The 55,821-nt window shown below is 69.6% G+C and carries 50 protein-coding genes and 1 tRNA gene (2 of these 51 only partly in view); 28 read left to right on the forward strand and 23 right to left on the reverse strand.

The window, feature by feature from the left end; genetic code table 11:
* The 8 genes from HEP74_RS08615 to HEP74_RS08650 form a co-directional block, all read left to right on the forward strand.
* Positions 1–971, forward strand: partial view of a glycosyltransferase family 4 protein gene (locus HEP74_RS08615; RefSeq protein WP_185816066.1) — the 3' portion only. It extends 163 nt beyond the left edge of the window; only the last 971 of its 1,134 coding nucleotides appear in the window; its start codon lies off the left edge, out of view; its stop codon occupies positions 969–971.
* Positions 968–2,017 (forward strand): glycosyltransferase, encoded by a 1,050-nt coding sequence (locus HEP74_RS08620; RefSeq protein WP_185816067.1) that lies wholly within the window; start codon positions 968–970, stop codon positions 2,015–2,017. The genes HEP74_RS08615 and HEP74_RS08620 overlap by 4 nt, the downstream gene beginning before the upstream one ends.
* Positions 2,014–3,519, forward strand: coding sequence for a lipopolysaccharide biosynthesis protein (locus HEP74_RS08625; protein ID WP_185816068.1), 1,506 nt, complete (start codon positions 2,014–2,016; stop codon positions 3,517–3,519). Before HEP74_RS08620 ends, HEP74_RS08625 begins: the two co-directional genes overlap by 4 nt.
* Positions 3,520–3,571: 52 nt before the next feature.
* Complete coding sequence (locus tag HEP74_RS08630) at positions 3,572–4,759, forward strand: GumK N-terminal domain-containing glycosyltransferase (RefSeq protein WP_255427915.1); 1,188 nt, start codon at positions 3,572–3,574, stop codon at positions 4,757–4,759.
* Between the two features lie 55 nt (positions 4,760–4,814).
* Entirely contained in the window at positions 4,815–5,606 is a 792-nt protein-coding gene (locus HEP74_RS08635) for a polysaccharide pyruvyl transferase family protein (protein ID WP_185816069.1), read from the forward strand.
* Positions 5,593–6,354, forward strand: a complete 762-nt coding sequence (locus HEP74_RS08640; RefSeq protein WP_185816070.1) for a WecB/TagA/CpsF family glycosyltransferase — start codon at positions 5,593–5,595, stop codon at positions 6,352–6,354. The genes HEP74_RS08635 and HEP74_RS08640 overlap by 14 nt, the downstream gene beginning before the upstream one ends.
* A 100-nt stretch (positions 6,355–6,454) precedes the next feature.
* Positions 6,455–6,925, forward strand: a complete 471-nt coding sequence (locus HEP74_RS08645) for a cupin domain-containing protein (protein ID WP_185816071.1) — start codon at positions 6,455–6,457, stop codon at positions 6,923–6,925.
* A 96-nt stretch (positions 6,926–7,021) separates the two neighbouring features.
* On the forward strand, positions 7,022–8,008 hold the full coding sequence (locus HEP74_RS08650; protein WP_255427916.1) for a TraB/GumN family protein: 987 nt from the start codon (positions 7,022–7,024) through the stop codon (positions 8,006–8,008).
* Between the two features lie 70 nt (positions 8,009–8,078).
* Here the strand turns inward: HEP74_RS08650 and dxs are convergent, their stop codons facing one another.
* The 8 genes from dxs to HEP74_RS08690 all read right to left on the reverse strand — a co-directional run bounded on the left by dxs (position 8,079) and on the right by HEP74_RS08690 (position 17,524).
* Complete coding sequence (gene dxs, locus HEP74_RS08655) at positions 8,079–9,992, reverse strand: 1-deoxy-D-xylulose-5-phosphate synthase (RefSeq protein WP_185816073.1); 1,914 nt, start codon at positions 9,990–9,992, stop codon at positions 8,079–8,081.
* A gap of 150 nt (positions 9,993–10,142) precedes the next feature.
* The gene (locus tag HEP74_RS08660) at positions 10,143–10,808 is read right to left on the reverse strand and encodes an HNH endonuclease (RefSeq protein ID WP_185816074.1); all 666 of its coding nucleotides are present in this window, start codon (positions 10,806–10,808) and stop codon (positions 10,143–10,145) included.
* 102 nt (positions 10,809–10,910) lie between these two features.
* Complete coding sequence (locus HEP74_RS08665) at positions 10,911–12,695, reverse strand: acyl-CoA dehydrogenase C-terminal domain-containing protein (RefSeq protein ID WP_185816075.1); 1,785 nt, start codon at positions 12,693–12,695, stop codon at positions 10,911–10,913.
* Positions 12,696–12,898: 203 nt separating this feature from the next.
* Positions 12,899–13,897: an HlyD family secretion protein gene (locus HEP74_RS08670; RefSeq protein WP_185816076.1), complete on the reverse strand. Its 999-nt coding sequence runs from the start codon at positions 13,895–13,897 to the stop codon at positions 12,899–12,901.
* Positions 13,898–13,905: 8 nt separating this feature from the next.
* On the reverse strand, positions 13,906–14,112 hold the full coding sequence (locus HEP74_RS08675) for a DUF1656 domain-containing protein (protein WP_179565340.1): 207 nt from the start codon (positions 14,110–14,112) through the stop codon (positions 13,906–13,908).
* Positions 14,096–16,273 carry an FUSC family protein gene (locus HEP74_RS08680; protein WP_185816077.1) on the reverse strand — a complete coding sequence of 726 codons (2,178 nt, stop codon included), beginning with the start codon at positions 16,271–16,273 and terminating at the stop codon, positions 14,096–14,098. The genes HEP74_RS08675 and HEP74_RS08680 overlap by 17 nt, the downstream gene beginning before the upstream one ends.
* Positions 16,270–16,767, reverse strand: a complete 498-nt coding sequence (locus HEP74_RS08685) for a MarR family winged helix-turn-helix transcriptional regulator (protein ID WP_185816078.1) — start codon at positions 16,765–16,767, stop codon at positions 16,270–16,272. Before HEP74_RS08685 ends, HEP74_RS08680 begins: the two co-directional genes overlap by 4 nt.
* A 280-nt stretch (positions 16,768–17,047) precedes the next feature.
* Positions 17,048–17,524 (reverse strand): LEA/WHy family protein, encoded by a 477-nt coding sequence (locus HEP74_RS08690; protein WP_185816079.1) that lies wholly within the window; start codon positions 17,522–17,524, stop codon positions 17,048–17,050.
* 675 nt (positions 17,525–18,199) lie between these two features.
* Between HEP74_RS08690 and HEP74_RS08695 the strand changes: the two genes are divergently transcribed.
* The 3 genes from HEP74_RS08695 to HEP74_RS08705 all read left to right on the forward strand — a co-directional run bounded on the left by HEP74_RS08695 (position 18,200) and on the right by HEP74_RS08705 (position 19,750).
* Positions 18,200–18,275, forward strand: a tRNA-Phe gene (locus HEP74_RS08695).
* A gap of 362 nt (positions 18,276–18,637) precedes the next feature.
* Positions 18,638–18,889 (forward strand): hypothetical protein, encoded by a 252-nt coding sequence (locus HEP74_RS08700; protein ID WP_185816080.1) that lies wholly within the window; start codon positions 18,638–18,640, stop codon positions 18,887–18,889.
* A 318-nt stretch (positions 18,890–19,207) separates the two neighbouring features.
* Complete coding sequence (locus HEP74_RS08705) at positions 19,208–19,750, forward strand: lipocalin family protein (RefSeq protein WP_185816081.1); 543 nt, start codon at positions 19,208–19,210, stop codon at positions 19,748–19,750.
* Positions 19,751–19,781: 31 nt separating this feature from the next.
* On the opposite strand, the gene HEP74_RS08710 is transcribed toward HEP74_RS08705, so the two are convergent.
* Genes HEP74_RS08710 through queG form a run of 3 tightly spaced genes read right to left on the reverse strand, consistent with a single transcriptional unit; the run spans position 19,782 to position 22,705 of the window.
* The gene (locus HEP74_RS08710; protein WP_185816082.1) at positions 19,782–20,174 is read right to left on the reverse strand and encodes an antitoxin Xre/MbcA/ParS toxin-binding domain-containing protein; all 393 of its coding nucleotides are present in this window, start codon (positions 20,172–20,174) and stop codon (positions 19,782–19,784) included.
* A gap of 44 nt (positions 20,175–20,218) precedes the next feature.
* Entirely contained in the window at positions 20,219–21,550 is a 1,332-nt protein-coding gene (gene xseA, locus HEP74_RS08715; protein ID WP_185816083.1) for an exodeoxyribonuclease VII large subunit, read from the reverse strand.
* 27 nt (positions 21,551–21,577) lie between these two features.
* Entirely contained in the window at positions 21,578–22,705 is a 1,128-nt protein-coding gene (gene queG, locus HEP74_RS08720; protein ID WP_185816084.1) for a tRNA epoxyqueuosine(34) reductase QueG, read from the reverse strand.
* Positions 22,706–22,728: 23 nt separating this feature from the next.
* Between queG and HEP74_RS08725 the strand changes: the two genes are divergently transcribed.
* From HEP74_RS08725 to HEP74_RS08750, 6 genes are all read left to right on the forward strand, one after another.
* Positions 22,729–24,213 carry an NAD(P)H-hydrate dehydratase gene (locus HEP74_RS08725; protein ID WP_185816085.1) on the forward strand — a complete coding sequence of 495 codons (1,485 nt, stop codon included), beginning with the start codon at positions 22,729–22,731 and terminating at the stop codon, positions 24,211–24,213.
* A complete protein-coding gene (gene tsaE, locus HEP74_RS08730) occupies positions 24,210–24,689 on the forward strand; it encodes a tRNA (adenosine(37)-N6)-threonylcarbamoyltransferase complex ATPase subunit type 1 TsaE (RefSeq protein WP_185816086.1) in 480 nt (159 codons plus the stop codon). The genes HEP74_RS08725 and tsaE overlap by 4 nt, the downstream gene beginning before the upstream one ends.
* Positions 24,690–24,770: 81 nt before the next feature.
* The gene (locus HEP74_RS08735) at positions 24,771–26,417 is read left to right on the forward strand and encodes an N-acetylmuramoyl-L-alanine amidase (RefSeq protein WP_185816087.1); all 1,647 of its coding nucleotides are present in this window, start codon (positions 24,771–24,773) and stop codon (positions 26,415–26,417) included.
* 159 nt (positions 26,418–26,576) lie between these two features.
* Complete coding sequence (gene mutL, locus HEP74_RS08740) at positions 26,577–28,442, forward strand: DNA mismatch repair endonuclease MutL (RefSeq protein ID WP_185816088.1); 1,866 nt, start codon at positions 26,577–26,579, stop codon at positions 28,440–28,442.
* On the forward strand, positions 28,442–29,371 hold the full coding sequence (locus HEP74_RS08745) for a DUF1684 domain-containing protein (protein WP_185816089.1): 930 nt from the start codon (positions 28,442–28,444) through the stop codon (positions 29,369–29,371). The genes mutL and HEP74_RS08745 overlap by 1 nt, the downstream gene beginning before the upstream one ends.
* 13 nt (positions 29,372–29,384) lie before the next feature.
* Entirely contained in the window at positions 29,385–30,359 is a 975-nt protein-coding gene (locus HEP74_RS08750) for a TraB/GumN family protein (RefSeq protein WP_185816090.1), read from the forward strand.
* A 119-nt stretch (positions 30,360–30,478) separates the two neighbouring features.
* On the opposite strand, the gene phaR is transcribed toward HEP74_RS08750, so the two are convergent.
* The 3 genes from phaR to gluQRS form a co-directional block, all read right to left on the reverse strand.
* Positions 30,479–30,994 carry a polyhydroxyalkanoate synthesis repressor PhaR gene (phaR, locus tag HEP74_RS08755; RefSeq protein WP_009597630.1) on the reverse strand — a complete coding sequence of 172 codons (516 nt, stop codon included), beginning with the start codon at positions 30,992–30,994 and terminating at the stop codon, positions 30,479–30,481.
* Positions 30,995–31,198: 204 nt separating this feature from the next.
* The gene (phbB, locus tag HEP74_RS08760; protein ID WP_185816091.1) at positions 31,199–31,939 is read right to left on the reverse strand and encodes an acetoacetyl-CoA reductase; all 741 of its coding nucleotides are present in this window, start codon (positions 31,937–31,939) and stop codon (positions 31,199–31,201) included.
* Between the two features lie 57 nt (positions 31,940–31,996).
* Positions 31,997–32,908: a tRNA glutamyl-Q(34) synthetase GluQRS gene (gene gluQRS / locus HEP74_RS08765; protein WP_185816092.1), complete on the reverse strand. Its 912-nt coding sequence runs from the start codon at positions 32,906–32,908 to the stop codon at positions 31,997–31,999.
* A 103-nt stretch (positions 32,909–33,011) separates the two neighbouring features.
* On the opposite strand from gluQRS, the gene htpX reads away from it, so the two are divergent.
* Positions 33,012–33,899 carry a protease HtpX gene (gene htpX / locus HEP74_RS08770; RefSeq protein ID WP_185816093.1) on the forward strand — a complete coding sequence of 296 codons (888 nt, stop codon included), beginning with the start codon at positions 33,012–33,014 and terminating at the stop codon, positions 33,897–33,899.
* A 175-nt stretch (positions 33,900–34,074) separates the two neighbouring features.
* Here the strand turns inward: htpX and HEP74_RS08775 are convergent, their stop codons facing one another.
* The 3 genes from HEP74_RS08775 to HEP74_RS08785 form a co-directional block, all read right to left on the reverse strand.
* Positions 34,075–36,147 (reverse strand): EAL domain-containing response regulator, encoded by a 2,073-nt coding sequence (locus HEP74_RS08775; RefSeq protein WP_185816094.1) that lies wholly within the window; start codon positions 36,145–36,147, stop codon positions 34,075–34,077.
* A 195-nt stretch (positions 36,148–36,342) separates the two neighbouring features.
* Positions 36,343–37,539, reverse strand: a complete 1,197-nt coding sequence (locus HEP74_RS08780; RefSeq protein WP_185816095.1) for a BaiN/RdsA family NAD(P)/FAD-dependent oxidoreductase — start codon at positions 37,537–37,539, stop codon at positions 36,343–36,345.
* A complete protein-coding gene (locus HEP74_RS08785; protein ID WP_185816096.1) occupies positions 37,536–38,081 on the reverse strand; it encodes a YaeQ family protein in 546 nt (181 codons plus the stop codon). Before HEP74_RS08785 ends, HEP74_RS08780 begins: the two co-directional genes overlap by 4 nt.
* Before the next feature lie 42 nt (positions 38,082–38,123).
* Between HEP74_RS08785 and HEP74_RS08790 the strand changes: the two genes are divergently transcribed.
* The 3 genes from HEP74_RS08790 to HEP74_RS08800 all read left to right on the forward strand — a co-directional run bounded on the left by HEP74_RS08790 (position 38,124) and on the right by HEP74_RS08800 (position 40,860).
* A complete protein-coding gene (locus HEP74_RS08790; RefSeq protein ID WP_185816097.1) occupies positions 38,124–39,029 on the forward strand; it encodes a pseudouridine synthase in 906 nt (301 codons plus the stop codon).
* 593 nt (positions 39,030–39,622) lie between these two features.
* Positions 39,623–39,832 carry a cold-shock protein gene (locus HEP74_RS08795; RefSeq protein ID WP_006451993.1) on the forward strand — a complete coding sequence of 70 codons (210 nt, stop codon included), beginning with the start codon at positions 39,623–39,625 and terminating at the stop codon, positions 39,830–39,832.
* 332 nt (positions 39,833–40,164) lie between these two features.
* The gene (locus tag HEP74_RS08800) at positions 40,165–40,860 is read left to right on the forward strand and encodes a glutathione S-transferase family protein (protein WP_185816098.1); all 696 of its coding nucleotides are present in this window, start codon (positions 40,165–40,167) and stop codon (positions 40,858–40,860) included.
* A gap of 70 nt (positions 40,861–40,930) precedes the next feature.
* Here the strand turns inward: HEP74_RS08800 and HEP74_RS08805 are convergent, their stop codons facing one another.
* The gene (locus HEP74_RS08805; protein WP_185816099.1) at positions 40,931–41,827 is read right to left on the reverse strand and encodes an alpha/beta hydrolase; all 897 of its coding nucleotides are present in this window, start codon (positions 41,825–41,827) and stop codon (positions 40,931–40,933) included.
* A 439-nt stretch (positions 41,828–42,266) separates the two neighbouring features.
* On the opposite strand from HEP74_RS08805, the gene HEP74_RS08810 reads away from it, so the two are divergent.
* Complete coding sequence (locus HEP74_RS08810; RefSeq protein WP_185816100.1) at positions 42,267–43,820, forward strand: protein adenylyltransferase SelO; 1,554 nt, start codon at positions 42,267–42,269, stop codon at positions 43,818–43,820.
* 131 nt (positions 43,821–43,951) lie between these two features.
* Here HEP74_RS08810 and HEP74_RS08815 read toward each other — a convergent pair whose 3' ends face one another.
* Positions 43,952–44,653: a TetR/AcrR family transcriptional regulator gene (locus HEP74_RS08815; protein ID WP_255427917.1), complete on the reverse strand. Its 702-nt coding sequence runs from the start codon at positions 44,651–44,653 to the stop codon at positions 43,952–43,954.
* 62 nt (positions 44,654–44,715) lie between these two features.
* On the opposite strand from HEP74_RS08815, the gene HEP74_RS08820 reads away from it, so the two are divergent.
* The 3 genes from HEP74_RS08820 to HEP74_RS08830 all read left to right on the forward strand — a co-directional run bounded on the left by HEP74_RS08820 (position 44,716) and on the right by HEP74_RS08830 (position 49,629).
* The gene (locus HEP74_RS08820) at positions 44,716–45,870 is read left to right on the forward strand and encodes an efflux RND transporter periplasmic adaptor subunit (protein WP_185816101.1); all 1,155 of its coding nucleotides are present in this window, start codon (positions 44,716–44,718) and stop codon (positions 45,868–45,870) included.
* Between the two features lie 6 nt (positions 45,871–45,876).
* Positions 45,877–48,990, forward strand: coding sequence for an efflux RND transporter permease subunit (locus tag HEP74_RS08825; RefSeq protein ID WP_185816102.1), 3,114 nt, complete (start codon positions 45,877–45,879; stop codon positions 48,988–48,990).
* Between the two features lie 81 nt (positions 48,991–49,071).
* The gene (locus HEP74_RS08830) at positions 49,072–49,629 is read left to right on the forward strand and encodes an adenine phosphoribosyltransferase (RefSeq protein WP_185816103.1); all 558 of its coding nucleotides are present in this window, start codon (positions 49,072–49,074) and stop codon (positions 49,627–49,629) included.
* A gap of 196 nt (positions 49,630–49,825) precedes the next feature.
* Here the strand turns inward: HEP74_RS08830 and HEP74_RS08835 are convergent, their stop codons facing one another.
* From HEP74_RS08835 to HEP74_RS08850, 4 genes are all read right to left on the reverse strand, one after another.
* Positions 49,826–50,344: a DUF6985 domain-containing protein gene (locus HEP74_RS08835; protein ID WP_185816104.1), complete on the reverse strand. Its 519-nt coding sequence runs from the start codon at positions 50,342–50,344 to the stop codon at positions 49,826–49,828.
* Positions 50,341–51,717, reverse strand: a complete 1,377-nt coding sequence (gene dbpA / locus HEP74_RS08840) for an ATP-dependent RNA helicase DbpA (RefSeq protein ID WP_185816105.1) — start codon at positions 51,715–51,717, stop codon at positions 50,341–50,343. The genes HEP74_RS08835 and dbpA overlap by 4 nt, the downstream gene beginning before the upstream one ends.
* A 90-nt stretch (positions 51,718–51,807) precedes the next feature.
* Positions 51,808–52,500, reverse strand: coding sequence for an alpha/beta fold hydrolase (locus HEP74_RS08845; protein WP_185816106.1), 693 nt, complete (start codon positions 52,498–52,500; stop codon positions 51,808–51,810).
* Between the two features lie 117 nt (positions 52,501–52,617).
* On the reverse strand, positions 52,618–52,962 hold the full coding sequence (locus HEP74_RS08850; RefSeq protein ID WP_185816107.1) for a hypothetical protein: 345 nt from the start codon (positions 52,960–52,962) through the stop codon (positions 52,618–52,620).
* A 44-nt stretch (positions 52,963–53,006) separates the two neighbouring features.
* On the opposite strand from HEP74_RS08850, the gene HEP74_RS08855 reads away from it, so the two are divergent.
* From HEP74_RS08855 to HEP74_RS21765, 3 genes are all read left to right on the forward strand, one after another.
* Entirely contained in the window at positions 53,007–54,896 is a 1,890-nt protein-coding gene (locus tag HEP74_RS08855; RefSeq protein ID WP_185816108.1) for an ATP-binding cassette domain-containing protein, read from the forward strand.
* Between the two features lie 195 nt (positions 54,897–55,091).
* Entirely contained in the window at positions 55,092–55,568 is a 477-nt protein-coding gene (locus HEP74_RS21760) for a transposase (RefSeq protein ID WP_221893175.1), read from the forward strand.
* On the forward strand, positions 55,514–55,821 hold the 5' portion of the coding sequence (locus HEP74_RS21765; RefSeq protein ID WP_255427967.1) for a transposase. 268 nt of this gene lie beyond the right edge of the window; only the first 308 of its 576 coding nucleotides appear in the window; it begins with the start codon at positions 55,514–55,516; its stop codon lies beyond the right edge, outside the window. Before HEP74_RS21760 ends, HEP74_RS21765 begins: the two co-directional genes overlap by 55 nt.

A 55,821-nucleotide genomic window follows, 5' to 3' on the forward strand; every position in this document is an offset into this window, starting at 1 on the left:
GCGATGCGTATCAGGGCGTGCCGATCGTGCGGCTACCGTTCCGCGGGTCCTCGCGTTATCCGCTGGCGCCGAAGGTGCTGGCCGCGCTGCGCGGCGCCGATCTGGTGCACGTGCACGGCATCGATTTCTTCTACGACTTCCTGGCCTTGACCCGGGTGCTGCACGGCACGCCGATGATCGTCTCCACCCATGGCGGCTTCTTCCACACCACCTATGCCTCGCGGCTGAAGATGCTGTGGTTCAAGACGCTGACCCGTGCCTCGGCCTGGGCCTACGCGCGGGTCGTGGCGACCAGCGAGAACGATGGCCAGGTGTTCTCGGCGGTGGTCGCGCCGCAGCGGCTGCGGGTGATCGAGAACGGCGTGGATGTGAGCAAGTTCGCCGGGCAGGGCAGCGCCACGCCGGGGCGCACGCTGATCTATTTCGGGCGCTGGTCGGTCAACAAGGGCTTGCTGGAAACGCTGGACCTGCTGCGCGCGCTGGCGGCGCAGGATCCTGCCTGGCAGCTGATCGTGGCCGGGCGCGAATACGACTTCACCCAGGCCGATCTGCTGCAGGCGATCGCCGAACGCGGCCTGCAGGACCGCGTGCAGCTGCGCGTGGCGCCGTCGCAGGAGGAACTGGCGCAGCTGCTCGGCAGCGCGCAGTACTTCGTGTGCCTGTCGCGTCACGAAGGCTTCGGCCTGGCCGCGGTCGAAGCGATGAGCGCCGGCCTGTTGCCGGTGCTGAGCGATATTCCGCCGTTCGCGCGGCTGGTGCGCGAATCGGCGCAAGGCGTGCTGCTGGATCCGGCCGATCCGCAGCGCGCCGCCGCCGCGGTACAAGCCTATGCCGCCGCCACCGACGCGACGTTCCCCGCGCAGCGGCAGGCGGCCATGGCCTATGCGCAGCGCTACGACTGGGAGCATGTGGTCGGCGCCTATCTGGACGAATACCGCGCGGTGCTGGGCAAGACGGAGGGCGCGCGATGAGCGGCGAACCGCGTTGCAGCGGCGATGCGCGCGTGCCGGGCCCGCCGGTCACCGTGCTGCTGTCGACCGAACGGCCGAGCGCGACCACCAATCCGTACCTGACCCAGTTGTACGCGGCATTGCCGCAGCAGGTGCAGTTGCGGTTCTTCTCGATGCGTGCGGCGCTGCTGTCGCGCTACGACGTGCTGCACGTGCACTGGCCGGAATACATGATGCGGCACCCCACCGCCGTGGGTACGCTGGCCAAGCAGGCGTGCATGGCGCTGTTGCTGCTGCGGCTCAAGCTCGGCGGCGTGCCGCTGGTGCGCACCCTGCACAACGTGGCCCCGCACGAGGACAAGGGCTGGCGCGAACGGCTGCTGCTGCGCTGGACCGATCGCCTGACCGCGCGCTGGATCCGCATCAACGCGACCACGCCGGAGCGTGCGCCGGCCACCGACACGATCCTGCACGGCCACTACCGCGACTGGTACGCGGCGATGCCGCAGCCGCCCCGGGTGCCGGGACGGCTGCTGCACTTCGGCCTGCTGCGCCCGTACAAGGGCGTGGAAACCCTGGTCGCGACGCTGCAGGCCTTGCCCGATCCGGCGCTGAGCCTGCGCATTGCCGGCAATCCGATCAATTCTGATATCCGCGCCGTGGTCGAACAGGCCTGCGCCGCCGATCCGCGGATCAGCGCGCGCCTGCAGTACGTGGAAGACGAGGTGCTGGCGCGCGAAGTCGGCGAGGCCGAACTGGTGGTGTTGCCGTATCGGCAGATGCACAACTCCGGCACGTTGCTGCTGGCCCTGTCGCTGGCGCGGCCGGTACTGGCCCCGTGGAACGAGGCCACGGCGGCGATCGCCGGCGAGGTCGGGCCGCAGTGGGTGCTGCTGTATCGCGGCGAGCTGGATGCCGCGCAGCTGGCCGACGCGTTGGCGCAGGCGCAGCGCCTGCCCGCCGACGCGGTGCCCGACCTGTCGCGGCGCGACTGGAGCGCGATCGGCGTGCAGCACTACCGCAGCTATCTGGATGCGCGCGGCGTGCGCAGCGAGGCACGGGCATGAGCACGACCGAAACCCCGGGTCCCGCCGCGCCGCCGGAGCGCAGCCTGGGTTCGCGCGCGGCCGGTGGCGCCGCGGTGACCATGGCCGGGCAGCTGGCGAAGATGGTGGTGCAGTTCGGCGGCATCGTGCTGCTGGCGCGCTTGCTGACGCCGTACGACTACGGCCTGATGGCGATGGTCACCGCGATCGTCGGCATGGCCGAGATCCTGCGCGACTTCGGCCTGTCCTCGGCCGCGATCCAGGCCAAGCACGTCAGCCGCGAGCAGCGCGACAACCTGTTCTGGATCAACAGCGGCATCGGCCTGGTGCTGGCGATCGTGGTGTTCCTGTCCTCGTCGTGGATCGCGCACTTCTATCGCGAACCGGCGTTGCTGGGCATCTCGCAGGCGCTGGCGGTGACCTTCCTGCTCAACGGCATGACCACCCAATACCGCGCGCATCTCAGCCGCGGGCTGCGCTTCGGCCAGGTGTCGTTGAGCGATGTGGGCGCGCAGGTGATGGGCCTGATCGCCGGCGTCGGCGTGGCCCTGGCCGGCTACGGCTACTGGGCGCTGGTCTGGCAGCAGGTGGTGCAGGCGCTGGTCAACCTGGCGATCGCCGGCGCCTGCGCGCGCTGGCTGCCGCGCGGCTATCGCCGCGACGCGCCGATGCGCGCGTTCCTGAGCTTCGGCTGGAACCTGATGGCCGCGCAGCTGCTCGGTTATGCCAGCCGCAACGTCGGCCAGGTGATCATCGGCCACCGCATCGGCGCCGAGGCGCTGGGCCTGTACAACCGCGCGTTCCAGCTGCTGATGATGCCGCTGAACCAGATCAATGCGCCGGCCACCTCGGTGGCGTTGCCGGTGCTGTCGCAGCTGCAGGACGATCCGCCGCGCTTCGGCAGCTTCCTGCTGCGCGGGCAGACGGTGATGGTGCATCTGATCGTGGCGCTGTTCTCCTGCGCCTGCGCGCTGGCGTTGCCGCTGATCGTGCTGGTGCTCGGCGAACAATGGCGCCCGGCGGTGCCGCTGTTCCAGGTGCTGACCCTCGGCGGCATCTTCCAGACCGCGTCCTACGCCACCTACTGGGTGTTCCTGGCGCATGGCCTGATGCGCGAACAGCTGGTGTATTCGGTGGTTGGGCGGGTGATGCTGATCGCCTGCATCTTCGCCGGCTCGGCCTGGGGCGTGATGGGCGTGACCGTCGGCTACACGCTGGGCCTGCTGGTGATGTGGCCGCTGTCGGTGATCTGGATCGCCAAGGTGGCGCCGCAGGTGCCGGCGCTGGAATTGTTCAACAACGGCCTGCGCGCGATCCTCGGCTACGGCGCGGCCGGCGTGGCGGCGTACTTCGCCGCGCAGCAGTGGGGCGGCAGTTCGCTGTGGCAGCAACTGGCGGTGGGCGGCGCGGCGATGGCGCTGGGCTGCGTGCTGGTGTTCGCGCTGTGGCCGGCGTTCCGCCGCGACGTGATGGCGATCCTCAACATGCGCACCTTGCTGCGCGATGCCAGGGCCAAACGATGACCCGCGATCCGGCGATTTTCCCGACAACCCTCTACCGCAAAGGAGCGATGGCATGAGCGATTCTTCCGCATCGGCGACGCTCGCCGCGGCACCGGCCGCGGCCCTTGCCGGACGCCCGCCGTGCTATCTGGTGCTGTCGGCGCACGACTACCGCACGCCGCGCCGCGCCAATATTCATTTCATCGCCGACGAACTGGCCAAGCGCGGCACCACGCGCTTCTTCTCGCTGCGCTACAGCCTGCTGTCGCGGATGAAGGGCGACCTGCGGCTGCCGCTGGACGCCACCGCCAACACCGTGGTCACCCACAACGGCGTGGACTGCTACCTGTGGCGCGCGCCCGTGCATCCGTTCAACACGCGGCGGCGCTGGCTGCGGCCGCTGGAAGACCTGATGTTCAAGCTGTACGCGGCCAAGCCGCCGGCCACGCTGCTGCGCTGGATGCAGGAAGCGGATGTGATCGTGTTCGAAAGCGGCATCGCGGTGGCCTTCATCGAGCTGGCGGCACGCATCAATCCGACCGCGCGCAAGGTCTACCGCGCCTCCGACGGCCTGAGCACGATCAACGTCGCCGATTTCATCGAGCGCGAGTTCGACCGCGTGGCGCCGAGCCTGGACGTGATCGCGCTGGTGTCGCCGGCGATGGCCGATGAGATTTCCAGCCGCCACAACGTGTTCCACGTCGGCCATGGCGTGGACCACAACCTGGACACACTCGGCGATCCGTCGCCGTACGGCGAGGGCATCCATGCGGTGGCGGTCGGTTCGATGCTGTTCGATCCGGACTTCTTCGTCGTCGCCAGCCGCGCCTTCCCGCAGGTCACCTTCCACGTGATCGGCTCGGGCATGGGCCGCGCGCCGGGCTACGGCGACAACGTGGTGGTGTACGGCGAGATGAAGCACGCCGAGACCATCGGCTACATCAAGCACGCACGCTTCGGCATCGCGCCCTATGCCTCGGAGCAGGTGCCGGTGTATCTGGCCGACAGCTCGATGAAGCTGCTGCAGTACGACTTCTTCGGGCTGCCCGCGGTGTGTCCGAACGCGGTGGTCGGCAGCTACCAATCGCGCTTCGGCTATACCCCGGGCGACGAGGCCTCGATCGTCGCGGCGATCGAGAAAGCGCTGCATGCGCCGCACGTGCGCCACCGCCAATGCCTGAGCTGGTCCGAGACCACCGACCGCGTCCTGGATCCGTCGGCCTATCCGGAAACCCGGCTTTTCGCAGGCGACCCCGCCTGACACGGAGCTTGCTCGCCCGCGAACGGCGTTCGCGTACACAAGGGAGGATTTCGCATTGTCCGCACTGCAAAAATGGATCGACTACGAAGAACGCCGCGCGCTGTTCTGGTGGAAGCCGAAGAACGGGGAGATCAACGTCGGCGATCACCTGTCCAAGATCATCGTGTCCAACGTGCTGGCGCAGCGCGACCGGACCCTGCTGGACAAGCGCGACAAGCGCAAGCGCCTGATCGCGATCGGCTCGGTGCTGCATTTCGCCGGCGATGGCGACACGGTGTGGGGCAGCGGCATCAACGGCAAGATCCCGGCCGACCGGCATCGCTTCCGCACGCTGGACGTGCGTGCCGTGCGCGGGCCCAAGACCCGCGCGTTCCTGCAGGAACGCGGGCTGCAGGTGCCGGAGATCTACGGCGACCCGGGACTGCTGATGCCGCTGTTCTTTCCGCTCGACGCGCTGGCGCCGCCGCCCACGCGGCAGCCGTTCCTGATCGTGCCGCACTTCAACGAGCCGTCGGACAAATACGCGCGCTACAAGGACCAACTGGTGCTGCCCAACCGGCAACCGGCCGGGTTCGTGCGGCAATTGCTGGCCGCCGAACTGGTGGTCTCCAGTTCCCTGCACGGCCTGATCCTGGCCGAAGCCTACGGCGTGCCATCGGTGTACCTGGACTGGGGCAACGGCGAGGACCGCTTCAAGTACGACGATTACTACTACGGCACCGGGCGCACGCAGTGGCATGCCGGCCACAGCGTCGAGGAGTGCCTGGCCCTGGGCGGCAACGCCCCGTTCGACCTGCATAGCGTGCAGCGCGGTCTCCTGGACAGCTTCCCCCATGACCTCTGGTGATGCGCATTCCGAGCCGCAGGAGGTGATGGCGCTGGGCGGCTATCCGATCCTGCGCACCACCGAAGCGGCCTTCGCGCACGCGCTGTTCCAGGCGCAGGCGCGCGGCGAGCAGCGCCAGGTGTTCTTCGCCAACACCAACTTCGTGGTGCAGTGCCAGGCGCTGCGCGAGCGCCTGCGTGCGCCGGGCGTGCGCATCGTCAACGACGGCATCGGCATGGACCTGGGCGCGCTGCTGGTGCACCGGCGCCGCTTCGCCGGCAACCTCAACGGCACCGACCTGATTCCGTACCTGTGCCGGCACAGCCGGCGGCCGCTGCGCTTCTTCCTGCTCGGCGGCCGTCCCGGCGTGGCCCAGACCGCCGCGCAGACCTTGCGGCAGACGCTGGGCCAGACCGTGGTCGGCACCTGCGACGGCTACGCCGAGTTCGCGGCCGCGGGCGCGGCACTAACCGAACGCATCAACGCCAGCGGCGCCGACGTGGTGCTGGTGGCGTTCGGCAATCCGCTGCAGGAAAGCTGGATCCTCGACCATGCCGCGCAGTTGGATGCGCGCTTGCTGTTCGGGGTCGGCGCGCTGCTGGATTTCCTGTCCGGCAACGCGCAGCGGGCGCCGGGCTGGGTGCGCCGACTGCACATGGAGTGGATGTACCGCCTGTTGCGCGAGCCGCGGCGCCTGCTCAAGCGCTACAGCTGGGACCTGCTGGTGTTCTTCGGGGTCTGCCTGCGCAACGGCCGGCGCCTGGGCTAGTCAGTCAAGGCGGGCCGGCACTCGCCGGCGCCCGCCAACCGCCGGAACGGCACGCGTCGGTGGTCTAGCCCAAGCCCGCCGACAGGCCCTAAACTGGGTCATGTCTACGAAATCGTCCATTCGTATCGCCACCTTGCTGCGCGACTTGTCGCTGCTGCCGCACCCGGAGGGCGGGCGTTATGCGCGCGTGCACACCTCCGCGCTGCAGGTCCAGCACGAGGGCGTCACGCGTCCGGCCTGCACTGCGATCCGCTTCCTGCTGGTGCGCGGCGAGTGCAGCGACTGGCACCGGATCGATGCCGACGAAACCTGGCAATGGGAGGAGGGCGGCGCGCTGGAACTGCTGAGCTTCGATCCGCAGCATGGCCTGCAGCGCTACCGGATGGACGCCAGCGAGCGCGGCGGCCTGCCATCGGTGGTGATCCCGGCCGGCAGCTGGCAAGCGGCGCGGCCGCTGGACGACTACAGCCTGGTGCGCTGCGTGGTGACGCCGGGATTCCTGTGGGAGCGCTTCGAGCTGCTGCCCGCCACCGATCCGCTGGCCGCCTACCTGCCCAAGCTGTCGGGCTGATATCTTCGCGCCGCGCCGGATCGTCGGCGCCGGTCAGAATTCCTGGAGAGTGTCGCGATGCGCTGGACGAGTGCGGTGAGAGGCGTGTGTGCGGCAATGCTGCTGGCGTTCGCGGGCCTGGCCGCCGCCGCGCATCCGCCGGTACCGCCGGCGCCGCCTGCCGCCGCGCCGGTGGTCGATCTGGAGGCGGTGCTGGTGACCGGCCAGCAGCCCGGTCCCGGGCTGTGGCAGGTGCGCCGCGGCGACCACGTGCTGTGGATCCTGGGCACGGTGTCGCCGTTGCCCAAGCGCATGCAGTGGGCGTCGGGCGAGGTGGAGCGGGTGATCGGCCAGTCGCAGCAGGTCATCGCGGCGCCGACGCTGTCGCTGTCCTCGAACCTTGGGTTGTTCCGCAGCATGCTGTTGCTGCCGTCGCTACTGAAGGCGCGGCGCAACCCGGACGACAAGACCCTGCAGCAGATACTGCCGGCCGACCTGTACGCGCAATGGTTGCCGCTGAAGGCGCGCTACCTGGGCCGCGACGCCAGCGTGGAAAAGTGGCGGCCGGTGTTCGCCGCGCAGGAGTTGTACGAGGCGGCGATGCGCAAGTCCGGGCTGAGCATGGCCAGCGTCGTGCAGCCGGTGATCGAGCGCGCGGCCAAGCGCGCCAAGGTGCCGATCGTGCCGGTGGTGGTGGAAGTGAAAGTGCCCGACGCCAAGCGCGCGCTGCAGGAATTCCGCGCGACGGCCTTGAACGACCGCAACTGCTTCGCGCGCACCCTGCAGGTCATCCAAAGCGACCTGGAAACGATGCGGCAGCGCGCCAATGCCTGGTCCGAGGGCGATCTCGACGCGCTCGGCAAGCTACCGGGCAACGACCAGTATCGGGTGTGCATGGACGCGGTCGGCGAGGCGGCGGTCGCGCGCAAGCTGGGCCTGGGCGATGTGCGCCAGCGGGCGCTGGGCAAATGGATGGAGGCGGCCGAGCGGGCGCTGGCGCAGAACCGCTCCAGCTTCGCGGTGCTGTCGATGCAGGGGTTGCAGGAGCCAGACGGTCCGCTGGACCGGCTGCGCGCACGCGGCTACGAGGTGATCGCGCCTTGAGTCCGGCACTGTGCGGCGCGCCGCTGGCCTGGCGACGCCGCACCACCTGAAGTGCCGAAGTGCGCCGCGCTCAGCCGGCGGCGCTACGCGCTGCGTTGGCGCTGGCCGCCAGCTGCGGCCAGCGCGCCAGGATCGCCGCGCGGATGCCGGCGGCGTCGATGCCGGCTTCGGCCAGCAACTGCTCGCGGCTGGCGTGGTGCTGGAACGCGTCGGGCAGGCCAAGGTGCAGCACCGGGCGCAGCACGCCTTCGGCATTGAGCAGTTCGGCCACGCCGGAACCGGCGCCGCCGGCCACCACGTTGTCCTCGATGGTCACGAAGCCGTCGTGGCTGCGGGCAAGCTCGAGCAGCAGCGCGCGGTCCAGCGGTTTGACGAAGCGCATGTTGACCACGCTCAGGCCCAGTTCGCGGCCGACCTGTTCGGCCGCGGCCACGGTCGCGCCGAACGCCAGCAGCGCCAGCGTGGCGCCCTGGACGCGGACCTGCGCCTTGCCGATCGGCAGCGTGTCCAGCGCCGTGCCGGGCGCCACGCCGGGGCCGGTGCCGCGCGGATAGCGCACCGCGGCCGGGCCGGCGTGCTGCAGTCCGGTGCTGAGCATCTGCCGGCACTCGGCCTCGTCGGCCGGGGCCATGACCACCATATGCGGCACGCAGCGCAGGAAGCTCAGGTCCAGGTTGCCGGCATGGGTGGCGCCGTCCGGGCCGACCACGCCGCCGCGGTCGATCGCGAACAGCACGTCGAGCTTCTGCACCGCCACGTCGTGCACCAACTGGTCGTAGCCGCGCTGCAGGAAGGTCGAATAGATCGCCACCACCGGCTTGGCACCCTGCGTGGCCATGCCCGCGGCCAGCGTCACCGCATGCTGCTCGGCGATCGCCACGTCGAAGTAGCGCTGCGGGTATTCCTTGCTGAAGCGCACCAGGCCTGAGCCTTCGCGCATCGCCGGGGTGATCGCCAGCAGCGCCGGTTCGGCGGCGGCCATGTCGCAGATCCATTCGCCGAACACGTCGGTATAGGTCGGCGCCTTGGCGCCCGGCTTGGACACCAGGCCTTTGCTGGGATCGAACGGGCCGACCGCGTGGTAGCCGATCTGGTCGCCTTCGGCCAGTTCGTAGCCCTTGCCCTTGGTGGTGATCACGTGCAGCAGCTGCGGACCCTTCAGCGTCTTCAGCGTCTTCAGCGCACCGATCAGCGCCGGCAGGTCGTGGCCGTCGATCGGCCCGGTGTAGTGGAAGCCCATCTCCTCGAACAGCGTGGAGGGCACGAACATGCCTTTCCAGTGCTCTTCCCAGCGGCGCACGAAACGCGCGGTGGGATTGCTCTTCTTGTCGCCGAGGATTTTCTTGCCGCCCTCGCGGATCGCATTGAGGGTCTTGCTGCCGCTCATCCGGCCGAGCATCTTGGTGACCCCGCCGACCGCTTCGGAGATCGACATGCGGTTGTCGTTGAGGATCACCAGCAGGTTCGGTTCCTGGCCCATGCCGCCGGCGTGGTTCAAGGCCTCGTAGGCCATGCCGGCGGTCATCGCGCCGTCGCCGATCACCGCCACCACCTTGCGCTCGTCACCGGCGCGCTGCAGCGCGATGGCCATGCCCAGCGCCGCGGAGATCGAGGTGGAGGAATGGCCGACGCCGAAGGTGTCGTACTCGCTCTCCTCGCGCTTGGGAAACGGCGCCACGCCGTCGGCCTGCTTGACCGAATGGATCTGGTCGCGGCGCCCGGTCAGGATCTTGTGCGGATAGGTCTGATGGCCGACGTCCCACACCAATTGGTCGACCGGGGTGTCGTAGAGATAGTGCAGGGCCACGGTGAGTTCGATCACGCCCAGACCGGCGCCGAAATGGCCGCCGCTCTTGCCGACGCACTCGATCAGGTAGGCGCGCAGTTCCTCCGCGATCGCCGGCAGCTCCGACTCCTCGAAGCGGCGCAGTTCGGCGGGGATCTGAATGCGCGAGAGGCGCGGATAGCGGGTGGGGTCGATCATCGGAATTCGGGTTCAGCGGACCGTCCATTTTCCTCTCCATTCCGGGCACGGGCAAGCAACCCGTTCAGTTGCGCACGGGCGCAGGTCACGCTGCAAGGCGGGTGCGGCAATCCGTCGCAGTGCGCGGCGCGTCGTGCGCCGGCCTGGAGGTCAGACCGAAAGCTTGGACCGCTTGGGCAATTGCGCCTTCAGGAACGACATCTGGTCGGCGAGGATGTTGCGGTTGGACAGGATCAGATGCTCGATCCAGCTCGGCCGGTACGGCACCGCCAGCAGCGGCATCGACGCCTGCTGCGGGGTGCGGTTGCCCTTGCGCGAGTTGCAGTGGAAACACGCGGTGACCACGTTTTCCCAGGTGTCGCGACCGCCCTTGGAGACCGGCAGCACGTGGTCGCGGGTCAGTTGCGGGCGGCTGAACTGTTGGCCGCAGTACAGGCACAGCTGCGCGTCGCGGGCGAACAGCGCGGTATTGGTCAGGGTGGGCGTGGGATCCAGCGCGCGCGAGCGGGCATGGCCGCGCGCGGCGATGATCGGATGCAGGTGCAGCACGCTGCGCTCGCCGCTGGCGCGCGACATGCCGCCGTGGATGTGCATGCACGGCTCGCCCAGGGTCCAGGCCACCGCGTCGCGCGCATACAAACAGGCCGCCGATTGCCAGTTGATCCAGTCCAGCACGCGGCCATGCGCGTCCAGCGACAGCAGTCGCACCGAAGGCAGATGGACGTGAACGGTGGGCGGCGGCAACGACGCGTCGCCGGCCGAAGCGGCGAAGGCTCCGGTATCGATCAGACCAAGCGTTGTTGTGTCTGTCTCCATCGGGAAAACAGCTTATACCCGATTGGTGACGATTTGTGTATCGAAGCGGGACGGATCCGCGCGACCGGCGCAGTGCGACGCCGGTCGCGCAGTGCGCGTTGCTCAGAAGTGCGCGTCGGCCATCGCCATCAGCGGTTCGGCACCGGCCTCGATCACCGCGGCGTGGGTCAGCGTGCGCGGCAGTAGCTTGGCGTAGTAGAAGCGCGCGGTCTCGCGCTTGGACTGCTTGAACGCTTCGCTCTGCGCCGAGGCATCCGCGGCGGCGACGCTGCGCGCCCACCAGTAGGCCAGCACCACGTAGCCGGAATAGAACACGTAGTCGTAGCTGGCCGCGCCCAGCTCGTCGGCATTGCCGGCGGCGCGCTGCAGGATGCGCTTGGTCAGCGCCGCCCATTCGCCGGTCTTCTCGCGCAGCGGGCCGGCGAACTCGGCCACGCTCGGGTTGTCCGCATGCTCGGCGAGGAAGGCCTCGATCTGCGCCAGGAACAGCTTCAGCCCCGCGCCCTGGCTGGACGCGGTCTTGCGCCCGATCAGGTCCAGCGCCTGGATGCCGGTGGTGCCTTCGTACAGCGTGGTGATGCGGGCATCGCGCGCCAGTTGCTCCATGCCGTGCTCGTGGATGTAGCCGTGGCCGCCGAAGCACTGCAGCGCGTGATAGGTGTTCTCCACGCCCCATTCGGTCTGGCAGGCCTTGGAGATCGGGGTCAGGAAACTGACCAGCACGTCGGCCTGCTCGCGCTCGGCCGGGTCCTGCGCATGGTGGGCGACGTCGATCAGGGTCGCGGCGTGCAGCGCCAGCAGACGGCTGCCTTCGGTCAGCGCCTTCACCGTCAGCAGCATGCGGCGCACGTCCGGGTGCACCAGGATCGGGTCGGCCGGCTTGTCCGGCAGCTTGGCGCCGGTCAGCGAACGCGACTGCAGGCGCTCGCGCGCATAGCGCAGCGCGTTCTGATAAGCGCGCTCGGACAGGCCGATGCCTTGCAGGCCGACGCCCAGCCGCGCCGTGTTCATCATCGTAAACATGGCCTGCAGGCCCTTGTGCGGCTGGCCGACCAGATAGCCCTGCGCGCCGTCGAAGTTCATCACGCAGGTGGCCGAGCCGTGGATGCCCATCTTGTGCTCGAGCGAGCCGCAGCGCACCGCGTTGCGTTCGCCGACGCTGCCGTCGCGGGCGACCTTGAACTTGGGCACCACCAGCAGCGAGATGCCCTTGGCCCCGGCCGGCGCATCCGGCAGCCGTGCCAGCACCAGATGCACGATGTTGTCGGTGAAATCGTGCTCGCCGGCGGTGATGAAGATCTTGGTGCCGCTGACCGACCAACTGCCGTCGGCATTGGGTTCGGCGCGGGTCTTGAGCAGGCCCAGGTCGGTGCCGCAGTGCGGCTCGGTCAGGCACATGGTGCCGGTCCAGCGGCCATCCACCAGCGGCTTCAGGAACACCTCCTGCTGCCAGGCCTCGCCATGCTGCTTCAGCGCCTCGACCGCGCCATGCGACAGCAGCGGGAAGTTGCCCCAGGCCAGGTTGGCGGCGTTGACCATTTCGTTGAGCGGCACGCCCAGGGTATGCGGCAGGCCCTGGCCGCCGAATTCGGTGGCCGCGGTCAGGCCGGTCCAGCCGCCCTCGGCGAACTGCCGGTAGGCCTCGCGGAAACCGGGGGCGGTGGTGACCGCGCCGGTGGCCGCGTCCAGCGTGCAGCCGTGCTCGTCGCCGACCCGGTTCAGCGGCGCCAGCACGCTGCCGGTGAAGCGCGCGGCTTCCTCCAGCACGGCGTCGACCACGTCGGTGGTGGCCTCGGCATAGCCGAGGCGGGCGAACAGCGCCTCCACCTGCAGCACGTCGTGCAACGCGAAGCGCAGGTCGGTCAGCGGGGCTTGGTAGGTGCTCATGCGGTCGCTCGGACAGGGGCCGCGGCGCGGCCGAGGTGCGCAGGATACTACGGCGTATGGATGTGGGGCCGGGATTCGGGATTGGAGATTCGGGATTCGTAACGGCGGTCGCGTGGTGTGGATGGATCGGGACTCGCTGTTAGCTTTTACGAATCCCCAATCTCCGAAGCGCTTCACAACGGCCGTAGGCCGGTCATCCCCAATCACGGCTCCCCACGCACCGTGACCGTCGCGGTCATGCCCGCGGCCAGGACCGTGTTCGGCGGCACGCTGGCCGGATCGATGCGCACCCGCACCGGCACCCGCTGCGCCAGGCGGATCCAGTTGAAGGTGGGGCTGACGTCGGCGAGCAGCGAGGCGCTGGTCGGGTTGTCGCTGTCGGCGATGCCGCGGGCGATGCCTTCGACCTTGCCGTGCAGCATCACCCCGCCGCTCATCAGGCGGATGTCGGCGCGGTCGCCGACGTGCAACCGCGGCAGCTTGGTTTCCTCGAAGTAGCCGTAGATCCACATCGCGTCGTCGCGCACCAGCGCCAGCCGCGCGCTGCCGGCCTGGGCGTAGTCGCCGACGCGCACGTCCAGATTGGTGATGTAGCCGTCGGCGGTGGCGCGCACCTGGGTGCGTTGCAGATCCAGTTCGGCCAGATCGACCGCGGCCTGCGCCTGCGCCACTGCCGCCAGTGCCTGCGCCTGGGCGGCGCTGGCCTGGCCGCGCACGGCGGCGGTGCGGTGCACGTCCGCCTGCGCCGAGCGCGCGGTGGCCTCGGCATCGGAACGGGCTTCGGCGGAGATCACCGACGCGGCGCGGGCACGGCGTTCGGCCTGCGCGCGGCGCATCTGGAATTCGGCCTCGCTGGCCGCCTGGCTGGCGGCCGCGGCGGAGATGCTGGCGCCGGCGGAGCGCGCCTGCGCCTGCGCCGCGGCCAGGTCGGCGCGGGCCTGCGCCAGGGCCAGCTCGAAGCGCCGCCGATCGACGCTGAACAGCACGTCGCCGCGCTTGACGTGCTGGTTGTCGGCCACCGCGACCGCATCGACCAGGCCGGACACGTCCGGGGCGATGCGCACCACCTCGGCACGCACGCGGCCGTCGCGGGTCCACGGCGACAGCATGTAGTGCCGCCACAGCGCGTGCGCGAGCAGGGCGGCGATCAGCACGATCGCGGCGGTCAGGGCGAAACGGATCAGGGCGGGCGTTGTTTTCATGGCGGGACTCACGGCAAGAGGAGCAGGCCGAGCGCGGCGAACACGCCGACGTACAGGGCCAGACGGAACAGCGGCGGATGCCAGGCGTAGCGATACAGCCCGGCGCGGCCGGCGAGCGCATCCACCGCCCAGGCGGCGAACAGCAGCGCCACCGCCAGCACCAGCAGGCCGGGCACGTACACGCCGGCGATCGAGATTTCAGCGGGCAGCGCCATCGGCGGCTCCTGGCGAGGTCGGGGCGGGCGCATGCCCGGCGGCGAGGGCGGCGAGCACCGAATCGGCATCGAGCAGCGCGCCGCGCAGCAGATGCAGGTGCTCGCGGGTGCGCTTCCAGCGCAGCGGCACCGCGCCGTCGCGACGGCTCGCCGCCAGCGCCGCATCGATGCACTGCAAGGCCAGCCGATGCCGTTCGGGCGAAGGCGCCAGATACAGCTCGGCCAGCGCCTGCACCGCAGCGTCCACCTCGTTGGACAGTGCGGCAGGCAACTCGCCTTCGGCGGCGTCGCGGCGCAACTCGACCAGGGTGCGCCCGGTCTCGTGCACCGACAGCGCCCAGCCCAACAGGTCGCGCAGCTCGTCGCTGCCCGGCGGGGTATGCGCGACGATCTGCTGGAACAGATCGCGGTTGACGCTTTCCAGGCGCAAATGCAGACCGGGCAGCGGCGCGCGTGCGGCCAGCGTGGTCTGCCGGCGCAGCTGTTCCAGCAGGCGCTGGCGATGCCAGCGCGTGCCGATCACCGGCGGCACGAACACGAACGCCACGCTCACCGCCAGCGTGCCCAGCAGCAGCGGCACCACGCTGTTGAAGGTGGTGACGGCGTTGAAGCTCGGCGTCGGCTGCACCGCCAGGATCGAGATGAAGGCCAGATTGGTGCCGGTAGCGAAGCCGAACAGCGCCGGCTTGGAGGCCAGGTACAGGGTCAGCAGCAGGAACGGCGCGGTACCGGCGACGAACAGGCCGTAGCCATCCATCTGCGGCAGCACCAGCAACTGGCAGACCGCGCCCAGCGCGGCGCCGAACACGAAGCCCTTGAACAGCGAGCGCGCCGCCGCCGGCGCGTTCGCGCTGGACGACAGGATCGCGCTCAACGCCACCGCCTGGAACACCGCGGTCGCGCCGCTGATCCAGCCGGCCTGGATCCACAGCCAGCACATCGCCGCCACCAGCAGTGCGCTGCGCAGCGCGGTCAGCGCGGCGGCCGCGTAGTCGTTGCCGCGCAGGAATACCGCGGTGTCGCCGCCGGCCTGCGGCGTGCGCCACTGTTGCGGGGCGACCAGCGCGGCCTCGGCGGCGACGTAGTCGTGCAACTCGCCGAAGAAGCGCCGCAGCAGCGACACGCCGGTATCGAAATCCTCATGGCGCGCGCTCGGCAGGGTGTCGCGCACCGCGGCGGCGCGCGCCGCCAGCGCATCGCGGCATTCGGCCAGCCGCCGCGCGGTCTCGGCGGTGCGCTCGCGGCCGCCGCGTTCGCTCAGCGCCGCCTTCAGTGGGCGGTACAGGCCGATCAGCGCCTCGGCGACATCGCCTTCGGCCTGGCGCAGCAGGCGGTTGATGTAGTGGTGCAGCGACTGGAAGCTGGTGGACACCGCCATGAAGCGCTGGTTGAGCAGGCGCAGGCGGCCGCTGCGCACGCGCGCCTCCGGGTCTTCGAACACCACCGAACTGCGCAGGTCCTCGATCTGCACCGCATCGCGGACGAAGCGCAGGTGCGCCTGTTCCATCGACGCCCGCGACAGCTGGCCGCCGGTGGCGTCGCGGACGAAATCCAGGAAGCCGTCGTAGGCGCGGCGCACGGTGTCGCGCAGGGTCTGGCGCAGGCGGCTGGGGAACACCACGTCGCTGATCACGCCGGTCACCAGCAGCCCCAGCAACACCTCGGTGACGCGCGCGGTGACCAGCGCGAACACGTTCTGCGGCTGGTTCACCGCCGGCAGCGCGATCAGCGCCACGGTGTAGCCGGACAGCACGAAGGCGTACGCCTTGAAGTTGCGGTACAGCAGCGCGCCGCCGGTGCACAGGCCGATCCAGATCGCCAGCACCAGCACGAACAACACCGGTTCCTGCGGGAACAGCGCCACCATCGCCAGCGCGGCGACGCTGCCGATCAGCGTGCCCAGCACGCGATAGAAACCCTTCGCGAACACCATGCCGGTCTGCCGGTGCATCACCACCACCACGGTGATCATCGCGGTCATCGGCGAGGACAGGTCCAGGCGCAGCGCGATCCAGCCGGCCAGGTAGATCGACAGCAGCGTGCGCAGCACGAACAGCCAGGCCTCGCCTTCGCCGCGCAGGGCATCGGCCAGCACGGTGCGCAACCGCGGCTGGGCTGCCGCGGCGGCGCTGGCTGCGACATCGGCGCCGCGCGCGCTCATGCGTCGCCTTCCACGCTGCGCAGCAGTTGCTTCAGCAAGGTTTCCAACTGCGCCAGTTCGGCGCTTTGCAGATGCTGCGTGTAACCGCGCAGCTGGGCGAATACGTCGGGCATGAACGCGGCGATCAGGCGTTCGCCCTCGGCGGTCAGGCGCAGCAGCAACATGCGCCGGTCCTCGGCGCTGGGGGTGCGCTGGATCAGGCCCTTGTCGACCAGGTGGCTGGTCAGGCGGGTGATGTTGGCCGACTTCTCGCTGGCCGCGTCGCTCAGCTGCGATGGGTTCAAGGTCCCGTCCGGGCTGGCGTCGATCATCATCAGCACGTTGTATTCGGAGTAGTTCAGGCCGTAGGCGCGCAGCATGTCGTTGCCCTGATCCAGGATCAGCTTGTGCAATAGCTTTATCAGGCGCACCACCATGGCCGCGTCACGAGGAAACCCCGGATGCTTTTGACCGGTGACGTCTAGGCGCTGTTCGGTGGCAGCGAAGCGGCTCATGACTGGCTAGGCATTTCGTACATATGTATATATTACATTTATGTATTAAATGCGCGGTAATGGCGGCTGAACGCGTGCTCCGAGGGACTGCGCTCTTGCGTCAGGGATTTGGGGCGACGGCAGCGGTCGCGAGGCGGCCCTAAGCAAGGAGAGCCTGCCAGCCCAGCAGCTGTGGGGTTGGCTGAAGCGCCGATCGACGGACGCGGCGTCGCTGCCCTAGGTCACAGCGGGCGCACGAAGCGGGGGCGGGACCGCGCCGTGTCGGCGCGGTGGAGTGCGGCTAGCGCAGGACGCCGTCCAGGCCAGGGGCGGGCGTGAGCATGTTGCGCGTATCGATCTCGAACGTGCGCTGCTTCTTCTCTTCCGGGGTGGCGTCGATGCTGCCCTTGAGCGTGTAATCGAGGCTGCGGCGGCCGGCCAGGGCATCGGCGACGGCGATGCGTGCGGCCGAACTCGGGCGCAGCGCGACGCTGACCACGTCCGCGGTTTCCGGTCCGATCGAGATTCCGGGCGCGAGCTGAAGGGTCCCGGCGGCTTCGCCGCCCACGCCCAGGTCCAGGCGCACGCGGTCGTAACGCATCGGGATGCTGCTGTAGTTCTGCAGGCGCAACTCCACCTTCCAACTGCCGTCCATGTTGACGGTGAGCTGCTGCAGGCTGGCCGCGGGGTCGGACACGCGCCGCACCATGCCATCGCCGCAGGCGGCCAGCAGTGCAGTGCACAACACGAGCAAGCCGAAGCGAAGCCGCTGACGCATGACCGGATTCCAGGACGTGAAGACCGGCGAAGAATACTACGGCGCCCAGGGACCCAGCGTGGCCAGCGCTGCTGCCGTCGCGCGCCGCCAGCAGCGAACCGCCAGCCACGCGTACCCTAGTGGCGCGGTTGCTCTGGAAGCCGCGCCGTCTCCAGCCCGGCATCGCGGCAGGCGCGCTCGTTGCTCAAGTGCTTCGCCGTTCCGCTGTCCCGGCGCTTCGACACGCTCAGGTGCTTCGACACGCTCGGGTGCGGTGCCGCTCCAATGCGACCGCGGCACGTCATCCGCTGCACTATTGCTTTGCGGGTCCGCAGGTCGGCGGCGCTCGCGGCTTCCGGGCGAAGGCGTTCGCGGCCAGCCTCACGGCAGGGCCGGCTGGCCGGTCACCCGGATCGGACGCACTACGGCAGTGTTATCGCTCCAACGGCGGACACCCCGGACCGGACCGCGTCGCGGTGTCCTCGGCGGCCTGGCCTATGACCATCACCAGCGGCATCCGTGCCCGTGCATAGGCCAGGCGCCGAGGACGCCCTCAGCATGCGCGACGGCGGAATCCGGGGCAGTCGGCGTGGGCCGCGTCGTCCGGTAGGAAAATTCCGAAATTCCGCACTTGCCCAATCCCGAGCGCATCGCTATGATGCGCGTCCCCGCACCGGTCCTGCCGCGTTGCGCAGTGGCCGAGTAGCTCAGTTGGTAGAGCAGGGGATTGAAAATCCCCGTGTCGGCGGTTCGATTCCGTCCTCGGCCACCATTCCATGAAAGGCCTGCAGAAATGCAGGCCTTTTTCTTTGCGCTGCCATGTCCCGCGCGACGCGATGACGGGCGTATCGCCGGGGAGGCCGCGCCCGGCCGATAGCAAGCAGGTCCGCGCTGCCGAGCGCCTGTGACAGGCCAGGCGAGTACACGCATTATGTGCCGACTTCCGCATTTGGAGCGGGCGTATTCATGCTATCGCCTGCGGCAGCAGTCGCGTTTACGCTCGTAGACAAGTGCGCAAATTCTCAGGTTTCCCGTGATGTAGCGCTCAACTATGTGGAGCCGATGTCGTAATCATGGGCACATGGTTAATCTGGGAGTGGGCCAATGCACAAGGAATTGACGCGGTTATGTGTAATGGCCCTTGCATTGGCGGTGGCCGGTGGCGCCAGCGCGGCGCCGACGCCTGACAAGCTGGATGCCTCCTACCAGCGCGGCCACGATCCAGGCGCGCCGTATATCGAACAGGTCGGCTCCGAGTGCGTGATGGTCAACGTGTACCTGGAGCAGCGCGACGGTGTCGCCCAGCAAGTCGTTCTGCGTGAGCCGGTGGAGTGCAGTAGCGGCAGCCAAGGCCAGGACCTTGCCGTGGCCGACCTTTCGCCCTAGCGCGTCGGCTGGCACGCGGGAGGCTTCCGTCTCCAGGCATTGCCGGCGCAGCGGGTGACGCCTGTTTCGTCAGGCGTAGCGTAGTTGGGTGCGTCGTGTTGCATGCGCTGCCGCCGCGCTTCGAGCGGACTACGTGATTCGTCCATTTCTTGCTTGCGTGACGCTGTCCTGCCGCCGCGGCGCGCACCGTCGCGTGTGGTGTCGTCATGGCATACCGCCGCAATGGCGGTTCGTCGCAGGCCTGCGCGAAGGCTGCGCTTTACATCGCCGCGCCGCTCCTGCATAAGGCTGGTCTTCTTCTTTTGCTGGATCGCTCGCATGCGTCTTCCATCGATCGCGATGCTACTGGCATGCCTGCTGTGCCTGGCGCTGCCGGCACGGGCCGCGCGACCGGTGACGTCGGTCGCCGAGTTCGATCTCGGTCGCTATGCCGGGCAGTGGCACGAAATCGCGCACCTGCCGGTGTCGTTCCAAAAGAAATGCGTCGCCGACATCACCGCCGCCTACGTGCTGCGCGACGACGGGCTGATCGGCGTGCGCAACGCCTGCCGCACCGTCAAGGGCGACCTGCTTGCCGCCGAAGGCGTGGCGCGGCGGGTGGCCGGCCATCCCGGGAGGCTGCAGGTGCGGTTCGCGCCGGATTGGCTGGCCTGGGTGCCGCTGGTCTGGGCCGACTACTGGGTGATCGCGCTGGATCCGGATTACCAGTGGGTGTTGATCGGCGAGCCGGACCGCAAGTATCTGTGGGTGCTGTCGCGTTCGCCGCGGATGCCGCGCGCGCTGTTCGAGCAGATCAAGGCCAGGGCAGTGGCGATGGGCTACGACCTGGATCCGTTGTTGGTCGTCGCGCCGCTGGATTGAGCGGCCTGCCGGTCTGCACGCAAGAGCGCCGCTAGCCGGCGAAGCAGGCGCGGGCCGCATCCAGCAGCCGCGCGCTGGCGCCGTCCCGCAGCAGTTGCCGCGGCGTCTGTCCGCCAAGCTGCGCGTGGCTGCCGTTGAGCCACTGCGACAGCGCGGCACGGTCGCCACCGCAGCCATTGCAGATGATGTAGATCGTCTCGCCGACATCGAGCAGGTGCTCGTTGCGCAACGTTGCCAACGTGTCTGCATCGCGCGCCAGCCAATCGAGCGCGCGTTGCGCGTCGTCGGTGGAGCTGTAGCTGGCGCCGATCAGGGACAGCGTATCGGTTGAGCGCGACAGCCGGCCGGCCTTGTCGCGCTCGGCGCGACGCATGCCTTGCAGCACCGCCTTGATACGTTGTTCGTTTGAGGCTGGTTGAGACATGGCAATGCACTGGCGGTGAGTAGCGGCCGACAGGTGTACCGCAGTCATTCTGTACGCAGCGTCACTTCGCCGTCGGCAAGCCGCGCGCGCAGGCGGTCGCCCGGCGCGACCTGCGCGGTCGAGCGCACCAGGGTGCCGTCGTCGACTCGGGTCAGGATCGCGTAGCCGCGCGTCACCGTGGCCAACGGGCTGACCGTCTCCAGCGCGCGGGCCAGCGCGCGCAGGCGTTGCGCATCGGCCTGCAGCTGCCGCGCCATCGCCGCCTGCGGGCGCCGGCCGAGCGCGAGCAGGCGCTCGTGCAGTGCGGCCAGTCGCCGTTGCGGCTGGGCTGCGCGCAATACCGCGGCGGCGTGGCGCAGGCGCGCGCCGCGGCGTTCGTGCTGTTGCCGCCACAACGCCAGCAAGCGGCGCGCGGCATCTTGCTGGCGCCGCTTCAGCATGTGCAGTTGCGCCTGCGGGCTCTGCGCCTGCAGCCGCAGCAAGGCGCGATCGGCGCGCTGCATCGCCTGGCGCAGGCGGTGCTGCTGCCACTGCAGCAGCCGTGCGTGCTGGGCGCGCAGGCGTGCGGCAAGGTCGCGCTGGTCGGGGGCGAGCAGTTCCGCGGCCACCGACGGCGTCGGCGCGCGCAGATCGGCGGCGAAGTCGGCCAGGGTCACGTCGGTCTCGTGGCCGACCGCCGACACCACCGGCGTGGCCGCGGCGGCGATCGCCCGCGCCAGGCGTTCGTCGTTGAACGCCCACAGGTCTTCCAGCGAGCCGCCGCCGCGGGTCAGCAGGATCGCGTCGTAGCGGCCGCTGGCATCGGCGCGCTGCAGCAGCGAGGTCAGTTGCGCGGCGGCGCTGTCGCCCTGCACCAGGCTCGGCAGGATGTCCACCTGCAACAACGGCAGGCGCCGGCCGAGCACGCTCAGCACGTCGCGCACCGCCGCGCCGCTGGGCGAGGTGATCACCGCCAGGCGGCGCACGAAGGCGGGCAGGGCACGTTTGCGCTCGCTGGCGAACAGGCCCTCGGCGGCGAGCCTGGCCTTGAGTTCCTCGAACGCGCGGCGCAGCGCGCCTTCGCCGGCTTCCTCCAGGTGATCGAGTACCAGTTGGTAGTCGCCGCGCGCCTCGTACAGGGTCAGCCGGCCGCGCGCGAGCACGCGCAGGCCTTCGCGCGGAACGAACTTCAGCCATTGGCTCTTCGGCTTGAACATCGCGCAGCGCACCTGTGCGCGCGCGTCCTTCAAAGTGAAGTACAGATGGCCGGACGAAGGCCGGGTGACGTTGCCCAGTTCGCCTTCCACCCAGGCCAGCGGAAACGCGCTTTCCAGCAGGTCGCGCGCCAGCGTGTTGAGCTGGCTGGGGCTGAGGATCTGGTCGTCGCGATCGGGCATGCGGGCGCTGCGTGGGCGTGTGGGCGCCTATCCTCGCACGTCGCCGTGAGCGGCCGGTCGCGGCACTGCGGCCTCGCCCGCAGACGCTCGGTCCGCATGCTGCGCCAGTGCCCATTGCACGTGCTCGCGCACCAGCGGCGAGGCATGCTGCGCGCGCGCGCCGAGCGCGGCCAGCACCTGCGGCGTGCTCGGTGCGTTGCCCAGCGCCACCGCCAGGTTGCGCAGCCAGCGCTCGTGGCCGCTGCGGCGGATCGCGCTGCCTTCGGTGCGGCGCAGGAACTCGTCCTCGTCCCAGGCGAACAGCTGCGCCAGCGTGGCCCGGTCGAGATCGTTGCGCGCGCGGAAATCGGGTTCGTCGCTGCGCTTGGCGAACTTGTTCCAGGGGCACACCAGCTGACAGTCGTCGCAGCCGAAGATGCGGTTGCCGATCGCCGGGCGCAGCTCTTCGGGGATCGCGCCGTCGTGCTCGATGGTCAGATAGGCGATGCAGCGGCGCGCGTCCAGCCGGTACGGTGCGACGATCGCCTGGGTAGGGCACACGTCGATGCAGCGCGTGCAGGTGCCACAGTGCGCGCTGGCCGGCGGATCGATCGGCAGCGGCAGGTCGACGTAGATTTCGCCGAGGAAGAACCAGGAGCCGCCGTTGCGGTCGATCAGGCAGGTGTGCTTGCCGATCCAGCCCAGGCCGGCGTCGCGCGCCAGGGCGCGCTCCAGCACCGGCGCCGAATCGACGAAGACGCGATGGCCGAACGGGCCGATCTCGGCCTGGATGCGCTCGGCCAGTTTCTGCAGGCGGTTGCGCATCAGCTTGTGATAGTCGCGGCCCAGCGCATAGCGGGCGACGTAGGCGCGCTCGCCATCGTGCAGCGTGTCCCAGGCCGAATCGTCGTCGTTGCGTCCGTAGTCCAGGCCGACCGAAATCACCCGCAGCGTGCCTGGAATCAATTCGGCCGGACGCGCGCGCTTGTCGCCATGTTGCGCCATCCATTGCATCGTGCCGTACAGGCCTTGCGCCAGCCAGTCGCGCAGATGCGCCTCGTCCTGTTGCAGCTCGATCCCGGCGATGCCACAGCGCTGGAAGCCGAACTCGCGCGACAACGCGCGGATGCGCGCGGCAACAGTGTGGGGATCGGCGGGGGCGACGCTGCTGGACATGGCGCAAGTATAGAATCTCGCGCATGTCCGACTCGTTCGATCTCTACGACACCGCCGCCGCGCGGCGCATCGATGCGCAGGCCACGGCCTTGCTCGGCGGCGACGGCTACACGCTGATGCAGCGTGCCGGCCAGGCCGCCTGGCAGGCGCTGCTGCAGCATTGGCCGCAGGCGCAGCGCATCCTGGTGGCCTGCGGCACCGGCAACAACGGGGGCGACGGGTATGTGCTGGCGCGGCTCGCGCATTGCGCCGGACGCCGCGTGCGCGTGCTGCATCTGCCTGGGCGGGGGCCGCAATCGGCGTTGGCGCAACGCGCCTGCACCGACTACATCGGCGTCGGCGGCCGGATCGAGGTGTTCGATGCGGCGCTGGATCCGGCCGACGTGGTCGTCGACGCGTTGCTCGGCATCGGCCTCAATCGCGCGCCCGACGCCGAACTGGCCGCGCTGCTCGGCGCGCTCGCCGGGCTTGGGGCGCCGGTGTTGGCGCTGGACGTGCCCAGCGGCGTGGACGCCGAACACGGCACCGTGCCAGGTGCCGCGTTGCAAGCAACGCTGACCGTGCAATTCATCGTCGCGCATGCCGGCTTGCATACCGGGGCGGCGCTGAACCATGTCGGCGCTACCGCACTGGTGACGCTGGAGGTGCCGGCCGCCGCGTTCGACGGCTGCGCGGCGCAGGCGCAGGCCTGGACCGGCGCGGCGCTGGCCGCGCGCCTGGCGCCGCGTCGGCGCGACAGCCACAAGGGCGATTCCGGGCATGTCCTGTGCATCGGCGGCAATCTCGGCAGCGGCGGTGCGGTCATGCTCGCTGCCGAATCGGCGTTGCGCAGCGGCGCCGGCCTGGTCAGCGTGGCGACCCGCACCGCGCATGTCGCGCCGCTGCTGGCGCGTTGTCCGGAGGCGATGACGCACGCGGTCGAGGACGGCGCGGCGCTGGCACCGCTGTTGCGCAGGGCGAGCGTGGTCGCGCTGGGTCCGGGATTGGGCCAGGACGAATGGGCGCAAGGCCTGTGGCGGCTGGCACTGGCCGCCGAACTGCCGTTGGTGATCGACGCCGATGCGCTGAACCTGCTGGCGCAGGCGCCGCGGGCGTTGCCGGATGCAGTGCTGACCCCGCACCCGGGCGAGGCCGGGCGCCTGCTCGGCATCGCCACCGCCGAAGTGCAGCGCGACCGCTTCGCCGCCGCCGCGGCGCTGGCCGAGCGCTACCAGGCGGTGGTGGTGCTGAAAGGTGCCGGCAGCATCGTCGCCGCGCCGGGGCGGGTTCCGCGCGTCATCGCCGCCGGCAATCCGGGCATGGCGGTCGGCGGCATGGGCGATCTGCTGACCGGGGTGATCGCGGCGCTGCGCGCGCAAGGCCTGGCGGCCTTCGAAGCGGCCAGCATCGGCGCGTTGCTGCATGCCGCCGCCGGGGATCGCGCCGCTGTCGCCGGCCAGCGCGGCCTGCTGCCGTCCGATCTGCTGCCGGCGCTGCGCCACCTGGCCAATCCGGACGCGAACCGATGATGCGGCTGCAACTGCAAGACAGCGACGCCACCGAGCGCCTGGGCCAGGTCCTGGCCGCCACGCGCCCGGCGCAGGCGATGGTGCATCTGCGCGGCGATCTCGGCGCTGGCAAGTCGACCCTGGCGCGGGCATTGCTGCGCGCGCTGGGCGTGCAGGGCGCGATCCGCAGTCCGACCTACACCTTGGTCGAGCGCTATCCGCTGGCCGATGGCGAGGCCTGGCACCTGGACCTGTATCGGATCGGTGCCGCCGGCGAACTGGATTTCCTCGGGCTGGACGAGGCATCGGCGACCCTGTGGCTGGTGGAATGGCCGGAGCGCGGCGGCGATGTACTGCCGCCTGCCGACCTGATCGTGGCCCTGGCGCTGCACGAAGACGGACGCGCCGTGCAACTGCAGGCCGGCACCGCGATCGGCGCGGCTTGGTTGTCGCAAATGGCGGAACGGGACGACTTGCGGAGTTTTTCTGCCGGCTGACACTAGGAAGTGCGGGCAGGTTATGGATTATTAAGGGAAAACCGCTTGTGTTTATGGCCGCGGGATGCTTGAATCGCCTCCATGCGCCTGGGGACCCGTTTTTTCGCCTGTTCCGCCATCGCCGCAGGCTGGTGCCTAGCGGCGCAGTCGGCGTTTGCCGGTCAGGTCCAGGCGGTTTCGGTCGGTAATGGCGCCACCGGCACGCGTGCCGAGATTCGGCTGCAGGGCAGCGGCGGCTTCACCACGCTGACCCTGGCCAATCCCAACCGGTTGGTTGTCGATCTGCCCGAATCCTCCGCTGCGCAGGGCCTGAAGCTGCCTGTGGGCAACGGCGTGGTCACGGCCGTACGTACCGGTCATCCGGTCCCCGGGACCTTGCGCATCGTGTTCGACCTGAGCAGCCCGGTGGTGGCGTTCAAACCGCAGATGCAGACCGTGGCCGGCAGTTCGGTGCTGGTGATCGAGTGGCCGGGCGATGCGGCGTCGGCCAAACCGGTGGCCAATGCCGGCAATGGCGTGGCGACGCCCGCGCCCACGGCCTCCGCGGCGCCCACCACAGTAGCGGTCGAACCCAAGCCGACGCCCGATCCGCGCCTGGAAGCGGCGCGCGCGACGGCGGCCCTGACCTCGTCGGTGGTGCAACGCGCAGCACCGGTACCGCCGCCGCCGACACCGGTACAGCAGGCACCCATACAGCAGGCACCGACGACGACCGCGGCGACTCGCCCGGGCGTCGTGCCGGCGCCGGCTGCTGCACCCGGCACCGCCGTTGCCTCGATGGCACCGACCGCGTCCGCGTCCGCCTCGGTCGGCGCCGCCGTGCCGGCGCAGCAGGGCGCCGTCGCCGCAGCGTCGATGCCCGATCGGCCCGACGCGGCCAGCATCGACGATGCGGCCGCCGCCGCCGCCGCCGAGGTGCGCCCGGTGATGCCGAGCGCACCGTCGCGGGTGGGGATGAAGCCGGGCATGCGGCCGTTGATCGTGGCCATCGATCCCGGCCATGGCGGCCAGGATCCCGGTGCGATGGGGCCGACCGGCAAGCGCGAGAAGGACGTGACCCTGGCGATCGGCCGCGAACTGGCGCGGCAGATCAACGCCACGCCGGGCATGAAGGCCTACATGACCCGCGATACCGACGTGTTCATCCCGCTGCCGATGCGCGCGCAGAAGGCGCGCGCGGCCAAGGCCGACATCTTCATCTCGATCCACGCCGACGCCGCCGAGAACCGCAGCGCGACCGGCTCTTCGGTCTATGTCCTCTCGACCAAGGGCGCTTCCTCGCAGCGCGCACGCTGGCTGGCGGACAAGGAAAACGCGGCCGACCTGGTCGGTGGCGTGCGCCTGCAGAAGACCGACAGCACCCTGGCCAGCGTGTTGCTGGACCTGGCCCAGAGCGGGCACATGAAGGCCTCCGAAGACGCCGCCGGGCACGTGCTGGGCGGACTCAAGCGGATCGGCAACAACCACAAGCCGGAACTGGAGCGGGCCAACTTCGCGGTGCTGCGCACCTCGGACATGCCGGCGATGCTGGTCGAGACCGCTTTCATCTCCAATCCGGACGAAGAGCGCCGGCTGACCGATCCGGGTTACCAGCGGCGCCTGGCCGGTGCGGTGCTCGATGGCGTCAATACGTTCTTTACCCGCCAGCCGCCGCCGGGCACGCTGTTCGCCGCGCGCGCGCAGGCCGAGGCGGAAGCGGCCAGCACCGTGGCTGGCGGCAGCCGCTGAGGCGCTCGGCTATCATCGCCGGCTGATCCCGATGGCGGCGTCCGCGCCGTGAGCCGTGCCGATGTCTTGTAACCGTTTCCGCTCTCCCGTTTCCGAATCCGGCGCGATCGCGCGTCGGCCGCGTTGCGCGTGCGCGCCGCAGTGCGGGAGCGAGCCGGCATGAGCATTCGCCAATTGCCCGAGATCCTGATCAACCAGATCGCCGCGGGCGAAGTGGTCGAGCGTCCGGCCTCGGTGGTCAAGGAACTGGTCGAGAACGCGCTGGACGCCGGCGCGCGCCGCGTGGACATCGACCTGGAAGAAGGCGGTGTGCGCCTGATCCGGATCCGCGACGACGGCGGCGGCATTCCGTCGGAGGAATTGCCGCTGGCGGTGTCGCGGCACGCGACCAGCAAGATCGCCTCGCTCGACGACCTGGAGTCGGTCGGCACGCTCGGCTTCCGCGGCGAAGCGCTGCCGTCGATCGCCTCGGTCAGCCGCTTCACCCTGTCCTCGCGCCGCCCCGGCGACGAGCACGGCGCCGCGCTGCAGGTCGACGGCGGCAAGGTCGGGCAGGTGCAGCCGCGCGCGCAGGCGCCGGGCACCACGGTCGAGGTGCGCGAGCTGTTCTACAACGTGCCGGCGCGGCGCAAGTTCCTGCGCGCCGAGCGCACCGAACTCGGCCATATCGAGGAATGGCTGCGTTCGCTGGCGTTGGCGCGCCCGGACGTGGAATTGCGCGTGTCGCACAACGGCAAGCCGTCGCGGCGCTACAAGCCGGGCGACCTGTATTCGGATGCGCGGCTGGGCGAAACCCTGGGCGAGGACTTCGCGCGGCAGGCGCTGCGCGTGGACCACAGCGGCGCCGGGCTGCGCCTGCACGGCTGGATCGCGCAACCGCATTATTCGCGCGCCAGCGCCGACCAGCAGTACCTGTACGTCAACGGCCGCTCGGTGCGCGACCGCAGCGTCGCGCATGCGGTGAAGATGGCCTATGGCGACGTGCTGTTCCATGGCCGGCAACCGGCCTATGTGCTGTTCCTGGAACTGGAGCCGGCGCGGGTCGACGTCAACGTGCATCCGGCCAAGCACGAGGTGCGCTTCCGCGATGCGCGGCTGATCCACGACTTCGTCTATCGCACGCTGCAGGACGCGCTGGCGCAGACCCGCGCCGGCAGCACGCCGACCGCGGGCGATGCCGCGCAGGCGGCGCCGCTGGCGTATGCCGGCGGTGCGTTGCCGATGTCCGGCAATGCGAGCGGCAGTGGCTCCGGCGGCCAGGGCTACGGCGCGCAATGGCGCCCGGCGCAGTCGCCGCTCGGCCTGCGCGTCAACGAGGCGCCGGCCGCCTACGCCGCGCTGTACGCCGCGCCGGCCGGCGCCGGCGATGCCGCAGCAGGGATGCCGCTGCTCGCACAGGACGCAGCTGGCGGCCTGCCGGCGACTTCGGCCGACAGCGGCGTGCCGCCGCTCGGCTATGCGATCGCGCAACTGCACGGCATCTACATCCTGGCCGAGAACGCCGAAGGCCTGATTGTGGTGGACATGCACGCCGCGCACGAACGCATCGGCTACGAGCGGCTGAAGAACGCGCACGACGGCATCGGCCTGCATGCGCAGCCGCTGCTGGTGCCGATCACCCTGGCGGTGGGCGAGCGCGACGCCGACACCGCCGAACGCGAGGCGGAAACGCTGGCCGCGCTCGGCTTCGAGATCACCCGCAGCGGTCCGCAATCGCTGCACGTGCGCAGCATCCCTGCGTTGTTGGCGCAGGCCGAGCCGGAAGCCTTGCTGCGCGACGTGCTGACCGACCTGCGCGAGCACGGCCACAGCCGCCGCATCGCCGGCGCGCGCGACGAACTGCTGTCGACGATGGCTTGCCACGGCGCGGTGCGCGCCAACCGGCGCCTCACCGTACCGGAAATGAACGCGCTGTTGCGCGACATGGAAACCACCGAGCGCTCCGGGCAGTGCAATCATGGGCGCCCGACCTGGGCACGGTTCACGCTGGGCGAGATCGATCGTTGGTTCTTACGGGGGCGCTGATGGGCAAGCGGGGAAGGGCGGCGGCGCTGCTGGCAGCGCTGCTCGCGTTGGGCGCATGCGGCAAGCAGGCACCGGCACCGGCCGCGCCGGCGGTCGCCGACAAGGCGTTCCTGGCCGAGCAGCAGCGTTGGCGCGAACAGCGCAAGCAGGAACTGCAGGCCGCCGACGGCTGGACCAGCCTAGTCGGCCTGCACTGGCTGGAACTGAAGGAGCACTACATCGGCAGCGGCCCCGGCAGCGGCATCCGCCTGGCGGTCGGACCGGTGCGGATGGCGTTGGTGTCGCGGGTGGGCGCGCAGGTGTTCCTGACCCCGGAACCCGGCGCAGGGCTGAGCATGGACGGCAAGCCGCTGCAGCGGCGCACGCGCGTGTACAGCGACCACGACGCGACGCCGAGCGTGATCGACTTCGACGGCGGCAAGGGCAAGCTGAGCCTGATCGAGCGCGGCGGCCGCTATGCGCTGCGGGTCAAGCACGCCGATGCGCCGACCCGGCTCGGCTTCGCCGGGCTGAACGATTGGCCGCCGGCCGAATCCTGGCGCATCCGCGGTCGTTTCGTGCCCAACGCGCAGGGCAAGACCCTGCCGATCGTCGACATCATCGGCGTCACCACCGAGTCGCCCAACGCAGGCGCGCTGGAGTTCGAGCGCGACGGCAAGCGCTTCCGCCTGGAAGCGATCGGCGAACCCGGACGCCCGCTGTTCGTGGTGTTCGCCGACCGCACCAGCGGCCGCGGCAGCTATCCGGCCGGGCGCTTCCTGGACGTGCCGGCGCCGAACGCCGACGGCAGCGTGGTGCTGGATTTCAATCGTGCCTACAACCCGCCGTGCGCGTTCACCCCGTTCGCGACCTGTCCGCTGCCGCCGCCGGAGAACCGGCTGGACCTGGCGGTGGAAGCCGGCGAGAAGACCTACGCCGCCGCACATTGAACCGAGACTTCCGATGACGCCGATCCCGCGCCTGCTGCGCTGCCTGCTGTTGTGTCTGACCCTGTTCGCCGCCGCGCCGGTGCCGGCGCGCGTACCACCCGCGGCTGCGGCTGCGGCGCCCAATGCGCCGCCGGCGCCGCCGACGCCGCTGCTGTGGAAAGTCAGCGGGCCGCGCGGCGCGCTGTACCTGCTCGGTTCGTTCCACCTGCTCAAGCAGGACGACTATCCGCTCGCGCACGAGGTGGATGCCGCCTACGCCGCGTCGCCGCGGCTGCTGTTCGAACTGTCGCCGCAGGACGTGGCGTCGCCGCAGCTGGGCGCGCAGATGCTGCAGGCGGCGCAGCGCCAGGACGGCAAGCGCCTGCAGGACGATCTGGACGCGGCCGCCTGGCAGCGCCTGCGCCGCTACGCCGCCGGCCACGGCCTGCCGCTGGAGCAGATGGGCGGATTCGAACCCTGGTTCGTCGGCCTGAGCATCAGCATCGCCGAGATGAAGGCGCAGGGGCTGCAGGCCGATGCCGGGCTGGACCGGCATTTCATGGACATGGCGGTGCAGGCCGGCAAGACGGTCGAGGGCCTGGAAACCGCGCAGGCGCAGATCGCGATGCTCGACGGCATGGAGCCGGTGGAGCAGAAGCAGATGCTGGTCGAAGCGCTGGATGATGCCGAACAGGGCGCGGCGCAGACCCAACGCCTGCACGATGCCTGGCGCCGCGGCGACGAGCGCGTGCTTTGGCAGGACATGGGCGTGGAGATGAAGCGCGACTATCCGCGGCTATACCAGCGCATCAACGTCGATCGCAATCAGGCCTGGGTGCCGCGGCTGGAGCAGCGCCTGCGCGACGGCCAGGGCGACACCCTGGTGGTGGTCGGCGCCTTGCACCTGCTCGGCCCCGACGGCGTGGTCGAAGCGTTGCGCGCGCGCGGTTACAAGGTCGAGCGGATCTGTGCCGGTTGCCGGACGTCGCCAGCGCCGCGTTCGCGCTGAGGTAGCGGCAAAATTTTGTAGGAGCGGCTTCAGCCGCGACAGGCACTATTGGTAAAGCCTGTCGCGGCTGAAGCCGCTCCTGCAGTGGGCGGGAGCGGCGGAGCGCTCTGCGGCGCGGCTCAGCGCGCGCGCGACTTCGGTGCGGCGCCGGCGGCCGGCGGCTCGCTCGGCTTGGTGCCACCCGCGGCAGGACGGCCGAAGCCGGTGCCGAGGTTGCGCTGGAATTCCTGCCACAGCTCCATGTTGCGCTCGGTGAGCTGGTTCATCATGGTCCACGGGGTCTGCCCGAGCAGATTGCCCATCTGCTGGCGGAACTGCTGCTGCTGGTCCAGGAACACCTGCATGCTGCGCTCCAGGTAGTTGCCCATGAAGCCCTGCAGCGAATCGCCGTAGAAACGGATGATCTGGCTGAGCAACTGCGTGGACAGCATCGGTTCGCCGTCCTGTTCCTGGTCGGCGATGATCTGCAGCAATACCGCGCGGCTGAGGTCTTCGCCGGTCTTGGCGTCGCGGACCTCGAATTCTTCGCCGTCGATGATCAGCTGGCGGACGTCTTCGATCGTGATGTAACTGGAAATCTCGGTGTCGTAGAGGCGGCGATTGGGGTACTTCTTGATGATGCGGATCTCAGCCATGAAGCGTTCGCTCTTGACGGTAGGCGCGCAGCATGGCGCAGCGCAGCAGGGCTTGCAACCGCCAAAAGCCCCTGAACTCGGGCGCGACGGCAAAAAAAATGCTGCGCAGCACGGATGCGAAGCGCGCAATGCCAGCTGCAGCATTTTCGGTAGCGTTACCTCGACTGTGCCGCCCGCGCGCCTGAGCGGTTCAGTCGCCTGTCGCTACCAGCCCATGTGGTGGCCGCCGTTGATGTCCAGGTTGGAGCCGGTGATCCAGGCCGCCTCTTCGGCGACCAGGAACGCGACCGCGTAGGCGATCTCCTCCGGCCTGCCCAGGCGCCCGGTGGGGATGTCGGCGATGATCTTGGCGCGCACCTCTTCCGGCACCGACATCACCATGTCGGTGGCCACGTAGCCCGGCGACACCGTGTTGACGGTGATGCCGTAGCCGGCGTTCTCGCGTGCCAGGGAAATGGTGAAGCCGTGCATGCCGGCCTTGGCCGCGGCGTAGTTGGCCTGGCCGTACTGGCCCTTCAGGCCGTTGATCGAACTGATCTGGATGACCCGGCCCCAGCGTTGCTTGCGCATGGCTTCGATCACCGGGCGGGTGACGTTGAACACCGAGTTGAGGTTGGTGTTGATGACCTCGTGCCACTGCTCGGCGGTCATCTTGTGGAAGGTGGTGTCGCGGGTGATGCCGGCGTTGTTGATCAGCACCTCGATCGGGCCGAGCTGCCGCTCCACTTCCTGCACCAGCGCTTGCGCGTGGTCGGGCGAGGCGACGTCGCCGGCGACGATGGCGATCTCGTGGCCGCGTTCGCGCATGCGCTGCTGCCAGGCGTGCGCCTTGGCCGCGTCGCGGTAGTTGCTGGCCACGCGGTGGCCCTGTGCGGCCAACCGCTCGCAGATGGCGGTGCCGATGCCGCCGGTACCGCCGGTGACCAGCGCAACGCGTGATGTCATGGATTCGCTCCGGATGGGGGAAGAGGAGAGGGCCGCGCCGCAGCCGAAACCCCGATTCTAGTCAGCCTTGGCGTCGCTGGGGATACCGGTCGCGTCCGCCAGCGTCCGATCCTGCGCCGGCAGCCGTGCCGGCTCGAACGCGCGCAGCGCCGCGGCCAGCAGTGCGGCCACCGAGCCGGCCCCAGCCAGCGCCGCCGGAACCTGCCCCAGCAGGGTCCAGGCCATGCGCAGCGCGGGCAGCGGATCGGCGTCGTCCAGCGGCAGCGCCGCATGCGATTTGGACAGCTTGCGGCCGTCGCCGCCGAGCAGCAGCGGCAGGTGCAGGTAGTTCGGCGTCGGCAGGCCCAGTGCGCGCTGCAGCAGGATCTGCCGCGGCGTCGAATCGAGCAGGTCGGCGCCGCGGACCACGTCGCTGATGCCTTGCGCGGCATCGTCGACCACCACCGCCAACTGATAGGCCCAGCAGCCGTCGGCGCGCAGCAGCACGAAATCGCCGACCTCGGCATGCACGTCCTGTTCGACATCGCCGCGCGCGCCGTCGCGAAACCCGACCGTGCTACCCGCGGCCACGCGCAGGCGCAGCGCCGGTTGCGGCCGCACCTGCGCGGCCACGCAGCGGTGGTGCACGCCGCCTTGCGCGGCCAGTTCGCTGCGGCTGCAACTGCAGGCGAACGCCTGGCCGCTCTGCAGCAGGCGCTGCGCGGCGGCCTGGTAGACGGCGCCGCGCTCGCTCTGGCGCAGGATCTGCCCATCTGCTTCCAGCCCGAAGGCGCGCAGGCTGGCGAGTTGGCGTTCGGCCGCGCCGGGCACGCTGCGCGGCCTGTCCACGTCCTCGATGCGCAGCAACCACTCGCCGCCGGCATGGCGCGCCAGCAGCCAGCTGCCGAACGCGGCGAGCAGCGAGCCCAGGTGCAGCGGGCCGGTGGGCGAGGGCGCGAAACGGCCGCGGTAGGGAGGGGGCGAGGACATGGGCAAGCTGAATCGTCGGTCAGGTATGCGCTTGAATTCAAGCTGTACGCGCCGCAGATTCGAGTCAGTCCTTCATTTTTCCTGGTGCGGAGTCCACGCCTGCATGTTCAATCGAATCGCCCTGTTCCTCATCACCAATCTGGCGGTGCTGGTGCTGGCCGGCATTGTCATGTCCGTGTTCGGGATCAATCCCAACCAGATGGGCGGCCTGCTGGTGATGGCCGCGCTGTTCGGCTTCGGCGGCTCGCTGGTGTCGCTGCTGCTGTCCAAGTTCATGGCCAAGCGCGCCACCGGCGCGCAGGTGATCACCGAGCCGCGCAACCACACCGAGCGCTGGCTGCTGGAGACGGTGCGGCGGCAGGCGCAGGCCGCCGGCATCGGCATGCCCGAGGTCGCGGTCTACGACGGCCCGGAGATCAACGCCTTCGCCACCGGCGCCAATCGCAACAACGCGCTGGTCGCGGTGTCCACCGGCCTGCTGCGGAACATGACCGAAGACGAAGCGGAAGCCGTGCTCGCGCATGAGATCAGCCACGTCGCCAATGGCGACATGGTGACGATGGCGCTGCTGCAGGGCGTGCTGAACACCTTCGTGATCGTGCTGGCGCGGGTGGTCGGCGGGGTGGTGGACGGCTACCTGTCCGGCAACCGCGACGGCGGCCGCCGCGGCCTGGCCTACTACGCCATCGTGATGGTGCTGGAGATGGTGTTCGGCCTGTTCGCGACGATGATCGCGATGTGGTTCTCGCGCTACCGCGAGTTCCGCGCCGACGCCGGCGGCGCCAGCCTGGCCGGTCGCAACAAGATGATCGCGGCGCTGCAGCGGCTGGAACTCAACCACGGGCAGAGCACGCTGCCGTCGCAGGTGCAGGCGTTCGGCATCGCCGGCGGCCTGGGCCAGGGCCTGCGCAAGCTGTTCATGAGCCACCCGCCGCTGTCCGAGCGCATCGCCACGCTGCGCGCCTCGCACAGCAACGCGACGGTGAGCTGAGGCAGGCGGCAGGTCCTCCCGCCACGGCGGACTCGAACCGCCGGCTGCGCTTAGCAGTCGACTCAGGCAACGCCAGGCAGGGCACCCCGCCTGGCGTTTCTTTTTGCAGGTTCGTGTGGAACGGCCTGGCCACTGCCGTTGCGAATCCCCAATCCCCAATGCCGAATCCCGGCCTTCAAGCAAAATCGAAGCTCATCCCCGGTCCCGCCAGGCCGACGAATTCGCCCTGCACGTAGTCGACGCCGGCGCTGAACAGCAGGCTCATCGAGGTAGCGTCGGCGACGAACTCGGCGATGCTGCGGATCCCGGCCGACTGCGCGCGCTCGGTGATCTCGCGGATCTTTTCCTGGTGTTCGCGGGTCTGCGCCAGGTCCTGGGTGAAGCCGCGATCCAGTTTCAGGAACGAAGGCTGGAAATGCGCCAGCAACTGGAACGAGTCCAGGCCCGAGCCGAACTGCTCCAGCCCGACCTTGCAGCCCAGTCCGGTGGCCGCCGCCAGGAACTGCTGCGCATTGCGCAGGTGGGTGAATACCTTGGCTTCCGGCGTCTGCAGCCACAGCCGCTCGCCGGGCACGCCGTGCGCGGCCAGTTCGCGGCGGATCAGCTCCACCATCTGCAGGTCGGCGAAGGCGTCCGGGCTGATCTTAACCAGCAGGCTGGTGGCATGGCCGGCGCGCTGGCGCTCGCCGATCACCGCGATCGCGCGCGCCACCACCCAGCGGTCGATCTCGGCCATCAGCCCGTGTTCGGTGGCGATGCCAAGGAACGTGGTCGGGCCGATGATCTCGTCGTTGCGCTCCAGGCGCAGGTAGGCCTCGTACAGTTCGTGCGGCTCGCCCTGCAGGTTCAGCACCGGCTGGTAGTGCAGCAGGAAGCCGTCGCCGGCCAGCGCCTCGCGCAGTTGCTGCACCCAGCGCTGGATGCGCTCTTCCTCGACCCGGTCGGCCGCGCCGGGGTCGAAGATCTTGCAGGCGTTGCCGCCCAGTTCGATGGTGGCCTGCACGTTCTCGCTGGCGCGGGCCAGGACCTGGCCGACGGTGGCGATCTTCTCGCCGATCTGCACGCCGCCGATGCTGACGGTGACCGTGGCCGAGCGTTCGCCGACGCTGAACACGTGCGCGGCGTAGGCGTTGAGCAGGCGCTCGGCCTGCGCCGAGGTGCGGGCGTAGTCGCCCTGCAGCAGTAGCGCGAAATTGTGCTCGCCGAAGCGCGCCGCCTGCACGTCGCCGTCGATCGCCGCGGCCAGGTGCTGGGCCAGCGCCGCCACCAGCGCGTCGGCCGAGTCCAGGCCGATGTCGGCCAGCAGCCGCGTGTAGTGGTCGGGTTCGACCAGCAGGAAGCCGTAATGGCCGTCGCCGCGGCCGACCTGGGCCACCGCGTTCTCCAGCGCCAGCATGAAGGTCGGACGGTTGAGCAGGCCGGTGACCTGGTCGCGCTGGCGCAGGTCCTCGACCTCGCGCGCCAGTTCCGGATCGAATTCCTCGCGGCGGCGGAACACCACCTGCACGCAGGCCTCGCCCTCGTAGCTGGCGGTGGCGAACTCCATCGTTGCCGGGAAGCTCTCGCCCTCCATCGTGCGCGCGTCGACCTGGTACTGCGCCGGCGGCGGTTCGCCCTTGCCCAGCGACTTCAGCAGTTGCTTGAATTCCTCCACGTGCTGCGGCGCGACCATGTCCAGCAGCGAGACGCCTTCCACGTCGTCGAACGAGTCGAAGCCGAACATCTCCAGGTAGGCGTCGTTGGCGCGGATGTGCATGCCTTCGTGGATGTAGGCGATCGGATCGCGCGAGGAGGCGATCAGCGCATCGCAGCGGCGCTCGGTCTCGCGCATCTGCGCCTCGATCCGGCGCAGGCCGCGGCGCGCGTGCAGGTCGGCCCAGGTGTTGCGCAGCACCGACAGCAGGTGCTCGGGACGCTGGCGCAGGGCGATCGCGCGCGCGCCGCCGGCCACCGCCTCGACCCATTCGTTCTCGTCGATGCTGTCGGCGAGCAGGATCACCGGGATGTCCTTGCCGCTGGCGCCCACGCGCTGCAGCACCTGCGGCAGCGGGATGGCCTGCGAGCGCGCGCTCAGCACCAGGTCGATCGGCTGCGCGGCGAGCATGGCGCCCAGTTCCTCTGCGTGCTGCGGCCGCGACGGCCGCACCGCGATGCCGCTGTTGCGCAGGCTGCTGACGATCGCTTCGGCGTCTTCACCGCTGTCGTCGACGATCATCAGGCGCAGGGTGGTGTCTTTGCCTGTTTGCATGAAGCCTCCCGGAGACGGGGTTTAATACACGATGCCCGCAGCGGCGTCCATGTGTGGCCGGGATTCGGGATTTGGGATTGGGGATTCGTTACAGCGGTTCCCGGTGCCTGAACGTTCGTGGGTTGACCAAAGCTGGGTGTAAACATCGAAGCGCGCCGTTGCGAATCCCCAATCCCGAATCCCGAATCCCGGCCGTCAGGCCCCTCCGCCAGCGGCATGGCCCGAGGCCCAGGCCCATTGGAAGTTGTAGCCGCCCAGCCAGCCGGTCACGTCCAGCACCTCGCCGACGAAGTACAGGCCGGGCATCTGGCGCGATTCCATGGTCGCCGACGACACCTGATCGGTATCCACCCCGCCCAGGGTGACCTCGGCGGTGCGGTAGCCCTCGGTGCCGCTGGCCACCAGCGGCCAGGCGCCGAGCAGGGCCGCGGCGGCGCGCAGCTGCGGTTCGTCGAGCTGGCGGACCGGCTTGTCCGGCAGCCAGACCTCGCACAGGCGCTGCGCGAAGCGGCGCGGCAGGGCCTCGCCCAGTACCGTGCGCAGCTCGGCGGCGCCGCGCAGGCGCTTCTGCTCGCGCAGCCACGCGGCCGCGTCCTGCCCGGGCAGCAGGTCCAGGCGCAGGTCGTCGCCCGGCTGCCAGTACGAGGAGATCTGCAGGATCGCCGGGCCGCTGATGCCGCGATGGGTGATCAGCATGAAGTTGCGGAAGCTGGCGCCATTGCAACTGGCTTCCACCGGCAGCGCCAGCCCCGACAGGTCCTGCAGGCGTTCCTGGTGCTTGCCGCTGAGGGTCAGCGGCACCAGTCCGGCGCGGGTCGGCAGCACGGCGTGGCCGAACTGGCGGGCCAGTTCGTAGCCGAAGCCGGTGGCGCCCAGGCTGGGAATGGACAGCCCGCCGCTGGCCACGACCAGCGAGGCGGCGTGTACCGGGCCGTCGTCGCTGTCGATGCGAAACCCCTCGCTGCCGCGTTCCACGCCGCGCACCGCGCACTGGGTGCGAATGGTCACCCCGGCCGCGTCGCATTCGTCCACCAGCATGCGCACGATCTGCTTGGAGGAGATGTCGCAGAACAGCTGGCCCAGTTCCTTCTCGTGATAGGCGATGCCGTGGCGTTCGACCATCTCGATGAAATCGGCCGGGCGGTAGCGCGCCAGCGCCGACTTGCAGAAGTGCGGGTTGGCGGACAGGAAATTGCCTGGGCCGGTGCCGGTGTTGGTGAAATTGCAGCGCCCGCCGCCGGACATCAGGATCTTCTTGCCGACCTTGTTGGCATGCTCGATCACCCGCACGCGGCGCCCGCGGCGGCCGGCGGTCAGCGCGCACATCAGCCCGGCGGCGCCGGCGCCGATGACCGCGACGTCGACCCGGATCGGCTCGGCGCGCGCGCTCATGCCGCGGCTTTGCGCACCGTCGGGGTGAAGGTGACGCTGCCCTCGTCGCCGAGCAACTGCACTTCGCCGTCCTGGATCACCACGTCGAAACGCATGCTGCGCTGGATCAGCTCGGCCGCCGAGGCGACCGCGTCGCCGGGCAGGTCGATCACCTGCAGCGGCTTGAGCTTGAGCAGGCCGGAGGCGTTCTTCTCCCACCAGATGTCGGCGACGCGGCCGCCGTAGTTGACCACCACCACGTCGCGGGCGCGGCCGCAGGCCTTGCGGATGCGCGATTCGTCGGGCTGGCCGACCTCGATCCACTGCTCGATCGCGCCGGTGTAGTCCATTCGCCACAGGTCCGGCTCGTCGTCGCTGCTCAGGCCCTTGCCGAACAGCAGGCGTTCCTCGGCGAACAGGGCGAAGGTCAGCAGCCGCGCCATCAGCCGCTGGTCGGTTTCGGACGGATGCTGGGCCAGGGTCAGCGAATGCGCCGCGTAGTAGCCGCGGTCCATGTCGGAAATCTGCAGCTCGGCCTTGCGGAGGGTGGCGGTGAGGGCCATGCGGCTACCGGGATCAAAGGGCGGCCATGATAATGCGTGGCGATGTCCGATCCCCGCCCACCGTCCGCATTGGTTCCGGCCCCGAGCCGCTGGCAGCTGCCGCCAGGGCCGTGGCCGACGCTGCTGGACGGCTTGTGCGCGCGCTTCCCGCAGGTGTCGCGGGCACAGTGGCAGGATCGCTGCGCCCGCGGCCGCGTGCAGGATCTGCACGGGCAGCCGTTGCCGGCGTCGCTGCCGTACCGGGTCGGGCTGGACGTGCGCTATTTCCGCGAGGTCGCCGATGAGGCGCCGATCGCCGGGGTGGAGCGCATCGTCCATGCCGATGCGCATCTGGTGGTGGCCGACAAGCCGCATGGGCTGCCGGTGACCCCGTCCGGGCGCTACCTGCGCGAGACCTTGCTGGCGCGGCTGGTGGCGCGGCTGGGCAATCCGGCGCTGGTGCCGCTGCACCGGCTGGACCGCGCCACCGCCGGGCTGGTGCTGTTCTCGGCCGATCCGCGCAGCCGCGCCGCCTACCAGGCGCTGTTCCGCGAGCGGCGCATCGCCAAGGCCTATCAGGCGCTGGCCCCGGCCTTGCCGGGACAGGCGTTTCCGCTGCTGCGCGCAAGCCGGCTGGTGCGCGGCGAGCCGTTCTTCCGCATGGCCGAGGCCGACGGCGAGGCCAACAGCCTGACCCGGATCGAGGTGCTGGACGCTCCGGACGGACCGCTGTGGCGCTACGCGCTGGCGCCGGTGACCGGCCGCAAGCATCAGTTGCGCGTGCACATGGCGGCGCTGGGCGCGCCGATCCTGGGCGATGCGCTGTATCCGCGGCTGCGCGCGGAGGAGGAGGGCGCTGACGCCGACACGCTGCACTTGTTGGCCTGCGGCCTGGCGTTCGACGACCCGCTCAGTGGGCAGGCGCGCAGTTTCGTCAGTGCGCAGACTTTGGTTTGGCCGCCGGCGTGACGACGTGGCCTAACTCTGCGAGACGCTGCGCGCCGGACCCTCACCCCAACCCCTCTCCCGGCGGGAGAGGGGCTATGCACCCCTGGCTGTTCCCTTCTCCCGGCGGGAGAAGGTGCCCCGAAGGGGCGGATGAGGGTCCGGGCGTAGCCTCGCGCACCCAAACTCCGCGAGACGCTTCGCGCCGTACCCTCGCCCCAACCCCTCTCCCGATGGGAGAGGGGCTTGTAGTGTCATAGTGGGCGACTGTTCCGTGCGCTGGCACGCTATCCAGTGGAATGCCCGGCAAGGGCAGGGCGGCTGCGCAATTTGCGTAGAACGGCAGGTGTATCGACCGCACTGCCGCGAACTTTAGGCCTGGGTTCAGCATCTTTGTGGGCGATCTCGGTTTGTCTACACAAACTTGTCGCTTTTTGCGGACGACCCGCGTATGGTTGGTCCACTGTGTTTGCTAGGGTCACCGTGAATCGTGGCCTGGTGCAGTTGATCTCGCGATCCGCTTCATCGTTCCGCTTTACCAACGCCTGCAACTCAGTCTCGGCCCCGATACCCGGTGGCTGCGATTTTCTTCAATTCAATGTTTCAGGAGTTAGTAAATGTCTGATCGTCAGAGCGGTACCGTGAAGTGGTTCAACGATGCCAAGGGCTTCGGCTTCATCACCCCGGAAAGCGGCCCGGACCTGTTCGTGCATTTCCGCGCCATCCAGGGCACCGGCTTCAAGTCGCTGCAGGAAGGCCAGAAGGTGACCTTCGTCGCCGTGCAGGGCCAGAAGGGCATGCAGGCTGACCAGGTGCAGGCCGTCTAATTTAGACGCCAGCTACCGCAAGGTCGCCAGAACGCCGGGAGCGCAAGCTTCCGGCGTTTTTATTTGTGCGCGTACCTGCTGCATCTGCCTGGCCCAGCCTGGAGCCGTATCGGCGTCGGCGCCAAGCGCAGCTCCAGCGTCGTCGATACCGGAGACGCTGCGCGGCCATAGGGCTTCTGGAAACCCTCTATTTCTTAATTTCACGTAAGCGTATCAATGGTTTGCGAGCGTGCCGGTTGAATTTTTCGGGGTGATTGGAAGTTCCCTGTAGCCGCGATCCCCACGCAGACCCGGCTACCATGGCCGCCCCCCGCGCCTTCGGAACCGTCGCCATGATCACCGTCCACCACCTCAACCAGTCCCGTTCCCAGCGCGTGCTGTGGCTGCTGGAGGAACTGGCGCTGCCGTACCAGGTGGTCAAGTACCAGCGCGACAAGCAGACCATGCTGGCGCCGCCGGAATTGCGCGCGATCCATCCGCTGGGCAAGTCGCCGGTGCTGGTCGACGACGGCCAGGTGCTGGCCGAATCCGGCGCGATCCTGGATTACCTGGTGGAGCGCTACGACACCGAGCGCGCGCTGTCGCCGTCGCCGCAGCCGCTGGAGGCGCCCGAGCGCCTGCGCTACCGCTACTGGATGCATTACGCCGAGGGTTCGGCGATGCCGCCGTTGCTGATGAGCCTGGTGTTCGGGCGCATCCGTTCGGCGAAGATGCCGTTCTTCGTGCGGCCGATCGCCCGCGCCATCGTCGACAAGGCGATGCACGGCTTCGTCGGCCCGCAACTGAAGCTGCACCTGGACTGGATGGAGCGCGAACTGGCGGCCACCGGTTGGTTCGCCGGCGACCGCTTCACCGCCGCCGACGTGCAGATGAGCTTCCCGGTCCAGGCCGCGGCCGCGCGCGCCGGCCTGCAGGCCTATCCGAATCTGGCCGGCTTCGTGCAGCGCATCGAACAGCGTCCGGCCTACCAGCGCGCGCTGCAGCAGGGCGGGCCGTTCGAACTGCTCGGCAGCGGCAAGGCCGGCTAGGGCGCGTCCTTCATTCCAGGGCGGATCGCGGCGCGCGGCGAGGGCGCTCGATACGCTGCGCTAGCTTGGTTTACGGTTGCGGCATGCGCGGTTGGCACTGGCGCACGAAGGCGATGCTGTCGGCCATGACCGGCAGCGCCGGATCGTCCTTGCGCAGCGCCAGCGCCAGGCGCAGATGGCCGACGCCTGGATAGAGCTTCAGCTCGGCGGGCACGCCGGCGCCTTGCAGGGCCGCCTGTAGCGAACGGCTGTCGCGCGGCTCGACCACGCGGTCGTCGGCGCCGTGCAGCAGCAGCGCCGGCGGTTCGTCGCCATCGACGAAGGCGACCGGTTGCGAACGCCGCTGCTGCGCCGGGTCGCGGCCGAACATGCCGATCAGGTCGGGATCGGTCAGCGGCAGGAAATCGTAGGGACCGGCCAGGCCGACCAGGCCGCACAGTTGCCGCGGCGACAGGCCTTGCGCCTGCAGCCAACTGCCGTCGGTGGCCAGCAGTGCGGCCATGTGCGCACCGGCGGAGTGGCCCATCAGCACCAGCCGGCGCGGGTCGCCGCCGTGCTCGGCGGCATGGCGCTGGCTCCAGGCGACCGCGCTGGCGGCGTCGTGCATGAAACCGTCCAGGGTCACCTGCGGATACTTGCGGTAATCCGGCACGATCGCGACCACGCCATGCCGCGCCAGCGCCTCGCCGGCCCAGCGGTACTGCTGGCGGTTGCCGGTCTTCCAGGTGCCGCCGTGGAAGAACACCACCACCGGGGCGTTCTGCGCCGCGACCGGGCGATAGACGTCCAGCTTCAGGCCATGCGCCGCATCGAACACGATCCCGCGCTGCTCGCTCAGCCCGTTGCGCGCGGAGCCGGCGTTGAGGCCGCCGAAGAACACGCTGCTGCAGGCGGAGACCAGCAGCGAGGACAGCGCGACCAGCAGGTGGCGCGGCCAGCGCGGCGGCAACGGCGAACGTTCGGACATGGACGGTACCTGCAGGAAAGGAGCGGGAGCATGCCGCATGCATGTGTCGGCAGCGAGTGCATGGCGTCGGCGGCGCTGCAGGCAAGTACGCGCGAGATGTCGCTGCGGATGCGCTGGCTTGGTTGCAGTTCGCTGTTTTCTTCTCCTGCCAGGACCATGGCTGCCTTTTCGGGGAAGGTGCCCGGTAGGGCGGATAAGGGTAGGGCGAAGCCTCGTGCGCCCAACTCCGCGAGACGCTTCGCGCCGCACCCTCACCCCAACCCCTCTCCCGATGTGAGAGGGGCTAGTGCTGTTCCTTCTCCCCTCGGGAGAAGGTGGCCCGCAGGGCCGGATGAGGGTACGGGCGCAGCCTTGCGCACCCAACCCAGCGAGACGCTTCGCGCCGCACCCTCACCCCCAACCTCTCTCCCGACGGGAGAGGGGCTGTAAGCTGACGCGTATGCCTGCATTGCGCTTCGACAACCGTTTTACCGCCGAGCTGCCTGGCGATCCCGAGCGCGGACCGCGCCTGCGCGAGGTGCTGGGCGCGCTGTGGTCCGAGGTCGCGCCGACCCCGGTGGCCGCGCCGCAGTTGCTTGCCCATTCGCGCGAGGTGGCGGCCATGCTTGGCTTGTCGGAGCAGGAGGTGCTGGCGCCGCAGTTCGCCGAGGTCTTCGCCGGCAATGCGCTTTACCCGGGCATGCGGCCGTACGCGACGAACTACGGCGGCCACCAGTTCGGGCATTGGGCTGGTCAGCTCGGCGATGGCCGCGCGATCGCGCTGGGCGAGGCGCTGGGGGCGGACGCGCAGCGCTGGGAGCTGCAGCTCAAGGGCGCCGGGCGCACGCCGTATTCGCGCGGCGCCGATGGCCGCGCGGTGCTGCGCTCGTCGATCCGCGAATTCCTTTGCAGCGAGGCCATGCACCATCTCGGCGTGCCGACCACGCGCGCGCTGAGCCTGGTCGCGACCGGCGAGCGCGTGGTGCGCGACATGTTCTACGACGGCCATCCGCGCGCCGAGCCGGGTGCGGTGGTGTGCCGGGTGGCGCCGTCGTTCGTGCGCTTCGGCAGTTTCGAGTTGCCGGCTGCGCGCGGCGAGACGGCCTTGCTGCGGCAACTGGCCGATTTCGTGATCGACCGCGATTTCCCCGAACTGCACGCAAATGGCGCCACGCGCCATGCCGACTGGTTCGGCGAGATCTGCGCGCGCACCGCGACGATGGTCGCGCACTGGATGCGGGTCGGCTTCGTGCATGGGGTGATGAACACCGACAACATGTCGATCCTGGGGCTGACCATCGACTACGGCCCGTATGGCTGGATCGACGACTACGATCCGGACTGGACGCCGAACACCACCGACGCCGAGGGCCGCCGCTACCGTTTCGGCACCCAGCCGCAGATCGCGTACTGGAACCTGACGCGGCTGGCGCAGGCGCTGGCGCCGCTGTTCGACGACGTCGCGCCGCTGCAGGCCGGGCTGGCGCGTTTCCGCGAGACATACGCGCAGGCCGAACGCGACAACACCGCCGCCAAGCTCGGCCTGGCCGCATGCGGCGAGCCCGATCTGGCGCTGATGCAGGACCTGTTGCAGCTGCTGCAGCAGGGCGAGGTGGACATGACCCTGTGGTTCCGCGGGCTGAGTGCGGCGCAGCTGCCGACGCTGGCGGACCTGGCCGTTGCGTTCTACGACCCGGCCAAGCTGGCCGCGCAGGCGCCGGCGTTCGAGGCCTGGCTGGCGCGCTATGCGCAGCGGCTGCGCGACGATCCGTTGCCGGAAGCCGCGCGTGTGGCGAAGATGCGCGCGGCCAACCCGCGCTACGTGCTGCGCAATTACCTGGCGCAGCAGGCGATCGACCGTGCCGAGCAGGGCGACGCCGACGGCATCGCCGAATTGCTGGAGGTGATGCGCCGGCCCTACGACGAGCAGCCGGGACGCGAGGCGTTCGCGGCGCGGCGCCCGGACTGGGCGCGCGAACGCGCCGGTTGTTCGATGCTGTCGTGCAGTTCCTGACGCGAGAAGCACTGTAGGAGGGGCTTCAGCCCCGACGGTTTCCCTGAAAGGCATCGGTGCTGGAGCGCATCTAGCAGAAAGCTCGGCATCGCCGCGATTTCCCAGTCGCGTCGTCAGGCCCGGGCTCGGCCTCAGCGCGAAGGCGCGCGATAGCGCCAGGCGGCGAGGAAGCTGGTCACCACTTCCGCCGCCAGCGCCTGCTGGCCCTCGCGATCCGGGGCCTGCCCGTTGAGCATCGCGCCGGGATAGGCGTAGCCGATCGCCGCGCCGATGAAGGCGCTGGCGGCCAGCGTGGGCGAGGCCACGCGCACGTCGCCGCGCGCATCCAGCATCTGCAGCAGGTCGCTCAGGCGCTGGCGCAGGCGCCCGGTGCGGCGCTGGTGCATCGACTGCAGCAGGTCCGGCATCTGCGCGCTGGCCTGTACCAGCAGCCGGTGCAGGCGCAGCGAGGACGGTGCGTACAGGTGCGTCTGCACGGTTAGCGCGATCTGCTGCAGCGCGCGCGGCAGGTCCTGCGAGGCCGCATCGCCGATGTTCTCCAGCTGCGCCTGCAGTTCTTCGTTCAACGCTTCGAACACCTGCATCAGCAGGTCGGCCTTGCTGGAAAAATGGTTGTACAGGCTCTGCCGGGTGAGCCCGGCATGCAGCGCGATCTGCTCCAGCGAGACCTCCAGGCCGTGCTCCAGCAGCAGCTCGCGGGCGGCGCGCAGCAACCGCGGCCGCGCCAGCGCCGGGCGTCCGCGCTGGCGCGCGGGCGGCGCAATCGCGCGCGCTTCCGCCGCCGCCGGGGTGGCGCGAGGCGGCGTGGCGCGGGCGATTGTGCGATCCTTCATGCTTATTTATTTGTCTTTAAGTAAATTAAATGATCCTCCCCCCAGCTTCCAGGATCAAGCGCATGCCCGCGCCCTTCGTCCAGCGTCCCCGCCGCACGCTGTCGTTGCTGCTGTCCGTCGCCCTCGTCACGCTCGCCGGCTGCAAGGGCGAGCGCACCGCGCCGCCGGCGCAGGCCAGGACCGTGGGGGTGGTGACCTTGCAGGCGCAGAGCGTGCCGCTCAGCGCGGAACTGGCCGGGCGCACCGCCGCCTCCGAAGAATCCGAAGTGCGCCCGCAGGTCGGCGGCATCCTGCGCAAGCGGCTGTTCGAGGAGGGCGCGCTGGTGCACGCCGGGCAGCCGCTGTTCCAGATCGAGCCGGTCCTGTACCAGGCCGCGGCCAACGAGGCGCAGGCCAACCTGGCCACCGCCGAGGCCACGCTGGCGACCGCCAAGCTGCGCGCCGAGCGCTATCGCGAGCTGGGCAAGACCCGGTTGGCCGCGCAGCAGGACGTGGACGACGCCCAGGCCACCTACAAGGAAGCGCTGGCCAGCCGCGACGCCAACCGCGCCGCGCTGGACACCGCGCGCACCCAGTTGCGCTTCGCCACGGTGGAGGCGCCGATCAGTGGCCGCATCGGCCGCGCGCGGGTGACCCCGGGCGCGCTGGTCACCGCCAGCCAGGCCGATGCGATCGCCAAGATCCAGCAGCTGGACCCGATGAACGTGGACATCACCCAGTCCGGCAGCCAGTTCCTGGCGCTGCGCCGCGCGATCGCCGACGGCGGGGTGCAGCCGGCGACCGCCGAAGTGCGGCTGAAGCTGTCCGACGGCAGCGACTATCCGCTGCCGGGCACGCTGCAGTTCGCCGACATCGACGTGGAGGAAACCACCGGCAGCGTGACCCTGCGCGCACGCTTCCCCAATCCCGACGCGCAGCTGCTGCCGGGCATGTACGTGCGTGCGATCGTCGGCCAGGGCATCCGCCAGCAGGCGCTGCTGGTGCCGCAGGCGGCGGTGGACCGCACCCCGCGCGGCGACGCGCAGGCCTGGGTGGTGGGCACCGACAACATCGTGCGCCAGCGCCAGTTCACCACGCTGCGCGCGGTCGGCGACCGTTGGCTGGTCGGCGACGGACTCAAGCCCGGCGAGCGGGTGGTGGTGGAGGGCCGGCAGGGACTGAGCGACGGCGCCAAGGTCACGGTCAAGCCGGCCGCCGCTGCCGCCGGCAAAGGCTGAGCCGGCATGCTCGCGCGCTTCTTCATCGCCCGCCCGATCTTCGCCTGGGTGCTGGCGATCTGCATCATGGCCGCCGGCGCCATCGCCGTGTTCACCCTGCCGGTGGAGCAGTATCCGGACATCGCCCCGCCCGGGGTCAACGTCACCGCCACCTACAACGGCGCCTCGGCGCAAACGGTGGAGGACAGCGTCACCCAGGTGATCGAGCAGCAGATCAAGGGCATCGACCACCTGCTGTACTTCTCCTCGACCAGTTCCTCGTCCGGGCAGGCGCGGATCAGCATCACCTTCGACCAGGCCGCCAATCCCGACATCGCCCAGGTGCAGGTGCAGAACGCGGTCAACCAGGCGCTCAACCGCCTGCCGCAGGAAGTGCAGCAGCAGGGCGTGACCGTGTCCAAGTCGCAGGGCGACAGCCTGATGGCGGTGGCGCTGTACGACAGCACCGACCGGCTGGACAACGTCGACATCTCCGACTACCTGATCAGCACCCTGCAGGACCCGATCAGCCGCATCAACGGCGTCGGCGAGATCAACGTGTTCGGTGCGCAGTACGCGATGCGCGTATGGATGGACCCGCACAAGCTCAACGCCTACAACCTGATGCCCGGCGACGTGCGCAGCGCGATCGAGGCGCAGAACACCCAGGTCACCGCTGGCGAACTCGGTGCGCTGCCCACCGGCGCCGACCAGGAGCTCAACGCCACGGTGACCGCGCAGTCGCGGCTGCAGACCGCCGAGCAGTTCCGCGCCATCATCCTGGCTACCCAGGCCGACGGCTCCAGCGTGCACCTGGGCGACGTGGCGCGGGTGGAGATCGGCGCGGAGAACTACCAGAACAGCGCCACGCTCAACGGCCATCCGGCGTCCGGCTTCTCGGTGACGCTGTCCTCCGGCGCCAATGCGGTGGCCACGTCCGACGCGGTGCGCGCCACCATCGAGCGGCTCAAGCCGACCTTTCCGCCGGGCATGGAAGTGGCCTACCCACGCGACAGCACGCCGTTCGTGCGGATCTCGATCGAGGGCGTGGTGCACACCCTGATCGAGGCGATCGTGCTGGTGGTGGTGGTGATGTTCCTGTTCCTGCAGAACGGCCGCGCCACGCTGATCCCGGCGATCACCGTGCCGGTGGTGCTGCTGGGTACGTTCGGCATCCTCGCCGCGGCCGGCTTCACCATCAATACGCTGACCCTGTTCGCGATGGTGCTGGCGATCGGCCTGCTGGTGGACGATGCGATCGTGGTGGTGGAGAACGTCGAGCGGATCATGCACGAGCAGCATCTGCCGCCGCGCGAGGCGACCGAGCAATCGATGGGCGAGATCACCGGCGCGCTGATCGGCATCACCGTGGTGCTGGGCGCGGTGTTCCTGCCGATGGCGTTCTTCGGCGGCTCCACCGGCATCATCTACCGGCAGTTCTCGATCACCATTGCCTCGGCGATGGCGCTGTCGGCGCTGGTCGCGCTGACCCTGACCCCGGCGCTGTGCGCGACCCTGCTCAAGCCGGTGGAAAAGGAGCGCCAGCTCGGACGCTTCTTCCGCTGGTTCAACCGCGGCGTGGAGCGCAGCCAGCAGGCCTACCAGCGCCGGCTCGGCACGCTGCTGCGGCAGCCGCGGCGCTGGATGGCGCTGTACGTGGTGATCGTGCTGGCGATGGCGGCGCTGTATGCGCGCATGCCGACCGGCTTCCTGCCGGTGGAAGACCAGGGCCAGGTGCAGATCCAGTTCACCACGCCCGAGGGCACGCCGCTGGCCAAGACCGAGGCGCTGGGTCGGCGCATCAACGATTACTTCATGGCGCACGAGAAGGACAACATCACCGCGGTGTTCATGGTGATCGGCCGCAACAACGCCGGCACCGGGCAGAACGCCGGCCAGGCCTTCGTCGCGCTGCGGCCGTGGGGCGAACGCAACCGCGACAACACCGCGCAGGCGATCATCGACCGCGCCAACAAGTATTTCCGCGGCACCGCCGACGCCAAGATCAGCGTGCTGTCGCCGCCGGCGGTGCGCGGCCTGGGCCAGTCCAGCGGCTTCGAGCTGTGGATCCGCGACAGCGACGGCGCCGGCCGTCCGGCCCTGCTGAAGGCGCAGCAGCAGGTGCTGCAGGAGGCCGGCGACGATCCGCAGCTGACCGCGGTGCGGCTCAACGGGCTGGGCGACAAGGCGCAGCTGCAGGTGGACATCGACCAGGCCCAGGCCAGCGCGCTGGGGCTGGCGCAGAGCGACATCAACGCCACGCTGTCCACGGCGTGGGGCGGCAGCTACGTCAACGACTTCATCGACCGCGGCCGGGTCAAGCGCGTGTACGTGCAGGGCGATGCGCCGTACCGCTCGCTGCCGGAAGACATCGGCCAGTGGTACGTACGCGGCAAGGACGGGCAGATGGCGCCGTTCGCCAGTTTCGCCAGCACCCACTGGACCCGTGGGCCGCAGCTGCAGCAGCGGTTCAACGGCCTGCCGGCGTCGCAGATCCAGGGCGGGGCCGCGGCCGACAGCAGTTCCGGCGAGGCGATGCAGCGGATGCAGGCGCTGGTCGCCAAGCAGAAGGGCTTCGACCTGCAGTGGAGCGGCCTGTCCTACCAGGAGCAGCTGTCGAGCAACCAGACGCTGTGGCTGTACACCGCCTCGATCGTGTTCATTTTCCTGTGCCTGGCGGCGCTGTACGAGAGCTGGTCGATTCCGGTGGCGGTGTTGCTGGTGATCCCGCTGGGCGTGCTCGGCACGGTCACCGCGACCACCCTGGCCGGCTTCGTCAACGACATCTATTTCCAGGTCGGCCTGCTGACCACGATCGGCCTGTCGGCGAAGAATGCGATCCTGATCGTGGAGTTCGCCGAGGCCGAGCAGCGCGCCGGGCGGCCGTTGCTGGAGGCGGCCCTGGAAGGCGCGCGGCTGCGCCTGCGGCCGATCGTGATGACCTCGCTGGCGTTCGTCGCCGGCGTGCTGCCGCTGGCGCTGTCCACCGGCGCCGGCGCGGCCAGCCGTCGTGAGATCGGCGTCAGCGTGATCGGCGGCATGCTCTCGGGCACGCTGCTGGCGGTGCTGCTGGTGCCGCTGTTCTTCGTGCTGGTGCGGCGCCTGCTGCATGGCCGGGCGGCGGACACGCAGGCCGGATAGGCCGTAGACGGGCGCTGCGGTGCCGCTGCGCGGCGCCGCATTGCGCCTAAAATGGGCGCTTCCCCACGCCGCGATGTCCCGATGAACGATTCCTCCTGCTGCGGCGCGCCCAGCGACGCACCGGCCCACTGGTCCGGCCGCATCCGCGATATCGCCGATTTCCCGAAGCCGGGCATCGTGTTCAAGGACATCACCCCACTGCTGGCCGACGGCCCGGATTTCGCCTCGGCGCTGGACGAGATGGCGCGTCCCTGGCGCACCACGCCGCTGGACGCGGTGCTGGGCATCGAGTCGCGCGGCTTCATCCTGGGTGCGGCGCTGGCGCACGAACTGCGTACCGGTTTCGTGCCGATCCGCAAGCCGGGCAAGCTGCCGGGCAAGACGGTGACCCAGGACTACACGCTGGAATACGGCAGCGACCGCATCGAGATGCACGCCGACGCGCTGCCGGCCGGCGCGCGGGTGCTGATCGTCGATGATGTGCTCGCCACCGGCGGCACCTTGCGTGCGGCGCTGTCGCTAGTGCGGCAGCTGCAGCTGGAGATCGTCGGTGCGGTGGTGCTGGTCGAGCTGCAGGCGCTGCAGGGGCGCGAGCGCTGGAGCGATGAAGTGCCGCTGTTGGCGACGCTGACGTATTAGGGCGGGACGGTGCAGGCGGATGCTGTCGTAGCGTGCGGCGCGCATCCGCTGCGGCAGTTGTCGCGGATCGTGCGGCTGCGCTGAGCGGGTCGAGGTCGAAGCGCCGAAGTCGGGTGCGCCTCGCGGCCGATCGTCGACAGGCGACCGGCCATCGACGGGGGCTATGCCGCGATCATGGCCGCCGCACGACGCCGCATCAGTGCGGGTAGACCACCGTTTCCAGGCTGGGGTCGGCGTAGGCGTCGGCGTGGCTCAGGTGCCCATCGAACGGGCCGACCTTGCAGATCCGTCCCTCGTGGGTGAACACCAGTTGCAGTCCGTGTTCCTGTTCCCAATCGCAATTGCATTCCAGGCTGATGCGGATACGGCCATCGCGATAGCGGCTGGCATAGGCCTCGTTGCCGAACTGGACGTGCTGCCACACCTGCGCCGGGCTATCGATGCGCGGCGAGGGCAGGCCGTGTTGCGCATGCAAGGTGTGCATGCGCCGGTAGTAGCCGAACACGTCCGCTGCGGCGGCATCCAGCACCGCCTGCTCGATGCGCAGGAACGCGGCGATGGCGGCACCGAAGTCGGCCTGCGCCGCATCGGCGGCATAGTCTTCGAGAACGAAGCTGCAGTCGTGTTGCAGCCAGCGCACCGGCACCTCGGCGCTCCAGGCGCTGCCGTCCTCGTCCTCCTCCAGCGAGGCGAGGATCTGCGCCAGCGCGGTCACAGCTTGCTGACTCGGAACCGGCGGCCCTTGATCTTGCCTGCCTGCAGCTGGCCCAGCGCCCGGCCGGCGTGCTCGCGGGCGATGGCGACGTAGGAGCGGGTCGCGTAGATCGCGATCTTGCCGATCGCCGCGCCCGACAGGCCGGCGTCGCCGGTCAGCGCGCCGAGGATGTCGCCGGCGCGCAGCTTGTCGGTCTTGCCGCCGTCGATGCGCAGCGTGACCATCGCCGCCTGCGGCAACTGCGCCGGGCGCGCGGTGGCCAGCGGGGCGCGCGACCAGCGCAGCGGCTGGCCCTGTTCGGCCTCCAGCGCCTGCGCGCGCGGCAGCTCGCGCGACGCCACCAGGCTCAGCGCCAGGCCGCGCTTGCCGGCACGCGCGGTGCGGCCGATGCGGTGGCGGTAGGTTTCGGTATCGGTCGGCAGTTCGTAGTTGAGCACCGCCGCCAGGTCTTCCACGTCCAGCCCGCGCGCGGCCACGTCGCTGGCGACCAGCACGTTGCAGCTGCGGTTGACGAAGCGCACCAGCACTTCGTCGCGGTCGCGCTGTTCCATGTCGCCGTGCAGCGCCAGCGCCGAGAAGCCGAACTGCTGCAGCGAGCCGGCCACTTCGTCGACCTCCTTGCGGGTGTTGCAGAACACCACGCTGGACTCGGGGGTGAAGCGCAGCAGCAGCCCGGCCACCGCCTTCTGCCGGTAGGTGGGGTCGACTTCGAAGAACTGCTGTTCGATCTCCGGCGCGCTGTCGGCGCCCTCGATGGTGATTTCCGCCGGTTCCTTCAGCAGCTCGCGCGCCAGGGTGCGGATCGCCTCGGGGAAGGTGGCCGAGAACAGCAGGCTCTGGCGGTGCTTGTCGCAGCGGCTGGCGATCTCGCGGATCGGCTCCTCGAAGCCCATGTCGAGCATGCGGTCGCCCTCGTCCAGCACCAGCGTGCGCACCCCGCCCAGGTGCAGCGCGCGCTTGCGTGCCAACTCCTGGATGCGGCCGGGCGTGCCGACCACCACCTGCGGGTCGTGCGCCTCCAGCGAGGCCAACTGCGGGCCCAGCGGCATGCCGCCGGTCAGCACCACCAGCTTCATGTTGGGAATACCGGTGGCCAGCTTGCGCAGTTGCTTGCCGACCTGGTCGGCCAGTTCGCGGGTCGGGCACAGCACCAGCGCCTGCGCGCGGGTCAGCGCCGGGTCCAGCTTGTGCAGCAGGCCCAGGCCGAACGCTGCGGTCTTGCCGCTGCCGGTGGGCGCCTGCACGATGACGTCCTGGCCGGCCAGGATCGGCGGCAGGCTCTGCGCCTGCACCGGGGTCATCGTGGTGTAGCCGAGCGCGTCGATGCCCGGCGCCAGCGCCGGGGAGAGGGACAGGGTGTCGAAATCGTTCATGCGGCATTTTAAGCGCAATGTGCCTGCCGCATGGCCGGGCGATCGCGCCGTCGGCGGGCGCCCAGCGCCCCAGCGATCGCACCGCCTGTCTCAGGCGAGCGCTTCGAACCAGTGGGCGATGGCACGCGCGCTGGCTGCCGGCGCGGTCTGCAGCAACAGGTGCGGGCCGGGAAGATCGACGCGGCGAGCGCCGGGAATGCGCGCCATGATCAGCTCGCCGGCCGAGCGGTGCATCAGCCGGTCATGGCTGGCACGCAGGTACAGCGTCGGCGTCTGGATGGACACCAGGTCGGTAGCGACATCGACCCGCAAGGCGCTGGCTGCACGGTCGCGCAGGACCTGCGGCGCGATCCGGCCTAGCGCCTGCGCAAGTTGCGCTTCCAGTTCCGGGGTCGCCCAACGGCCCAGCAGCGACCAGCGCAGTGCGGCGCGCGGCAGCTGGCGCACCGGGGCGAACCGGATCAGCGCCGCGAGCGGCGCCAGGACCGGTACCGGGTTGCGTGCGAATGTGGTGGACAGCACCAGCCCCGCCAGCCCCGGCGGTGGGCGCGCCGCGATCGACAGCGCGATGGGGCCGGAGAAGGATTCGCCGAGCAAGACGAATCGCTGATGCGGTGCCAGCGCCTGGCGTGCCAGCCGTTCCAGCGCGGCGTACGACGCCGACCGCTCGGTCGGATAGGCGACCACCGACACCTGCGCGAAGAAACGCTGCGCTTCGGTGGTGAACGCGGCGAGCAGGTCGGTCGTGCCGTCCAGGCCGGGTAGTACGACGAGCGTCGTCATTGCGTGCGCGGCACCCGGTACAAGGCCACGGCATCAAGGTGGCGGTGCGATGGCTCAGCGAACAATCGATGATGTCCAGACGCGGGATGGGTTCAGTCTACCTGGCCGGCAATTGTCCTAAACGGTTTCCGGCTGCAGCCCGAGTTCCGCCACCTTGCGCACGAAGCTGCGATAGCTGACCTCGGCGATCCCGATCCCGATCCCGATCGCGTCGGCGGCGGGCAGGCCGAGATCGGTCGGGCCGTCGTCCAGGTGCAGCAGGTAGCTGTGGAACCAGGGATTGGGATGGCTGACGTCGATTTCCAAGTCCACCCGGTAGCCCTCGCTGCCGCAGCACTCGCGTAGCAGTTCGATCAGCGCCTCGTGGGCGTCGTCGAAGTTGCCGGCGCCGAACTGCGCCTCGATCCGGTCCGCCGCGATGCGCAGGGTACGGCGGCGGTGGCCGGCGCGCGCGGCCGGCACAGGCTTTGGCTTCGGGGACGGGTGCATCAACGTACAATAGTCGAATGCCTCTTATCACCCTACAGAACGTCGACTACAGCGTCGGCGGCCCCTTGTTGCTGGAAAAGACCGAATTGTCGATCGAGCCGGGCGAGCGTATCGCCCTGATCGGCCGCAACGGCGCCGGCAAATCGACCTTGATGAAACTGATCGCCGGCGAGCTCAAGCCCGACGATGGCGAGATCCGCGTCCAGCAGGGCGTGCGCATCGCGCGGCTGGAGCAGGAGGTGCCGCACGGCGCCGCCGGCAGCGTGTTCGACGTGGTCGCCGACGGCCTGGGCGAGCTCGGCCACTGGCTGGCCGAGTTCCACCGGCTCAGCCATGCCGCCGAATTCGACGGCGATGCGCTGGGCGCGGTGCAGTCCAAGATCGACGGCGCCAACGGCTGGGCGCTGGACCAGCGGGTCAACGAGACCCTGACCCGGCTCGACCTGGACGGCGACGCGGAGTTCGCGCGGCTGTCCGGCGGCATGAAGCGGCGCGTGCTGCTGGCGCGCGCGCTGGTGTCGGCGCCGGACCTGCTGCTGCTCGACGAGCCGACCAACCACCTGGACATCGAGGCGATCGACTGGCTGGAACTGTTCCTGAAAGGCTGGAACGGCAGCGTGGTGTTCGTCACCCACGACCGGCGTTTCCTCCGAGCCCTGGCCACGCGCATTGTCGAGATCGACCGCGGCCAGGTCACCAGCTGGCCCGGCGACTGGGCCAACTACGAGCGCCGCCGCGAGGAGCGGCTCAACGCGCAGGCGCAGGAGAACGCGCGCTTCGACAAGATGCTGGCGCAGGAAGAAGTGTGGATCCGCCAGGGCATCAAGGCGCGCCGCACCCGCGACGAAGGCCGCGTGCGGCGCCTGGAGTCGATGCGCAACGAGCGCACCCAGCGCCGGGAGCTCGGCGGCAATGTGCGCATGGAGGCGGCGCAGGGCGAGTCCTCGGGCAAGAAGGTGATCGAGGCCAAGGAGCTGTGCTTCGCCTTCGGCGCGCGGACCATGGTGCGCGATTTCTCCAGCACCATCCTGCGCGGCGACCGCATCGGCCTGATCGGTCCCAACGGCAGCGGCAAGACCACGCTGCTGAAGCTGCTGCTGGGCGAGCTGACCCCGGGCAGCGGCGAGGTGCGCACCGGCACCAACCTGCAGGTGGCCTATTTCGACCAGTACCGCGCCACCTTGCGCGAGGACTGGAGCGCGATCGAGAACGTCGCCGAGGGCCGCGACTTCATCGAGGTCAACGGCAAGCGCAAGCACGTGCACGGCTATCTGCAGGATTTTCTGTTCACCCCGGAACGCGCGCGCGCGCCGATCACCCGCCTGTCCGGCGGCGAGCGCAACCGCCTGTTGCTGGCGCGGTTGTTCGCACAGCCGTCCAACCTGCTGGTGATGGACGAACCGACCAACGACCTGGACGTGGAGACGCTGGAGCTGCTGGAAGAGCTGCTCGGCGACTACACCGGCACCTTGCTGCTGGTCAGCCACGACCGCGATTTCATCGACAACGTGGTGACCTCGACCATGGTGATGGAAGGCGATGGCCGCATCGGCGAGTACGTCGGCGGTTACAGCGACTGGGTGCGGCAGCGCGCCGCGCCGCCGGCCAGTGCGATGGCGGTGGCCAAGGCCTCGGCCACTGCGGCGGCGACCGCGCCGGCGGTTGCCGCTGCCGCGGCGCCGGCGGCCAAGCGCAAGCTCAGCTACAAGGATGCGCGCGAGCTGGAGCAGTTGCCGGCGCGGATCGAGACCCTTGAGCAGCAGGTGGCGGCATTGACCGCGGCGATGACCGAGTCGTCGTTCTACCAGCGCGATGCGGCGGCGGTGACCGCGCATACGCAGGCGCTGACCCAGGCGCAGGCCGAGCTGGACGCGGCCTATGCGCGTTGGAGCGAGCTGGACGCGTAACTGCGTTGGTTGGCGCGGGGTTCTCTGCTACAGGCGCTCGCCCTTGGATGGACGGGCGCACTGTAGGAGGGACTTCAGTCCCGACAGCTTCCGAAGCTGGAGAATCCACGGCTTCGCTCGTCGCGACTGAAGGGCACCTCTAAAAACCTCCTTCTTTGGCATCATATGGTCAGAAGAGAGAGCCGAGGCCCCGCGATGATCAGCCTGTTTGCCGGACACGAACGCGAAGCCAAGCGCCAGCAGATAGGCGACCCGCTGACCCTGCTTTCGCGTCATATCGATTTCGCAGCGATTGCCCAAGCCGTCGATGCGAAGCTGTCCTTGGGCACCGGCACGCGCGGGGGCCGTCCAGCCTGGCCGACGGTGGTGATGGTCAAACTGCTGCTGTTGCAGCAGCTATACAACCTCTCTGACGATGCGCTGGAGTACCAGGTGCTGGATCGGCGCAGTTTCCAGCAGTTCCTTGGACTGGAACACAGCGGCAAGGTGCCTGACGCCAAGACGATCTGGGTGTGGCGCGAGCGGCTCAAGGCGCAGGATGTGATGGGCGACATCAGCGCAGCGGTCGGCGTGCAATTGGCGGCCAGATCATCGATGCGAGCATCGTCAGCGCCCCGATCCAACGCAACACGCGCGAGGAAAACGCACAGATCAAGCAGGGTGGCGAGGTAGGCCAAGACTGGAGCGACGCCAAGCGGGCGCAGAAGGATGTGCAAGCCCGCTGGACCCGCAAGCACGGCAAGGCGCATTACGGCTACAAGCTGCACGCCAGCACCGATCGGCGTTGGGGCTTCATCCGCCGCCATGCGGTGAGCGCAGCCAACGTGCATGACAGCCGACACTTCGAGGAGGTGCTGGATCCCAGCAATACCGGACGCACTGTGTGGGCCGATAGTGGCTATGCCGACGCATCGCGGGAGGCCGA

The organism is Xanthomonas sp. SS (assembly GCF_014236835.1).
Classification (GTDB): domain Bacteria; phylum Pseudomonadota; class Gammaproteobacteria; order Xanthomonadales; family Xanthomonadaceae; genus Xanthomonas_A.

Coding starts and splice junctions, on each gene's coding strand:
- HEP74_RS08725 (WP_185816085.1), top strand. CDS start 22,729: ATGTCCGACTCGTTCGATCTCTACGACACCGCCGCCGCGCGGCGCATC.
- HEP74_RS08820 (WP_185816101.1), top strand. CDS start 44,716: ATGCCCGCGCCCTTCGTCCAGCGTCCCCGCCGCACGCTGTCGTTGCTG.
- htpX (WP_185816093.1), top strand. CDS start 33,012: ATGTTCAATCGAATCGCCCTGTTCCTCATCACCAATCTGGCGGTGCTG.
- HEP74_RS08630 (WP_255427915.1), top strand. CDS start 3,572: ATGAGCGATTCTTCCGCATCGGCGACGCTCGCCGCGGCACCGGCCGCG.
- mutL (WP_185816088.1), top strand. CDS start 26,577: ATGAGCATTCGCCAATTGCCCGAGATCCTGATCAACCAGATCGCCGCG.
- HEP74_RS08675 (WP_179565340.1), bottom strand. CDS start 14,112: ATGGCGCTGCCCGCTGAAATCTCGATCGCCGGCGTGTACGTGCCCGGC.
- HEP74_RS08790 (WP_185816097.1), top strand. CDS start 38,124: ATGTCCGATCCCCGCCCACCGTCCGCATTGGTTCCGGCCCCGAGCCGC.
- HEP74_RS08690 (WP_185816079.1), bottom strand. CDS start 17,524: ATGCGTCAGCGGCTTCGCTTCGGCTTGCTCGTGTTGTGCACTGCACTG.
- HEP74_RS08825 (WP_185816102.1), top strand. CDS start 45,877: ATGCTCGCGCGCTTCTTCATCGCCCGCCCGATCTTCGCCTGGGTGCTG.
- HEP74_RS08785 (WP_185816096.1), bottom strand. CDS start 38,081: ATGGCCCTCACCGCCACCCTCCGCAAGGCCGAGCTGCAGATTTCCGAC.
- HEP74_RS08680 (WP_185816077.1), bottom strand. CDS start 16,273: ATGAGCGCGCGCGGCGCCGATGTCGCAGCCAGCGCCGCCGCGGCAGCC.
- HEP74_RS08650 (WP_255427916.1), top strand. CDS start 7,022: ATGCTGCTGGCGTTCGCGGGCCTGGCCGCCGCCGCGCATCCGCCGGTA.
- HEP74_RS08705 (WP_185816081.1), top strand. CDS start 19,208: ATGCGTCTTCCATCGATCGCGATGCTACTGGCATGCCTGCTGTGCCTG.
- phaR (WP_009597630.1), bottom strand. CDS start 30,994: ATGGCTGAGATCCGCATCATCAAGAAGTACCCCAATCGCCGCCTCTAC.
- HEP74_RS08855 (WP_185816108.1), top strand. CDS start 53,007: ATGCCTCTTATCACCCTACAGAACGTCGACTACAGCGTCGGCGGCCCC.
- HEP74_RS08810 (WP_185816100.1), top strand. CDS start 42,267: ATGCCTGCATTGCGCTTCGACAACCGTTTTACCGCCGAGCTGCCTGGC.
- HEP74_RS08660 (WP_185816074.1), bottom strand. CDS start 10,808: ATGGAGACAGACACAACAACGCTTGGTCTGATCGATACCGGAGCCTTC.
- HEP74_RS08735 (WP_185816087.1), top strand. CDS start 24,771: ATGCGCCTGGGGACCCGTTTTTTCGCCTGTTCCGCCATCGCCGCAGGC.
- HEP74_RS08805 (WP_185816099.1), bottom strand. CDS start 41,827: ATGTCCGAACGTTCGCCGTTGCCGCCGCGCTGGCCGCGCCACCTGCTG.
- HEP74_RS08830 (WP_185816103.1), top strand. CDS start 49,072: ATGAACGATTCCTCCTGCTGCGGCGCGCCCAGCGACGCACCGGCCCAC.
- HEP74_RS08815 (WP_255427917.1), bottom strand. CDS start 44,653: ATGAAGGATCGCACAATCGCCCGCGCCACGCCGCCTCGCGCCACCCCG.
- HEP74_RS08700 (WP_185816080.1), top strand. CDS start 18,638: ATGGCCCTTGCATTGGCGGTGGCCGGTGGCGCCAGCGCGGCGCCGACG.
- xseA (WP_185816083.1), bottom strand. CDS start 21,550: ATGCCCGATCGCGACGACCAGATCCTCAGCCCCAGCCAGCTCAACACG.
- HEP74_RS08645 (WP_185816071.1), top strand. CDS start 6,455: ATGTCTACGAAATCGTCCATTCGTATCGCCACCTTGCTGCGCGACTTG.
- HEP74_RS08620 (WP_185816067.1), top strand. CDS start 968: ATGAGCGGCGAACCGCGTTGCAGCGGCGATGCGCGCGTGCCGGGCCCG.
- HEP74_RS08780 (WP_185816095.1), bottom strand. CDS start 37,539: ATGAGCGCGCGCGCCGAGCCGATCCGGGTCGACGTCGCGGTCATCGGC.
- HEP74_RS08800 (WP_185816098.1), top strand. CDS start 40,165: ATGATCACCGTCCACCACCTCAACCAGTCCCGTTCCCAGCGCGTGCTG.
- HEP74_RS08625 (WP_185816068.1), top strand. CDS start 2,014: ATGAGCACGACCGAAACCCCGGGTCCCGCCGCGCCGCCGGAGCGCAGC.
- HEP74_RS08745 (WP_185816089.1), top strand. CDS start 28,442: ATGGGCAAGCGGGGAAGGGCGGCGGCGCTGCTGGCAGCGCTGCTCGCG.
- tsaE (WP_185816086.1), top strand. CDS start 24,210: ATGATGCGGCTGCAACTGCAAGACAGCGACGCCACCGAGCGCCTGGGC.
- HEP74_RS08665 (WP_185816075.1), bottom strand. CDS start 12,695: ATGAGCACCTACCAAGCCCCGCTGACCGACCTGCGCTTCGCGTTGCAC.
- HEP74_RS08795 (WP_006451993.1), top strand. CDS start 39,623: ATGTCTGATCGTCAGAGCGGTACCGTGAAGTGGTTCAACGATGCCAAG.
- HEP74_RS21760 (WP_221893175.1), top strand. CDS start 55,092: ATGATCAGCCTGTTTGCCGGACACGAACGCGAAGCCAAGCGCCAGCAG.
- HEP74_RS08710 (WP_185816082.1), bottom strand. CDS start 20,174: ATGTCTCAACCAGCCTCAAACGAACAACGTATCAAGGCGGTGCTGCAA.
- HEP74_RS08685 (WP_185816078.1), bottom strand. CDS start 16,767: ATGAGCCGCTTCGCTGCCACCGAACAGCGCCTAGACGTCACCGGTCAA.
- HEP74_RS08750 (WP_185816090.1), top strand. CDS start 29,385: ATGACGCCGATCCCGCGCCTGCTGCGCTGCCTGCTGTTGTGTCTGACC.
- gluQRS (WP_185816092.1), bottom strand. CDS start 32,908: ATGTCCTCGCCCCCTCCCTACCGCGGCCGTTTCGCGCCCTCGCCCACC.
- HEP74_RS08775 (WP_185816094.1), bottom strand. CDS start 36,147: ATGCAAACAGGCAAAGACACCACCCTGCGCCTGATGATCGTCGACGAC.
- HEP74_RS08845 (WP_185816106.1), bottom strand. CDS start 52,500: ATGACGACGCTCGTCGTACTACCCGGCCTGGACGGCACGACCGACCTG.
- HEP74_RS08640 (WP_185816070.1), top strand. CDS start 5,593: ATGACCTCTGGTGATGCGCATTCCGAGCCGCAGGAGGTGATGGCGCTG.
- phbB (WP_185816091.1), bottom strand. CDS start 31,939: ATGACATCACGCGTTGCGCTGGTCACCGGCGGTACCGGCGGCATCGGC.
- dbpA (WP_185816105.1), bottom strand. CDS start 51,717: ATGAACGATTTCGACACCCTGTCCCTCTCCCCGGCGCTGGCGCCGGGC.
- dxs (WP_185816073.1), bottom strand. CDS start 9,992: ATGATCGACCCCACCCGCTATCCGCGCCTCTCGCGCATTCAGATCCCC.
- HEP74_RS08670 (WP_185816076.1), bottom strand. CDS start 13,897: ATGAAAACAACGCCCGCCCTGATCCGTTTCGCCCTGACCGCCGCGATC.
- queG (WP_185816084.1), bottom strand. CDS start 22,705: ATGTCCAGCAGCGTCGCCCCCGCCGATCCCCACACTGTTGCCGCGCGC.